The 57,671-nt window shown below is 59.8% G+C and carries 44 protein-coding genes (2 of these 44 cut by a window edge); 7 read left to right on the top strand and 37 right to left on the bottom strand.

The features are described 5' to 3' along the window. The 10 genes from A9G06_RS12640 to A9G06_RS12595 form a co-directional block, all read right to left on the bottom strand. Window positions 1-1,062, bottom strand: partial view of an efflux RND transporter permease subunit gene (locus A9G06_RS12640; protein WP_069555470.1) — the 5' portion only. The gene continues 2,073 nt to the left of window position 1, outside the view; 1,062 of the gene's 3,135 nt are visible here — the first part of the coding sequence; its start codon is at window positions 1,060-1,062; the stop codon falls past the left edge of the window. Between the two features lie 73 nt (window positions 1,063-1,135). Continuing rightward, window positions 1,136-2,668, bottom strand: a complete 1,533-nt coding sequence (locus A9G06_RS12635; protein WP_069555469.1) for an efflux RND transporter periplasmic adaptor subunit — start codon at window positions 2,666-2,668, stop codon at window positions 1,136-1,138. Between the two features lie 296 nt (window positions 2,669-2,964). Then, window positions 2,965-3,465: a hypothetical protein gene (locus tag A9G06_RS12630; protein WP_083243788.1), complete on the bottom strand. Its 501-nt coding sequence runs from the start codon at window positions 3,463-3,465 to the stop codon at window positions 2,965-2,967. A gap of 57 nt (window positions 3,466-3,522) precedes the next feature. Then, window positions 3,523-4,275 carry an ABC transporter substrate-binding protein gene (locus tag A9G06_RS12625; RefSeq protein WP_069555467.1) on the bottom strand — a complete coding sequence of 251 codons (753 nt, stop codon included), beginning with the start codon at window positions 4,273-4,275 and terminating at the stop codon, window positions 3,523-3,525. Between the two features lie 116 nt (window positions 4,276-4,391). Beyond that, the gene (locus tag A9G06_RS12620; protein WP_069555466.1) at window positions 4,392-7,502 is read right to left on the bottom strand and encodes an efflux RND transporter permease subunit; all 3,111 of its coding nucleotides are present in this window, start codon (window positions 7,500-7,502) and stop codon (window positions 4,392-4,394) included. Window positions 7,503-7,511: 9 nt separating this feature from the next. Further along, entirely contained in the window at window positions 7,512-8,711 is a 1,200-nt protein-coding gene (locus A9G06_RS12615) for an efflux RND transporter periplasmic adaptor subunit (RefSeq protein WP_031227697.1), read from the bottom strand. Between the two features lie 398 nt (window positions 8,712-9,109). Beyond that, window positions 9,110-9,916 carry an exodeoxyribonuclease III gene (gene xthA, locus A9G06_RS12610; protein ID WP_069555465.1) on the bottom strand — a complete coding sequence of 269 codons (807 nt, stop codon included), beginning with the start codon at window positions 9,914-9,916 and terminating at the stop codon, window positions 9,110-9,112. Window positions 9,917-10,152: 236 nt separating this feature from the next. Then, complete coding sequence (locus tag A9G06_RS12605) at window positions 10,153-11,115, bottom strand: ion channel (RefSeq protein WP_069555464.1); 963 nt, start codon at window positions 11,113-11,115, stop codon at window positions 10,153-10,155. A gap of 66 nt (window positions 11,116-11,181) precedes the next feature. After that, window positions 11,182-12,828, bottom strand: coding sequence for a tetratricopeptide repeat-containing response regulator (locus tag A9G06_RS12600; protein WP_069555463.1), 1,647 nt, complete (start codon window positions 12,826-12,828; stop codon window positions 11,182-11,184). A 159-nt stretch (window positions 12,829-12,987) separates the two neighbouring features. After that, window positions 12,988-14,034, bottom strand: a complete 1,047-nt coding sequence (locus tag A9G06_RS12595; RefSeq protein WP_083243787.1) for an FAD:protein FMN transferase — start codon at window positions 14,032-14,034, stop codon at window positions 12,988-12,990. A 336-nt stretch (window positions 14,035-14,370) separates the two neighbouring features. Here A9G06_RS12595 and azu point away from each other — a divergent pair, with 336 nt between their 5' ends. Continuing rightward, the gene (azu, locus tag A9G06_RS12590) at window positions 14,371-14,811 is read left to right on the top strand and encodes an azurin (protein ID WP_005337768.1); all 441 of its coding nucleotides are present in this window, start codon (window positions 14,371-14,373) and stop codon (window positions 14,809-14,811) included. A gap of 114 nt (window positions 14,812-14,925) precedes the next feature. Here azu and A9G06_RS12585 read toward each other — a convergent pair whose 3' ends face one another. From A9G06_RS12585 to A9G06_RS12520, 14 genes are all read right to left on the bottom strand, one after another. Next, the gene (locus tag A9G06_RS12585; protein ID WP_069555462.1) at window positions 14,926-15,483 is read right to left on the bottom strand and encodes a HutD family protein; all 558 of its coding nucleotides are present in this window, start codon (window positions 15,481-15,483) and stop codon (window positions 14,926-14,928) included. Window positions 15,484-15,568: 85 nt separating this feature from the next. After that, window positions 15,569-16,228, bottom strand: coding sequence for a DUF480 domain-containing protein (locus tag A9G06_RS12580; protein WP_005361682.1), 660 nt, complete (start codon window positions 16,226-16,228; stop codon window positions 15,569-15,571). Window positions 16,229-16,366: 138 nt separating this feature from the next. Then, window positions 16,367-18,505 (bottom strand): diguanylate cyclase, encoded by a 2,139-nt coding sequence (locus A9G06_RS12575; RefSeq protein ID WP_069555461.1) that lies wholly within the window; start codon window positions 18,503-18,505, stop codon window positions 16,367-16,369. Further along, window positions 18,502-19,695 (bottom strand): extracellular solute-binding protein, encoded by a 1,194-nt coding sequence (locus A9G06_RS12570; RefSeq protein ID WP_069555460.1) that lies wholly within the window; start codon window positions 19,693-19,695, stop codon window positions 18,502-18,504. The genes A9G06_RS12575 and A9G06_RS12570 overlap by 4 nt, the downstream gene beginning before the upstream one ends. A 162-nt stretch (window positions 19,696-19,857) precedes the next feature. Further along, window positions 19,858-20,073 (bottom strand): DUF465 domain-containing protein, encoded by a 216-nt coding sequence (locus A9G06_RS12565; protein WP_005337763.1) that lies wholly within the window; start codon window positions 20,071-20,073, stop codon window positions 19,858-19,860. 275 nt (window positions 20,074-20,348) lie between these two features. Beyond that, complete coding sequence (locus A9G06_RS12560; RefSeq protein WP_005361671.1) at window positions 20,349-20,960, bottom strand: hypothetical protein; 612 nt, start codon at window positions 20,958-20,960, stop codon at window positions 20,349-20,351. Next, window positions 20,957-22,318: an MATE family efflux transporter gene (locus A9G06_RS12555; protein ID WP_013723595.1), complete on the bottom strand. Its 1,362-nt coding sequence runs from the start codon at window positions 22,316-22,318 to the stop codon at window positions 20,957-20,959. The genes A9G06_RS12560 and A9G06_RS12555 overlap by 4 nt, the downstream gene beginning before the upstream one ends. A gap of 121 nt (window positions 22,319-22,439) precedes the next feature. Next, window positions 22,440-24,263 (bottom strand): SulP family inorganic anion transporter, encoded by a 1,824-nt coding sequence (locus A9G06_RS12550; protein ID WP_021230679.1) that lies wholly within the window; start codon window positions 24,261-24,263, stop codon window positions 22,440-22,442. A 71-nt stretch (window positions 24,264-24,334) separates the two neighbouring features. Next, entirely contained in the window at window positions 24,335-24,925 is a 591-nt protein-coding gene (locus A9G06_RS12545) for a nucleotidyltransferase family protein (protein WP_069555459.1), read from the bottom strand. After that, complete coding sequence (locus tag A9G06_RS12540; RefSeq protein WP_005337747.1) at window positions 24,912-25,172, bottom strand: GNAT family N-acetyltransferase; 261 nt, start codon at window positions 25,170-25,172, stop codon at window positions 24,912-24,914. Before A9G06_RS12540 ends, A9G06_RS12545 begins: the two co-directional genes overlap by 14 nt. Window positions 25,173-25,375: 203 nt before the next feature. Then, on the bottom strand, window positions 25,376-26,560 hold the full coding sequence (locus tag A9G06_RS12535) for an iron-containing alcohol dehydrogenase (RefSeq protein ID WP_069555458.1): 1,185 nt from the start codon (window positions 26,558-26,560) through the stop codon (window positions 25,376-25,378). Between the two features lie 18 nt (window positions 26,561-26,578). Further along, on the bottom strand, window positions 26,579-27,097 hold the full coding sequence (locus tag A9G06_RS12530) for a hypothetical protein (RefSeq protein WP_069555457.1): 519 nt from the start codon (window positions 27,095-27,097) through the stop codon (window positions 26,579-26,581). Further along, window positions 27,078-27,698, bottom strand: coding sequence for a TetR/AcrR family transcriptional regulator (locus A9G06_RS12525; protein ID WP_069555480.1), 621 nt, complete (start codon window positions 27,696-27,698; stop codon window positions 27,078-27,080). Before A9G06_RS12525 ends, A9G06_RS12530 begins: the two co-directional genes overlap by 20 nt. An 11-nt stretch (window positions 27,699-27,709) precedes the next feature. Next, window positions 27,710-29,155 carry a coniferyl aldehyde dehydrogenase gene (locus A9G06_RS12520; RefSeq protein ID WP_064339809.1) on the bottom strand — a complete coding sequence of 482 codons (1,446 nt, stop codon included), beginning with the start codon at window positions 29,153-29,155 and terminating at the stop codon, window positions 27,710-27,712. A 212-nt stretch (window positions 29,156-29,367) separates the two neighbouring features. On the opposite strand from A9G06_RS12520, the gene A9G06_RS12515 reads away from it, so the two are divergent. The 3 genes from A9G06_RS12515 (at window position 29,368) to A9G06_RS12505 (ending at window position 31,293) form a co-directional block, all read left to right on the top strand. After that, window positions 29,368-29,661 (top strand): hypothetical protein, encoded by a 294-nt coding sequence (locus A9G06_RS12515; RefSeq protein WP_069555456.1) that lies wholly within the window; start codon window positions 29,368-29,370, stop codon window positions 29,659-29,661. A 221-nt stretch (window positions 29,662-29,882) separates the two neighbouring features. Continuing rightward, a complete protein-coding gene (locus A9G06_RS12510; protein WP_069555455.1) occupies window positions 29,883-30,851 on the top strand; it encodes a nucleoside hydrolase in 969 nt (322 codons plus the stop codon). 106 nt (window positions 30,852-30,957) lie between these two features. After that, a complete protein-coding gene (locus A9G06_RS12505; RefSeq protein ID WP_005353195.1) occupies window positions 30,958-31,293 on the top strand; it encodes a DUF3634 family protein in 336 nt (111 codons plus the stop codon). 88 nt (window positions 31,294-31,381) lie between these two features. On the opposite strand, the gene A9G06_RS12500 is transcribed toward A9G06_RS12505, so the two are convergent. After that, a complete protein-coding gene (locus A9G06_RS12500; RefSeq protein ID WP_064336474.1) occupies window positions 31,382-32,587 on the bottom strand; it encodes a cytochrome c in 1,206 nt (401 codons plus the stop codon). Next, window positions 32,584-34,509 (bottom strand): FAD/NAD(P)-binding protein, encoded by a 1,926-nt coding sequence (locus tag A9G06_RS12495; protein ID WP_043821315.1) that lies wholly within the window; start codon window positions 34,507-34,509, stop codon window positions 32,584-32,586. The genes A9G06_RS12500 and A9G06_RS12495 overlap by 4 nt, the downstream gene beginning before the upstream one ends. A 367-nt stretch (window positions 34,510-34,876) precedes the next feature. On the opposite strand from A9G06_RS12495, the gene A9G06_RS12490 reads away from it, so the two are divergent. Then, window positions 34,877-35,251, top strand: coding sequence for a DUF805 domain-containing protein (locus tag A9G06_RS12490; protein ID WP_005337730.1), 375 nt, complete (start codon window positions 34,877-34,879; stop codon window positions 35,249-35,251). Between the two features lie 82 nt (window positions 35,252-35,333). Here the strand turns inward: A9G06_RS12490 and A9G06_RS12485 are convergent, their stop codons facing one another. The 8 genes from A9G06_RS12485 to manA all read right to left on the bottom strand — a co-directional run bounded on the left by A9G06_RS12485 (window position 35,334) and on the right by manA (window position 52,392). Next, window positions 35,334-36,437, bottom strand: coding sequence for a YdcF family protein (locus tag A9G06_RS12485; RefSeq protein WP_069555454.1), 1,104 nt, complete (start codon window positions 36,435-36,437; stop codon window positions 35,334-35,336). Window positions 36,438-36,758: 321 nt separating this feature from the next. Continuing rightward, on the bottom strand, window positions 36,759-37,511 hold the full coding sequence (locus A9G06_RS12480; protein ID WP_069555453.1) for a DNA/RNA non-specific endonuclease: 753 nt from the start codon (window positions 37,509-37,511) through the stop codon (window positions 36,759-36,761). A gap of 233 nt (window positions 37,512-37,744) precedes the next feature. Continuing rightward, window positions 37,745-39,637 (bottom strand): PTS fructose transporter subunit EIIC, encoded by a 1,893-nt coding sequence (locus tag A9G06_RS12475; RefSeq protein ID WP_069555452.1) that lies wholly within the window; start codon window positions 39,635-39,637, stop codon window positions 37,745-37,747. A 442-nt stretch (window positions 39,638-40,079) separates the two neighbouring features. Further along, window positions 40,080-42,518 (bottom strand): GH92 family glycosyl hydrolase, encoded by a 2,439-nt coding sequence (locus A9G06_RS12470; protein ID WP_069555451.1) that lies wholly within the window; start codon window positions 42,516-42,518, stop codon window positions 40,080-40,082. Window positions 42,519-42,822: 304 nt separating this feature from the next. After that, on the bottom strand, window positions 42,823-45,345 hold the full coding sequence (locus tag A9G06_RS12465; RefSeq protein WP_069555450.1) for a GH92 family glycosyl hydrolase: 2,523 nt from the start codon (window positions 45,343-45,345) through the stop codon (window positions 42,823-42,825). 61 nt (window positions 45,346-45,406) lie between these two features. After that, complete coding sequence (locus tag A9G06_RS12460; RefSeq protein ID WP_069555449.1) at window positions 45,407-47,809, bottom strand: GH92 family glycosyl hydrolase; 2,403 nt, start codon at window positions 47,807-47,809, stop codon at window positions 45,407-45,409. A 55-nt stretch (window positions 47,810-47,864) separates the two neighbouring features. Then, window positions 47,865-50,561: a GH92 family glycosyl hydrolase gene (locus A9G06_RS12455; protein ID WP_069555448.1), complete on the bottom strand. Its 2,697-nt coding sequence runs from the start codon at window positions 50,559-50,561 to the stop codon at window positions 47,865-47,867. A 640-nt stretch (window positions 50,562-51,201) separates the two neighbouring features. Next, window positions 51,202-52,392 carry a mannose-6-phosphate isomerase, class I gene (gene manA / locus A9G06_RS12450; protein WP_069555447.1) on the bottom strand — a complete coding sequence of 397 codons (1,191 nt, stop codon included), beginning with the start codon at window positions 52,390-52,392 and terminating at the stop codon, window positions 51,202-51,204. A gap of 116 nt (window positions 52,393-52,508) precedes the next feature. Between manA and A9G06_RS12445 the strand changes: the two genes are divergently transcribed. Both A9G06_RS12445 and icd read left to right on the top strand, forming a co-directional pair. Then, window positions 52,509-53,384: an AraC family transcriptional regulator gene (locus tag A9G06_RS12445; RefSeq protein WP_069555446.1), complete on the top strand. Its 876-nt coding sequence runs from the start codon at window positions 52,509-52,511 to the stop codon at window positions 53,382-53,384. A gap of 156 nt (window positions 53,385-53,540) precedes the next feature. Beyond that, window positions 53,541-54,794 carry an NADP-dependent isocitrate dehydrogenase gene (gene icd / locus A9G06_RS12440; RefSeq protein WP_019446641.1) on the top strand — a complete coding sequence of 418 codons (1,254 nt, stop codon included), beginning with the start codon at window positions 53,541-53,543 and terminating at the stop codon, window positions 54,792-54,794. A gap of 72 nt (window positions 54,795-54,866) precedes the next feature. Here the strand turns inward: icd and A9G06_RS21965 are convergent, their stop codons facing one another. The 3 genes from A9G06_RS21965 to dsdX all read right to left on the bottom strand — a co-directional run. Beyond that, window positions 54,867-55,043, bottom strand: coding sequence for a hypothetical protein (locus A9G06_RS21965; protein WP_005337712.1), 177 nt, complete (start codon window positions 55,041-55,043; stop codon window positions 54,867-54,869). 308 nt (window positions 55,044-55,351) lie between these two features. Continuing rightward, window positions 55,352-56,683, bottom strand: coding sequence for a D-serine ammonia-lyase (locus A9G06_RS12435; protein WP_069555445.1), 1,332 nt, complete (start codon window positions 56,681-56,683; stop codon window positions 55,352-55,354). A gap of 16 nt (window positions 56,684-56,699) precedes the next feature. Continuing rightward, on the bottom strand, window positions 56,700-57,671 hold the 3' portion of the coding sequence (gene dsdX, locus A9G06_RS12430; protein ID WP_069555444.1) for a D-serine transporter DsdX. It continues 366 nt past the right edge of the window; 972 of the gene's 1,338 nt are visible here — the last part of the coding sequence; its start codon lies beyond the right edge, outside the window — the gene reads right to left on this strand; the stop codon is at window positions 56,700-56,702.

Genomic DNA, 57,671 nt, shown 5'->3' with positions numbered 1-57,671 from the left:
GAGGCAGACCAGCACCACCACCGCGAACTCCTCCACCAGCTTGCCGGAGAGGTTGTCGATGGCGCGCTGGATAAGGTCGGAGCGATCGTAGACGGTGACGATCTCTACTCCTTCCGGCAGGCTGCTCTTCAGCTGGGCGAGCCGCGCCTTGACCCCGTCTATGGTGTGCTGGGCATTCTCGCCATAGCGCATGACGATAATGCCGCCCACAACTTCCCCTTCGCCGTTGAGCTCGGCCAGACCGCGCCGGCTCTGGGGGCCGGTGACTACATCCGCCACGTCACCCAACAGCAGCGGGGCGCCGCGCACATTGGTGCCGAGCGGGATCTGCTTCAGATCCTCGATGCTTTTCAGATAGCCGTTGGAGCGCACCATGTACTCCGCTTCCGCCATCTCGATGACGGAGGCGCCGGTCTCCTGATTGCCCTGCTTGATGGCGGTCTCGATAAGGGAGAGCGGGATGCCGTAGGCGCGCAGTTTGTCCGGATCGACCCGCACCTGATACTGGCGCACCATGCCGCCCACGGTGGCGACCTCGGAGACCCCCTCCACCGTCTGCAGCTCGTACTTGAGGAACCAGTTCTGCAGGGAGGTGAGCTCGCTGAGGTCATGCTTGCCGGTTCTGTCCACCAGTGCGTACTGATAGACCCAGCCCACCCCGGTTGCATCGGGGCCGAGCTGGGGTCGGGCTGAGGCGGGCAGGTTGGGGGCGACCTGACTCAAATACTCCAGCACCCGGGCGCGGGCCCAGTAGAGGTCGGTGTTGTCGTCAAACAGCACATAGACGAAGGAGTCGCCGAAGAAGGAGTAGCCGCGCACCGTGGTGGCCCCCGGCACCGCCAGCATGGCGGTGGTGAGCGGGTAGGTGACCTGATCCTCAACTACTTGGGGCGCCTGGCCCGGATAGGCCGTCTTGATGATCACCTGCACGTCGGAGAGATCCGGCAGGGCGTCCACCGGGGTCTGTTTGACCGACCAGAGCCCCCAGGCGGTGAGCATGAGGGTCAATAGCAGCACCAGAAAGCGGTTGCCGATGGACCAGCGAATAATCGACGGGATCATGATTGAACTCCTTTCTCGCCAAGTACAGAGAGCGGAGAGCGGTTGCCTGCCAGGCAGCGAATGATGGAAGGGATCATGACTTCTTCTCCACCTCGGGCATCGCCATCTGATGCTGGCTATGGTTCATGCCTTCCATATTCTCCATCTCATCCGTTGCTGGCTTGGCTGTGGCGCCGCTTGTCGGCGCTTGCTCCTGATGGATGGTGGTGATGCGGTACTCATCCCCCTCCTGCATCACTTGCAGATGCAGGGTCTGCCCTTCGGTGAGCTTGATCATATCGACCCCGTCGGCGACGGCGAACTCCATCTCCATGGCGGGCCACTGCCACTCGGGGATGGGCTGGTGGGAGACCATCAGGGTACGGTTGGCCAGATCGATACTTTCAACCTCGCCCTGAGTCCACACCTGGGCGGGGCGCACCGCCGTCATACGCTGGAAGTCGGAATCGATGGCCGATTCGGAGTCGAGCAGGAACTGGGCAGAGCTGACGATGTTATCCCCAGCCTCTACCCCTGCCTTGATGGCGAGCTTGTCGCCAAACTGGGGGCCCAGAGTGACGGCCACCGACTTGAAGCTGCCATCCCCCAGCGCCAGCACCAGCCTGTCCTGACTGCCGGTGCGGATCACCGCTTCGCTCGGCACCACCAATTGCGGCTCTCCCTTGCCCGCCTGAATCGTCACCTTGGCGAACATATTGGGTTTCAGGAACTCGTCCGGGTTGGCAAAGCGCAGCCGCACCTTGAGGGTGCGGGTGGCGGCATCCAGGGTCGGGTAGAGGTAATCGACCCGGCCCTGCCAGTGGCGGCCGGGGGCATAGTCGAGGGTCATGGTGACCGGATCGCCCACCTTCAGCTGGGCCGCCTGGCGCTCGAACACCTCGGCACTCACCCATACCTGCTTGAGGGTGCTGATGTTAAAGAGCGCGGCGGCGGGCTCCACATACTGGCCCTCGCGTACCTTCAGCTCGGAGACATAACCGCTGCTCGGGGCATAGATGCGCACCGTCTCCTGCACCTGGCGGCTGCGCTTGAGGGCCGCTATCTGATCCGCCGGCACCTGCAGGGATTTGAGCTTGCCCTCGGCGGCACGCAGCAGCAGGGGGTTGGCGGTATTGAGGGCGAGCAGATACTCGTGCTGGGCGTTGACCAGATCCGGGGCGTAGAGCTCGTAAATCAGGCTTCCCTTGCTCACCTGTTGCCCCTCGCTCTTGATGGCGAGGGTGCGGATCCAGCCCGCCATGCGGGCGTTGACGGCTTCCAGCTTGTCCTCGTCATAGCCGACGTAGCCCACCGTCTCGATCTGCTGGTGGATGGGGAGCTTCTCCACCTTGGCGAGCCGCACCCCCAGGTTCTGCTGGATCTCTGGGCTGATGGTGACGGTGCCCGGTGAGCCGCCCTGTTTTTCCTCATAGACGGGGATAAAGTCCATCCCCATGTTGTCCTTGGCGGGGGCATCGCGCTTGTCGCGCGGATCCATGGGGTTGACCCAGTAGAGAGGCGTCTTCTCTTTGGCGCTTGCACCATCGGAGGTCTGTTTGGCGGCCCAGTAGCCGCCACCGGCGCCAAGGGCGAGCAGCAGGGCCGACATCAGGATGATCTTGTTCATGACTGGCCTCCGGCGCGGGTCTGCATGCAGAAAGTGCAGGAGGATAAGGCGCCCGCGAAGGCAGCAACCTTGGACGGTGAAAAGTGGGCTGGTGACATAATACGTCTTCTCTTTTGCAGGCCGCCGGTCGGGTGAGGTGCAAGGCATCACCAAAGGGGCTGGCGGCAAACGGGGCGCAGCTGTATCAGTGCGCACGGCTCCCTGTGAGCGGACCAGTTTGGCCGAGGCACAGGGTCAGGCAAGGCGGCAGAGAACGGGCAAGTTGAAGCTTGCCTGTGCCGCAAGAGAAGGACTTTCTAGTGGCGTAACACCGACAGCATCAGGTGTCGGCGTGGCCAGGAGGGGGGATGGGAACCACGGGATCGCAGGAAGGGATCCCGCAACCAGTTATCAAGCAGTGACGCTGCGAAGTTGCTGCCAAGCAGCAGGGGGAAGATCAGCAGGGCGACCAGTATACCCAGCAGCGCCATCGCGCCGAAGGAGAGAGCATTGACGCCGGTCTGCATCTGGCACTCATCGCCCATGGCTGACCCCTCGTCCCCCTGATGGCAGGAGAGGGTCATGCCATCGCCCGGGTGACCCATGGTGGCCATCGCATGAGAGATCTCGCCATCTGCCATCGCCATGGATGAATCGAACATCACCATCGACTGGGCGCTGCTTGGGGTCGGCTCGGAGGAGAGGGGAGAACCATGCCAGCTGATGCAGAGAGTCAGATTGCACACGAGCAGCAGCGCCAGCAATAGCTGGGCCAAAGCAACGCAGGGCAATCTTGCAGCAAGCTGGGTGAGTGACAATCCGGGCATCCTTACGGGGTAAGTTGCCCAACTCTAAACCTTGCTCGCAGGAGAAGGTCAAGGCTTCTGCTGGCGCTGCTGTTGCAGGTAGAGGTCACTGTATTTCTCCAGCAGCTGATCTATCCACTGCCTCATGCCCGGCGCTTGCAGCATGGGTTCCAGCTGTTCGAGGGTGCCAAGATGGGGGGATTGCAGTGAAACAGAAATATAGAGCTCACCGCGCTGCAGTGGCCACTGCAGATCAGCCATTCCGCTGCTCGGGTAATTTTCGCTCAAAAACAGGCGGCCTGAAGAGCGGCCATAGGGAACGAAGTCGACCCGGTCACTGGCCAGCAAGCCAAATACCTGCTTGAGGGAGTTGACCCTGTAGATACGGGTATTCGCTTGCAAAAAATCATCCATTTCGCTGCCAAGGCTGACGCCTATCATCATGGCTCCCCGCAGTCCGGTCAGATCCTCCCGTCGCTGCAGCAAGCGGCTGCCGGGTTGGCGTACGAACACCGCCATATCATTGATGGCCATGGGTGTTCGGGTAAAGCGGGAGTAGTGTGCTCTCTCTTCGTTGCGCAGCGCACAGATATTGATGTCGACCTCTCCTTTTGCCACTTTCTGCTGACAGCGGGCCCAGGGGCCCACATAGGAGAGATCCACATTCAAACCCAACCGTTGATAGAGGGTACTGACGACTTCGGCACAAACGCCGATGATCTTGCCATCGCTCAGCCAGTTCCAGGGGGGATAATCGTGATGACCACAAGCGGAGAGGGTTGTGGTCGTCAAGGTCGTCGCGAGCCAGAGCTGAGCCAGCATATCCGGATCCTGTGAAAAAAAGTCTCGATGTGTGTCATTGAAGCACACCGCAGATGAAAAAATACCCCCGCACGAGCGGGGGTAGTTTGTTATCGGTGGAACGCCTAGGTAGAGCGTTACTGCCTGGCGCGCTTTTCCGATCCTCTCATGATGAGGCGGAAGAAGAGCGGGATAAAGAAGATGGCGATAAAGGTGGCCGCCAGCATGCCGCCGATGACCGGCCAGCCGAGGGCGTGACGGCTTGCCGCACCGGCCCCGCTGGAGGTGACCAACGGCACACAGCCGAGGATGAAGGCGAGCGAGGTCATCACGATGGGACGGAAACGCAGGCGCGCCGCCTCCAGTGCCGACTCGATGAGGCTCATCCCCTCTTCGTGCTTCATCACCGCGAACTCCACGATCAGGATGGCGTTCTTGGCGGCAAGGCCGACCAGGGTCACCAGCCCGATCTGGAAGTAGACGTTGTTGGTCAGCCCCACCAGCCAGGTGGCGAGCAGGGCGCCAAACAGGGCGAACGGTACCGCGGTGATCACCGCAAACGGCAGGCTCCAGCGTTCATACTGGGCAGCCAGAATGAGGAAGATCATCACGATACCGAAACCAAAGGCCATGCCTGCACTGCCTGCGGCCGCTTTCTCCTGATAGGCGGAGCCGGTCCACTCCAGCTTGGCGTCGTTGCCCAGAGCTTCATTAGCAACCTCTTCCAGCGCGGCGATGGCTTGACCCGAGCTGTAGCCAGGGGCGGGCTGGGCCATGATCTTGGCGGCCTGGAAGATGTTGAAGCGTTCGACCAGTTCGGGGCCGGTGGCATCACGCACCGTCACCAGACTGCTGAGCGGGATCATCTCCCCCTTGTCGGAGCGGACATAGACGTTGCGGATGTCGCTCTTCTTGGCGCGATAGTCTGCCTCGGACTGCAACTGCACCCGGTAGGTACGGCCGAACTGGTTGAAGTCGTTGACATAGACCTGGCCGAAGGTGGCCTGCATGGTGTCGAACACCGCGTTGATGGGCAGTCCCAGCGCCTTGGCCTTTTCGCGATCCAGGTCCAGATAGACCTGCGGCACGTTGGCGCGGTAGGTGCTGGTGACGCTGGCAAACTCCGGGCGCGCCTTGGCCGCTTCGAGGAAGCGCTGCACTTCGCCGGAGAAGGCCTGGGCGTTGCCGGTGCCACGGTTTTGCAGATAGGCCTCAAGGCCACCTGTGGTGGACATCCCCTGAATGGGAGGCGGGTTGAAGGAGGCGACAAAGCCATCCGCCAGCCCCATCAGGCTCAAGCCCTGGAAGGTCTTGGCCAGCGAGAAGGAGTCCTGTCCGGCCCCCTGACGCTCACTCCAGTCCTTCAGGGTAATGAAGGTCATGCCGCTGTTGCTGATGATGGCATTGGAGAGAATGTCAAAGCCCGAGAAGGTGATCACATCCTTCACATGGGGGTTGGCCATGGCGATCTTGTCGAACTGATCCGCCACCGCCTGGGTCCGGCTCATCGCGGCGGCATCCGGCAGCATGACGGCGGAGATGAGGTAGCCCTGATCTTCGTTCGGTACCAGTTCGCCCGGCACTTTCAGGAAGAGGCCGTAGATGGAGAGGATCAGTACGGCGATGATGGCAAAGGCGACCCCCACCCGACGGTTCAGGAAGGCCACACCTCGTACATAGCCGCGGGTCAGCTGGTCAAATTTTTCGTTGAACCAGACGAAGAAGCGGGCCGGTTTGTGGTGTCCCTCTTTCAGCAACACGGCGCACAAGGCCGGAGAGAGAGTCAGAGCCACCAGACCGGAGATGGCGACCGAGACCGCGACCGTGATGGCGAACTGCTTGTACATCACCCCTGTCATGCCGCCCATAAAGGCGACTGGCAGGAACACGGCGCAGAGTACCAGCACGATGGCGACCACCGGACCGGAGACCTCCTGCATGGCGAGGATGGCAGCCTCTTTGGGGGAGCACTTCTTCTCGCTCATGATCCGCTCGACGTTCTCGAGCACCACGATGGCGTCATCCACCACGATACCGATGGCAAGCACCATGCCGAACAGGGTCAGCAGGTTGATGGAGAAACCGAGCACCAGCATGCCGGCGAAGGTCCCGATGAGCGACACCGGCACCGCGATACAGGGGATCAGGGTGGCGCGGAAGTTCTGCAGGAACAGATAGACCACCACGAACACCAGCACGATCGCCTCGAACAGGGTGTGTACCACCTCTTCGATGGAGATCTTCACGAACTCGGTGGTGTCGTAGGGGATCTGGTACTCGATATCCTGCGGGAAGCGCTCCTTGAGTCGCTCCATGGTGGCGTGTACCGCATCGGCGACCGCGACGGCGTTGGCGCCCGGCTGCAGATAGGTGGCAATACCGATGGCCGGTTTGCCGTTGGCGCGGGCGACCAGATCATAATCCTTGCCCCCCAGCTCGACCCGGGCGACATCGCGGACCCGGATCTTGGAGCCATCGGGCATGGAGCGGACGATGATGTTCTGGAACTCCTTCACATCCTCAAGGCGCCCTTTGGTCTGCACCGTGTAGGTGAAGTCGATGGGGGCCGTGGTGGGCTGGGCACCGATCTTGCCTGCCGCGAACTGGGTGTTCTGCTCGCGAATGGCGCCAATCACGTCGCTCGGGGTGAGCTCGAGCTGGGCCAGTCGATCCGGCCGCAGCCAGATACGCATGGCGTAGTCGGTACCGCCAAACAAGGTGGTATCACCGATGCCGGGAATCCGCTTGAGCTCGTCGATAATGTTGAGCAGGGCGTAGTTCGACAGATAGGTGGTATCAAACGAGCCGTTCGGTGACTGGAGGGTGACCACCTGCAGGATGGAGGTCGATTTCTTCTTGACCGTCACTCCCTGCTTTTTCACCTCTTCCGGCAGCTGAGCCATGGCGGCCGAGACCCGGTTGTTGACGTTGATGGTGGCCTGATCCGGATCGGTGCCGATCTCGAAGTAGACGTTGAGGTTCATCTGGCCGTTGGAGGCCGACCCCGACTGCATGTAGATCATCCGCTCGACGCCGTTGATCTGCTGCTCCAGCGGCGCAGCCACGGTCTGGGAGATCACCTCCGGGGTGGCGCCCGGATAAAACGCCGTGACCGAGACCACCGGCGGGGTGATCTGGGGATATTGCTCGATGGGGAGCGCACGCATCGCCGCCAACCCGCCCAGCACGATAATGATCGAAATCACGCTGGCGAAGATGGGGCGTTCTATGAAGAACTTGGAAAACATACGGGCTCCTTACTTGGCCGCAGACTGGCTGACCACCTTGCCGGTGATCGCCTTCATCTCGTCGGCAGAGACAGGTTTCACCACGGCGCCGGGGCGAGCCTTCATCAAGCCTTCGACGATATAGCGCTCACCAGCCTGCAGGCCGCTCTCGATCAGCACGCCGGAGTCGACTGCCGCGCCCAGGGTCACCGGACGGGGCACTACCTTGTTGTCGGCATCGACCACCATCACCATGCGGTCAGCCTGGGACTGGACGATGGCGCGCGGCGGCACCACGATGGCGTTTTTGCGGGTGCCCAGATCGATGGTCATACGGACAAACTGGCCTGGCAGCAGTACGCCGTCCTTGTTGTCGAAGATGGCGCGGGCACGGATGGTGCCGGTCTGCGGATCGACCCGGTTGTCGGAGAAGTTGAGCTTGCCCGCCTCCGGGTAGAGGGAGCCATCGGCCAGACGGATATGGGTGCGCCAGGTGGTGGCATCCTTCGCCTCAATCACCCCTTTCTTTACCGAGTTTTCGAAGTTGAGACGATCCTGCTCCGAGTAGGAGAAGTTGACGTAGAGCGGATCAAACTGGGTGATGGTAGTGAGCAGGCCGTTGTCGCCGCTGGTGGAGATAAGGCTCCCCTCGGACTGGGAGCTCTTGCTCGCCATGCCGTTGATGGGGGCGGTCACCTGGGTGTAGCTGAGGTTGAGCTCCGCCTCTTTCACCTTGGCCTGAGCGGCCTGATGGCTTGCGATGGCCGCCTCGTAGTTGGCGATGGTGTCGTCATAGTCCTTGCGACTCACCACCTGACGTTTGAAGAGGGGAATGATGCGATCCCGATCGGCACGGGCCTTGTTGAGACGGGCCTGCTCCTGAGCCAAAGTCCCTTTGGCCTGCTCCAGCGCCACCTTGTAGGGCTCAGGGTCAATCAGAAACAGCTCCTGACCGGCGGTAACCGGCTGGCCTTCCACATAAGTGCGCTTGAGTAGGATGCCACTGACCCGGGAGCGCACATCAATCTCGCGAAAACCGGCGGTCTCTCCCACCATCTCGGTGGTGAGCGGCACATCGGTCAGCTTGACCTCGGCGACCACCACAGGGACGGCGGGCATGGTCTGTGCCGTCTGGGTCGTCTCGCCGCCACAGGCACTCAGACCGCTGATCAGCGCCAGGGTCAGCAAGCTGCGTTTGTAAACCTCTCTTCCGGCATTGGACACCTTCATCATCACACTCCTGTTGGATCGATTTCGGCTGCTGCGTTCAGCATGTTTCTCCATACACATCATTAACTTCATGATTAAAAAAACAACTTCTTTATGATTGGAATGGGAGATGATAGGGCGGCAACCTTGAACACAACCTTCCCAAAGTGGCAATTAGGGTTGCCGATTGACGAAAAAAGTCTGACTTTTCCGATTTGGGCGGGGGGGCTTCGGGGATGTTCATCCCGGGCCCGGGCTCTTCGTAACCGTATCACGCCAGCCACTCCTTGCTGCAAAAAATAAGGTGCCATAAGGCACCTTGTCTGGATGGGTTTTTTACGCCCTTTTATCGCAGGCAACCGCGAGCCGCTTCACAGTTTACGAATTCGTCGTGGCTCATCGGTTAATCTTGCGCCGTGTCAGGCGAAGCAGGCCCAGATGGGGGCGTGGTCGGAGGGTTTCTCGATGCCGCGCAGCTCGTAGTCGATACCAGTCTCGGTCACGCTGTCCTTGAGGGCGTCGGAGACCATGATGAGGTCGATGCGCAGGCCGCGGTTCTCGTCAAAGCCCTTGGAGCGGTAGTCAAACCAGGAGAAACGCTCGCACTCGGTGGGATTGGCGGCGCGGAAGGTGTCGGTGAGGCCAAACCCTTTCAGTCGCTCCATCCATTCGCGCTCGATGGGCAGGAAGGAGCATTTGCCATCCCGCAGCCAGCGTTTGCGGTTCGCCTCGCCGATGCCGATGTCGAGATCGGTGGGGGAGATATTCATATCCCCGATCAGCACCAGCTGGTCGTCCGGGGTGTGGTTGGTTTCGAGGTAGTGCTGCAGATCCTCGTAGAACTTCTGCTTGGCCGGGAACTTGGTCTCGTGATCCTGACTTTCACCCTGCGGGAAGTAGCCATTCATCACCTTGATGAGAGAGCCGTCTTCGCGCTCGAAGGTGGCCATGATCATCCGGCGCTGGGCCTCTTCGTCATCGGTGGGGAAGCCTTTCTCCACCTTGACTGGCTTCTGCTTGCTCATGATGGCGACCCCGTAGTGGGCCTTCTGGCCGTGAAACTCCACGTGATAGCCCATGGCCTCCACATCGGCCAGCGGGAATGCTTCATCGTGCACCTTGATCTCCTGCAGGCCGATCACATCGGGCTGGTGCTTGTCGATGATGGCTTGCAGTTGGTGCAGACGGGCGCGCAGGCCGTTGATATTGAAAGAGATGATCTTCATGTCCGGGATGCTCATGTCATTTTTATAAGTGGCTATTGGACTAGGAATCGGCGGTGGATGCAAGTTTGGGGGCTATGACTGGCGTAGCTGCTCGGTAACCTGTTCATGAGCTGTCGCGAGAGGCTGTCAGCAAGGTGAAGCGCAGCGCAGGAACCGGAGCGTATAGATATACGTGAGGATTCCGAGCAGCACATGAGCCTTGATCACGGCCTCGCAGCAAGATCGTGGGCAGGTTGTCAGCGGGTCATCTTCTTGACGAATACCACCACAAACAGCGCCAGCGTAAAGCTGCCGGTGAAGGCCTCGAAGGCGGCGAAGATCCTGGAGAGCCCGACCGGAGTGAAGTCGCCGTACCCCAACGTGGTGAAGGTGACCACGCTGTAGTAGAGGCATTCGAGCAGGAAGATGGCATTTTGCTCGAGCGGGGCACCGGGCTGGTAGATGAGGTGCTCGCCCTGAAAATGCAGTCCGCAGAAGAAGTAAAAAATGCTGCAGATAAAGATGAGCAGCAACGAGAAGAGCACCACCCGCATCGGGGCCTCGCCATAGCCGCAGAAGAGATCGACCACCCAGGAGGTGAAGCGCTGGGTCGACCAGAACGGCAGTTGCAGGCGGCGCATGGTGAGCTCCTGCTGGATATAGTTGCCGGACATGGTGAAAATCCCCTGTGCCTCGGAGGCTTTGCGCAGATCCCGGTAGGTCTCTTCCGCCTCCTTGAACCAGATGCGCGCCTGTTTGGGATCCCGTTCGCGGCGCCCCTTGCGATCCTGCATCACCCGTTTGCCGGTCTGCATGTTGTCGAGCCGGGTGTTGTGCCAGCGGATGCCAAGCAGGTTGACGTCATCGAGGGTAGCGCACTGGAGATTGGCATCACTCAGATCAGCCTTCATCAGGCTGCCGCCCTTCATGCGCAGGCCGTAGAGGTGACCACCGCGCAGGTTGGCGCGATAGAGGTTGCACTGCTCCAGCAAAAATCCCTGATCGGACTCCTTGTTGACCAGATTGAGACCCGCCAGATTGGCCCGTGACAGCTGCAGGCCGTGGCAGAGTCCGCCTGCGCGAACGTACTGTTCAAGCGCCTCGGCGCTGCGGGCTTCCTGATGGGTATGGTGGGGATCATGCCAGTGGCAGAGATCGTGCTCGCCAGCCTCTTCACTGCAGTGGCGGCCATCGGCCACCAGATAACGACACATCGCCATCTTCGTTTCCCTCGCATTGCCGAACTGGTTTCAGCATAGGCGGGGAAAAGGGGGCGTGGCGGCGTCTTAGCTGAACTGGTTGAACTCCTGACGCAGCTTGCGAAAACGCTCCTGCTGGGCCGGGTTGAGGGGAATGCCGTCGAGCACGTCCAGGGTCTCTTTGCACTCGGCACCAAATTCCGAACTCTTGCGGTTTTTCTGCATCAGTTGCAGCAGCACCTGGATCTTGTTGAGGGCGGCACCGGTATTGGCGGGGGCGCGGCGCAGGGCCTCGCGAAAATGGCCGAGGGCCTGCTCCAGCTCGCCGCTCTGATAGGCCTTGATCCCCAGATCGTTGAGCTGCTGGTAGCGCTGACGCCGCTCCAGCACCGTCTTGTCATCGCGGGTTGCCTGAATGCAGGTGGTGAGCAGCCGATCTTCGTCCTCCGCCAGCAGCCCTTGCAGGCTTTCGGCATATTCAAACTCGCCGAGCTGGTAGAGGGCAAGGATGGTCTCGCCAAGCAGGGCGGGGGGCATGGTGGCCGGTTCATCGAGCCAGTTCTGATTGGCGCGATAGAGCATCTTCTTGCCCTTGAGCAACTCACCCAGCGCAATCTGCACCCGGGCCTGACAGATCTGCTCGAACACCGGGTAGTTGAACTCCGACATCATCAACGAGTCGCGGATGCGCGACAGGGCGGAATTGACCTGCTTTTGCAGGTTGGCGATGTGGTAGCTGTCGTTGCTGTTGAGGGCGTAGAGGGTCAGGGTCTGGATATAGGCCCCCAGATAGTGGGGGGTGCGATGGATCGAGTTGCGCGACAGGTCGATCAGCGACATCAGCACATCCTTGGCCTGGGCGTAGTCGTGGCGCTGCAGGCACACCTCTGCCAGTCGTCGGGAGAGTTGCACCGACTGGGGGGAGATATCCACCGCCCGTCTGAGCTCCTGCTGCGCCTGCTCGTCATTGCCAAGGGCCAGCAGGGATTCTGCCAGCCAGAGGTGAGCCTCCACCATCAGCGGGGTATTTTTGAGGGTCGCCTGCAGATGGCTGACCGCCTCTTCGTGGAGCCCCAGGGTGTTGCACGCCTTGCCCAGCGTCAGGCGGGCCCAGCTGTTCTCCTGCCCGGCCAGCAGCTGGCGCATTAAAGAGCGCGCCTCCTGCGCCTGACCCAGCTTGAGGTGGGTATCGGCCTGCAGGCAGCGGCAGTAGTTGGCAAAACGGGGCACCGCATCGGCCCGCTCGGCACAGGCGGTAATGAGGGCTGCCAGATTGTCATCGGCTAGCGCGGTAAAGACGCTGGCCAGGGCGTTGCGCCGGGCGAGGGCACGCTTCAAGCGAAACGAGAACTGCTCCTGAGAGAAGGGCTTCATCAGGTATTCGTCGGGCTCGGCTTCCAGCGCGCTTAGTACCATGGCGCGGGAGCTGTCGCCACTCACCATGATCACCACGCTCTGGGGCGGGATCAGATCTTTGTCGCGCAGGCTCTCGAGCAACTGGCGGCCATTCTCGCCAACCCCGAGATCGTAATCGATGAGATAGATGTCGAAACTGCCTTTCTGGCAGCGGCGCCGCGCATCCTCGGCGGTATTGGAGTAGGTGATGTTGCTGATACCCAGATTGAGCAGCATCGCCTTCATCATCACCTGAAACGAGCGTTGCTCATTGACCATCAGAATGCGTTGTGGCTTGGCTGTGCTCTTTTTTTCTGGCTCTTGTTCAGGTGTCTGCATCTGTCTGGGTCGAGGCGCTACGGGCTGATGGGAGAAAGTGTGCCACCAAAGCGCCCGAAGAGGCAATTGGCCAAATTGTCGATTGCGAACCATCTCCGTTTGTCCGCCTTTTGCCCGCGATGAGTGAAAGAAAAAGGCCCTGTTGCCAGGGCCTTGAACTCACCGTTTTTTCTCTGCCAGATAGGGAGCAAATTGCGGCGTGTACTCGGCCTTGAACCCCTGTTCGGTCTTGATGATGAGATAGACCGCCAGCTGGTGCTGTTTGGCAAATGCCATCCCCGCTTCAGGCCCCATCACCATCAGCGCGGTATCGAGGGCATCGGCCTCCAGTGCGGTCGGGGTGATGACGCTGGCGGAGACCAGCTTGTGGGTGACCGGCTGGCCGGTGGCGGGGTCGATGATATGGGAGTAACGCTGGCCATCCAGCTCGTAGTAGTTGCGATAGCTGCCCGCGGTGCTGAGCGCCATGCCGTTGGGGATGACGATATCGGAAAACGCCCCCGGCTGATCGGAGGGTTCGACGATGGCCACTTTCCATGGCGAGCTCTTGCTGTTGTTGCCCTTGCTACGCACCGCACCGGCCACTTCGATCAGGTAGTTGTGTACCCCCTTGCCTTCGAGCAGGGCGGCAATCTCGTCAGAGGCGGCCCCCTCGCCAAGGGTGGAGAGGTCGAGATAGAGATCCGGGATCGTTTTTTCGAGCAGGAAGTGATCCCCTTGCGGGGTCAGGGTCAGCTTGTCGATCCCTACCTTGTGGCGGGCGGCGGCGATGGCTTCCTCATCGGGCCGCTTGACCGGCCGTTTGTCCGGGCCAAAGCCCCACAGATTGACCAGAGGCCCCACGGTCACATCCAGCTTGCCGTCGGTCAGCTTACCGGCATCAATCCCCTGCTGGACTATGATGGCCATGGCGGGCGGGATGGCAAACGGGGTGTTGGCGGGCCCCTGATTGAAACGGGAGATGAGCGAACCCGGATCGTAGGTGGAGATCTCTTTGTTCATCCGGGCTAGCAAACTTTCTACGTCACTTTTGAGGGCGGGCTCCCCACCGGGATAACTATCGCTCAGGGTCACCACATAGTAGGTGCCCATGGTCTTGCCCTGAATACGGGTCTGGGCAGGCGGGGTGGGCTGGCAGCCGGCCAGCGCCAGCAGCAGGGTCAGCAGCAGGCCGCGCATGGCCGCCACGGGGGTTATCGCAATCATCCGGCGCTCTCATCTGGAGAAGGTTCATATCGGGGCGCTAGCTTAGCCAAGGGGCGCCCTTCGGGCGAGCCCTGATAGGCGCAATCGGAGGGAAAAGGGCAGAAAAAATTAAACAGTTTTGAACCTGTGGCTGTAGCGGGTCGTATCGTCCATCCGTGAGGAAAGATATTGGCGAGTGCTGCACCATCTGGTGACCTGGCCCGCAGCTTTGGCCAAAAGCCATAGCCGATTGAAGACAATTGAGTAAAATGAAGGTCGATTTAGACGGCATCTTTGCGAAGCGTTCACCGCATCCGCCAAGTCGTTGCCATCCATTGCCAATCAAAGGAGAAGATGATGAAAAAGGCGATTACCCTGCTGTTTCTGAGTACCCTGGCTGCCCCCGTGCTGGCGGATGAGTGTGCACTGGTCATCGAAGGCAATGATGCCATGCAGTACAACCTCAAAGAGATGAGCGTGCCGGCCACCTGCAAGGAGGTGACGGTCACCCTGAACCATACCGGCAAGCTGCCCGTGACCGCCATGGGTCACAACTGGGTGCTGGCCAGCACCGCCGACTATCAGACCGTGGCGACTGCCGGGATGAGCGCCGGGGCCGAGAACGGCTATCTGCCCAAGGATGATCCCCGTGTGCTGGCTCACACCAAGCTGATCGGCGGCGGCGAGAGCAGCAGCGTCACCTTCAAGACCGACGGTCTGGCGGGCAAGGATCTCACCTTCTTCTGCTCCTTCCCCGGCCACTTCGCCATGATGAAGGGTTCCTTCAAGGTCAACTAGGGTGCTGACCGGCATCGAGCCGGTTGCCTCAATAGAAAAGCCGGGATTTCCCGGCTTTTTCATCTCTGCTGTTTGTGTGTTGCGTGGCATGACTGCACACCGCCGACTTTTGCGCTATTTGGCCTGCAGGGTAAAGAAGGCGATGGCGGTCTTCTTCTGGCATTCGAAGTGAATGCTCTCTTCCCCGGTCACCACCAGCGTCTCGTTGATGGCTACCTCTTTGCCCTGCACAGTCAGCTGGCCACTCAGCAGGTGACAGAGGTAGGTCTTCTCTGGCTCGAGGGTAAGGGTCAGCGGGAAGGGGAGGTTCAATACCCGCACGTTGGCCGCAATCTTGTCCGGGTGGTAGATAAGCCCCAGATCGGTCACCTCTTTTTTCAGCAACTCGCAGTGGGTCTCCTCATCGCCGCTAAAGTGCGCCGCCTCGAAGGTGGCGTAGGGGTGGCCGTTGAGCACAAAGCCTGCTCCGCTCACCGGCAGCAAAATGCGCTGATAGCCGGGAAAGGGGGAGAAGGGACCCGCGCTCTTGATGGGGGCCGAGCTCAGTCGATAGTCAAAGTCGAGTTTGGCAAGGCTGCTCCCCTTGGGGGAGATGAGGATCTGGCTGGTGGTGCCCTGCTGGTTTTTCCAGGGCATCTTCTGGTGGTCTGACTCTTTAATCAGGGAGATCACGGGCACTTCCTCACGATGAAAAAACGCAGGGAGCCGGGGACATCAGCCCCGGCTCCCTGATAGAGATTGGCGATGGTAAAGGCGATCAGCCCTGACCATCCAGCGCAGCCAGCCGCGCTTCCATGGCGGCGAGACGGCTCTTGAGCTCGCTCACCTCCTGCTCCAGCTCGCTCAGACGGTCGGCGGCAGGGGAGGCATAGGCCGCGGCGGGAGCGGCATCCATCATCGCCTGAATATCCACCTCACCGCTGAACAGGTGGGCGTAGCGGGATTCGCGCTTGCCCGGCTCGCGCGGCAGCTTGACCACGTAGGGGCCACGCTCGATGAGTTGGGTCAGCACCGCATCCACCTCGGTGACATCATCGAAACTGCAGAGGCGGTTGGTGCGCGAGCGCAGCTCCCCCGGGGTTTGCGGGCCGCGCAGCAGCAGTTCGCAGACGATGCCAAGCTCCTGGGCACTGAATTTCAGCTCGCCAAATTCGGTGTTGCAGAATCTGTGCTGGTAGCGGGGCACCCGGGCGTTGAAGCCTGCAGTGTTGACCACCAGCCGCTTGCGGATCAGCTCGTCCACCACGGCGCGGATATCGAGCTCGGAGAGCTCCAGCACCGGCTCGCGGTTGCTCTTCTGGTTGCAAGCGTTGACCAGTGCATTAAGGGAGAGGGGATATTGATCCGGGGTGCAGATCTCTTTTTCAATCAGACAGCCGATGACGCGGGCTTCCAGTGGGCCAAGTACTAACTCCATTTCCTACTCCCTTCCAAATCGAGACATCAAGAGCCCCTATCTTAGTCATGGTCCGCGCCGCGTCTAGCGTTGCGCACCATTTTTGCGAGCTGATCAGGGCGTTGGCGAAAGGCTCGCCAACGCCAGAGACCTCCGCTTTTAGCGCTGCCCCTGATAGAAGCGCGCCTTATTGGCATACATGGCATCGTCAGCCATCCGGCTCAGCTCCGCCAGCGGAGTCTGGTCGCTGCTGCTCCATCCGATGGCAAAACGCAGCTGGAAGCTGTGCTCCCCATGCTGCACGATGGCGTGCTGCTGGCTTGCCTCCAACCTGCCAGCCAGCTGCTGGCTGGCGAGGTGATCCGCCTCCGCCAGCAGCACGAACTCGTCGCCGCCGATGCGGAAAATCTTCTCATCCTGACGGCAGAGGGTGCGCAGCTGGCGAGCCATCTGGATCAGCAGGGCGTCGCCCGCCTCGTGCCCATACTGGTCGTTGGTGCGCTTGAGGCCGTTGAGGTCGAGCATGAAGAGGGCGAGGTGACGCTCCGGATGGCGCGCGAGCACTGCTTGATAGTGGTGGAAGGTCTCTTCGAACGCCTGCCGGTTGGGGAGCCCGGTGAGGTTGTCGGTGCGGGCGACCCGCGCCAGCTCGTCGGTGAAGAGGCGCCCCTCAATGCCCACCGCCAACTGCTTGGCAAACAGCCGCAAGATGGCCCTGTCTTCGGACTCCAGCCCTTCTGCGCTCACCATCAGATAGCCAAACAGCACGCCGCTCTGGCTGCCGGGCAGGGTCATGATCTTCCAGAGTGCGTTATCCCACTGGCATTCGGAGTGTTTGACCTCCTCATCCATCAGTTGAGTCAGTTTCTCCTGCAAGGCATCCCGCAAGGGGGCATCGACCCCCTGGGTCAGGGAGTAGTGGGGCTGCCCGTCTCGGCGGATCACCAGTCCCCAGCGGTGGCCAGGATAGAGCTGCGAGAGTTGCAGCAGGGCGGAGCTGGCCAGCTCGGCAATATCGATATCCAGCTGCTGGTGCAGACCGAACTGCAACCAGGATTGCAGGATATGGCGGCTGCGCTCCTCCCGGCTCAGGGCCGAGCGCAGGGCGGTCGTTTGCGAGGCAACCTCTTGCTCCAGTTCGTCGTTGAAGCCTAGCAGCCGCTGGTTGAAGGCCTCTTTCTCGCTATTGGCCTGCTGCAGCTGTTCATTTTGCTGATAGAGCGCCCGCACCTGATCCGAGATGGTGCTGGCCATCTCCTGCAGCAGCTGGCGCACCTCGTCGTACTCCACAAAGCGCAGCGGCGCCTGCCGTTGCTGGTAGTTGCCCTTGCCATAGCTGCGCACCAGCGCGGCCAGCGAGCGCAGCGGTCGGGTGAGCCAGCGGGTGAGCCAGACGCAGCCGATGGCTACCAGCAGCAACATGACGGCGATGCTGACGGTCAGCAGCTGTTGGGATTTATTGAGCTCGCTGACCCTGTCATTGCTGTAGCTGTAGAGGGTGATGGTGGGGGTGATCTCCTGCTCCAGCTGGGGCCAGCCAATAGCCAGGGGCTGCGCCATCTTGCTTGGCTCCCTGTCATCCATGGCGTTGGCGCTCTGGTGAGCTCCTTCGTAGAGACGGTTCTCGCCCTGGGAGATCACCAGATATTCGCTCCCCTTGAGATAGGGTTCCAGCAACTGGGCCATCTGCCGCCAGGGGAGAATGGCCATCACGAAGCCGGAAGGGGTCTGCATCACCCCTGCGCGCTGGTGGTTGCGATAGATGGGGGCTACCAGCGCCAGCCCGCCGCTGCGGTTTTGCTCCATGTCGTCGACCAACACGGGATCATCGACGGGCAGCAGCAGATGCTTGCCCTGTTTCGCCTCGCGGGTCTTGCCCCAGGCCATCAGCTTCGGCATCAGGTTGCTCGACTCGAGGTGGGAGGCCTGGCCATTGATGTACTCCACCACCAACCCCTTGTCATCGATGAGGTAGGCCGAGGTGAGCAGGCTGTTGGATTTGACAAAGGTGGCCAGCGCCAGCCGGGCATGGCTGGAGAAGAGAAAGTTGTCGAGGGCCTGATGGAGCACCCGATCCTGACTGAGTTGATTGATCTGGGTGCCGATCAGCTCGCTGCGAAAGCGGGCCTCGCGGGTCATGCTGGTGAGGGCCCGCTCCAGCTGTGACTGCTCGCTCTGGGCGATGATCTGGTGCTGGCGGATCAGCAGCACAGTGCTGGCCAGCAGTGCCGGCAGCAAGGCGACGGTGAACAGGATGATGATGAGGGTCGGGCCGAGCCGAAAGGTGCGATGTTTCATGGTGCTTTGACCTGCCGGTACTGCTGATCGGCCAGCTGCTGCATATAGCGGGCGGTGTCGGCGGCACTGATCCCCTCTTTAAAGCGCTCGAACCCTTTCTCCATTGCTTGCCAGGCGATGGACATGGCGCTGTCGGAGGGCATGGGGGTGGTGAGGGTGAACTGCTCCAGCAGTACTTTTTCCCGAGGCGTGGGGTTGTGGCTGATGGCGGCAAAGGCCTGCTGATTGACCGGCAGCAGCGCCCCCTGTCGATAGATGAACTGCTGAATATCCTGACGCTGAATAAAGGCCATCAGCGCCTTGATGACGGGTTGCCGATCCTCATCGTCCATCGCCCGGCGGGAGGCGCCCATCACGTAGGCGCCGCTCATGGAGTGCATGGGGCGCGTCTGCCAGTGGGGCAGCAGGGCAACGCCCAGCTTATCCCCCATGTTCTTCACCAGATCGTTGAAGGCCCAGTCCCCATTGATGAGGTAGGCGCTCTTGCCCTCATTGAAGCGGGTGAGGGCGGTGTCATAGTCGCACTCGGGATCGACCCACTGTTCGCTGGCGACGGTGCGGTAGGCCTCCAGCGCCTGCACCATGGCCGGGCTGTCGAGGGTGATGCGCCCTTCGGTCACCGGCGAGCCGCCAAAGGTGTGTAAAAAGGCGGCGAAGTAGTACATGTCGTGATAGGGCCAGCTGACGGGGTAGACCCCCTTGGCCTTGAGGGCCGGGGTGATAGCAGTCAGTTGCTGCCAATGGGTCACCGGAGTCGAGACCAGCGCCTTGTTGTAAAACAGCATCAGATGGTTGCCCTGCATCATGGGCATGCCCCAGCGTTGCCGATCCAGGGTGACATAACGCAAGGCGCTGGCCATCAGCGCGGGGGAAAACCACTCTGCCGGGAGGGGAGCGAGGGTCATCTGGCGATAGAGGCCGATAAAATCAGAGGGGATCAGCATCAGATCAGGCAGCCCCCTGGCCTGAGCTGCCAGCAGGAGATCCGCTTTGATCTTGCCCGGCTCAATCTGGGTGACCCGTACTCTGTGGTTCCCCTCCTGATTGAAGCGGGCGATCACGTCGTCGATCACGTAACCGGCCTGCTGGGAGTGCCACAGCTCCAGTTCAGGCTCCTGAGCCTGCAGGGGATGGCTCAATGCGAACAGGCAAAGCAGCAAGAGATGATAAAAAGATCGTTTTCTGCTCATGTTATCATCACCGTTATTCCCTGAATTCCAAGGGAAAAATGTAACAAACTACCGGCAAGATCGGTAGGCTCGGGTGTCAACTAATTGACTGAAACAACAAAAAGCCCGGCGCGTGGGCCGGGCTGGGGGATAAATTGCTTATCCGCATATTCTTCGAGGCATCTATTGTGGATGTTGTTTGAGGATGTCGTATATCTCCTCTTTCAGTTTGAGTTTCTGTTTTTTCAGATCTCTCACCTCGGCGCTATAGTCGCTGGCGTGATGCTTTTCCAACTTTCTAATCTCCGCATCCAGGTCGTTGTGCAAGTCAAACTTCTTCTGGAAATGGACATCACTGCTCTTCAGTTTCGAGATGAGTTCTCTGTACTCTGGGAACATGTAATGGAGCCTCCTTGGTTTCGTTTGATTGTGCCTGTAAGACCAAAGCTACCCCTTAGTGCCGGGGATAAATGTGATCCTGATCGGATTTGGGGGCAATGATTTGGAGTATTCGGCGGGATATTTATAACTTGTTGAATCAAAACAAGATAAGTGATTTATCAATCTGAATGGTGAGCCAAACTGTGCGACAAGTCACAACAGGGGCAGTGTTGGCGTGAGGGTGCAGGATCAAAGAAGGGGCCGACTGGCCCCTTTTATGGATGCAGGCAACGTTACTCTTTCTCTTCGTCCGCCTGCTCTTTTTTCTTTTTCTTCTCGGGCAGCGGCTTGCCGTCGCGGTGGATCACCTTGCCTGCTTCAAAGCCAATCTGGGCGGCCAGCTCCTCCAGATCCGCCGACTTGGCCTGATCCCCGATGGCGTAGCGATAGTTGGCGATGGAGAGCTTTTCGGCCACCGGCGTGCCCGGGACGATAGGCTCGCGCCAGCCCTGGCCGATGTGGGCCACCAGGGTGCCGTTCATCAACAGCTCGCCGACGATCTCCTGGGTCGGATTGCCCTTGCCGTAGGTGAGACCCTGCGGGTGCTTCTTGCCGACCAGCGGTTCGTTGCTGGCGGGGATCAGCTTGGTGCGGATCAGCCACTTGGGCTTCTTGGTGTTGCCCACCGCCTTGCCGGTCTGGTACTCGTTGATCTTGATGGTCTTGATCATCTGGGCCATGAAGTCCTTGGTCAGCGCCTTCTGGGCGTCGCTGGTTTCATCGATGGCAATGGGGGCCACATACCAGGTCTGGGTGGCTTGAGCCTTGGGAGCGGCAGGGGCAGTTTGTGCCATGGCCAGGGGGCTGAGCAGGATGGCAGCCAGCAAGAGTCCTATCTTCTTCATTGTGATTCCGCTTTTGTTTCAACAAGAATTTTGTTTTGCCAGCGACGACTGCGCCAGCGCCAGAACATGGCCAGACCGCGCACCCACTCGTCGCAGGCCAGCGCCAGCCAGATACCGACCAGTCCATAACCCTGCATGATACCGAGGAAATAGGAGAGTGGCACGGCAATTCCCCACATGGAGAGCAACGCCATGTAGAGGGGGAAACGGGCATCCCCGGTGGCCCGCAGGGCGTTGATCACCACCAGATTGAAGGTGCGGCCGGGCTCGAGGATAAGGCTGATAAGAAACAGTTGCGCCACCTGGGTAATGATGTCGGCATCATCGGTAAAGAGGCTGATGATGGTGCGGCCGTTGAGGGCCGCCGCCACGGCGATGACGCAGGTGACTGCCAGCCCCAGCTTGAGGCTTTTGAGCAGCTGCTGATAGGCGCGATCGAACTGTCTGGCCCCCGCCAGATGGCCGATGATGATCTCGTTGCCAAGGCCGATGGAGAGGCCAAACAGCAGGATAAACAGGCAGATCTGGAAGAAGTAGGATTGGGTCGCCAGCGCCTTGTCCCCCAGCAGTCCGACAAAGGCTGTCACCACCATAAACTGCAGCATCCAGGAGAGGTTCTCCCCTGCCGCCGGCAGGCCGATATGGAGTACCTTGCCCAGCATCTCCCGGCTGGGGTGGACGATATCGCGCACCACCAGTCGAATGCCGGTCTTGCGGGCTACCAGCCACACCAGCAGCACCACGCCGATCAGGCGGCCCGCGACCGTGCTGATGGCGACACCGGCGACGCCAAGCTGGGGCAGGCCGAACCAGCCGTAGAGCAGCAGCAGGTTGCCGACGAAGGTGATGAGGTTGACAATGAGGGTCACATACATCGCCTGACGGGTGTGGCCGTGAGCGCGCAGGGTGGCTGCCAGACAGAGGGCTGCCGCTTCCGGCAACAGGCAGAGACCGATGATCTGCAAGTAAAGCGTCCCGTCGCTCATCAGATTGGCAGGCAGGTTCATCAGCGCCAGCATGGTGCTTGCTCCTGCCATCACGCCGATGGCCGCTACCAGACCGATCAGCAGGTTGAAGCCGATAGCGGTGTGGATCACCACCCGACTCTTCTCCCGATCGCCTGCCCCCAGATACTGGGTGATCACCACGCTGGTACCGATGCTGACGAAGCTGAACAATGTGATGGCGAGATCGAAAACCTGATTGCCGACCGCCAGCGCCGCCACTCCCTGATAGGAGACGTGACCCACCATGAAGGTGTTGAGGGCACCGGTCAGAAAGTGCAGGGCGAGATCGATAAAGAGCGGCCAGGTCAGCGCAAAGAGGGTGCCCGGGCCTGCGTGGGATTGAGATTGCATGGCATGTCCAACAGCTGGGAGGGCACGGGGGAGTGCCCTCTGGGGGCGCATTTAACACCAAGGCCAAGGCCGGTGCAATCCTTGTGCTGGATTGCACCGGCCAGGGGAGCAGGCCAAGGGATCAGGCAGGCGTGGCGCCCGCCTCCTGTTCGCTTGGCAGGGTGAGGCGCGCCGAGTCGGGCAGGGCATCATCCTGCGGCCAATTTGAGCGGATGGCATCTGTGGTGCTCTCCACCACCGCATCATCCTTGAACACCGGCTCGCGATAGCAGCGGGTCAGGCGCAGCGCCTGATACATGTCGGGGCAGAGGATGATCCCCTCGTCGCCCACCCGCACGCCAGCCTGCTTTAGCCAGTGGGTCATCTGGCCGTGGCGACCCGCCATCACCATATGGATGCCGCGCCGTTTCAGCTCCTTGTGCAACTCCCCCACCATGCTCATCACGCTGATGTCCTGATGGGTGAAGCAGGCGACCGCATCGATCACCAGACACTTGGGGGCTCGGGGATCCTGCACCAGCAGGGCCAGCACCCGCCGCTTGAAGTAGGGGGCGTTGAAGTAGGTGAGCGGCGAGTTGAAGCGATAGACCAGAATACCCGGGATCGCCTTGGCCTGTTCGTTGTCCCCCAGGGTGCGCACCACCCCCTCGTCATCCATGCCAAGCAGCTGGTCGGTGGGACGCATCACATTGCGCAGGAACTGGAACAGCCCCAGCAACACGGCGAGGGTGATCCCGGGGATCACTCCCATGGTAAGCACGCTGATAAAGGTGACCAGCGCCAGCCAGAAGGCGGATCGATCGGAGTGGCGCAGTGCCCAGAGACCGCGAAAATCGGTGAGCGACAGCGAGGCCATCACCAGCACCACCCCGAGGGCGGCAGTGGGTATATATTTGAGCGGCGCCGTCAGATAGAAGGTGATGAGGGCGATCACCGCCGCGGCGATGATAGAGACCAGCTGGCTCTTGCCGCCGTTGGCGTCGTTGACCGCGGTGCGTGAATCCGCGCCGCTGATGGCAAAACCCTGTGAGACCGCGGAGGCGAGGTTAGCCATACCGAGGGCCCGAAACTCCTTGTCCGCGTCGATTTCGTAACCGTTTTTGGCTGCAAAGCTGCGAGCGGTCAGCATCATGGAGACGAAGCTCACCATGGCGAGGTTAAGGGCAGGCAGCACCAGCTCCCGCATCAGACCGGGGGGGAATTCCGGCATCTGGAAGGCGGGCAGACCGGAGCCCACCGTCCCCAGGGTGGCGATATCAAACTGGCCGAGATTAAAGCCCCACACCAGCGCAGCGGTCACCACCATGGCCACCATGGAGGAGGGCCATGCCGGTTTGTAGCGCTTGGCCAGCAGCAGGGTGAGCAGGGCCACCAGACTCATGGCCAGGGTCGGCAGATGGGTCTGGGTGATATAGGTGGCCCCGCTGGCGATCCGCTCGATGAGGTAACGTTCGCTGAAAGTGAAGCCGAAGATCTTGGAGAGCTGGCCCACCATGATGGTGATAGCCACACCATTGAGCAGCCCCATCAGGATCGGGCGGGAGAGAAAGTCCGCCAGCACCCCCAGCTTGAAGCGGCTGGCAATCAGGCACCAGAAGCCGGTCATGGCGGTCATGGTCATCACCAGTTGCCAGTGACGGGTCGGATCGCCTGCGGCCAGCGGCGTCACTACGGCGGCAATGACCGCGCAGGTGGCGGCATCGGGGCCGACGATCAGCTGGCGGGAGGTGCCGAACAGGGCATAGACCAACATGGGCAGGATGCAGGAGTAGAGGCCGACGATGGCACCCACTCCGGCGAGTTCTGCATAGGCGATGGCGACGGGCAGCGCCACGGCCGCCACCGAGAGTCCGGCGCGAAGATCTGGCATCAACCAGGCGCGCTGGTAATGCAGCAGGGCGGCGAGGCCCGGTAGCCAGCGTTCGAGAGAGAAGAAGTCGCGCATTATTTAACCCATTGAGTTACAACCAGCTTTTCCCCTAGTGTGCCCAAGGTTATCGAAAGATTGCAATCAGGTTATGGCCAGTTTACCTGAAGGTCAGGCCAGATAGCCTGCCAGCGTTTCTCCTTGATGCGCTGGGTAAAAATCTGTTTGTCCTGGCGACATTTGGGGTTGGCACTCACTTGCAGCGACCAGTTGATGGCAAAGCCGTAGGGGGCAAGCCACTCGAACTCGCCATTCCGGGTGAGGCGTACGCCGATGCAGGTGGGCACCTCGACCCAGTGGCTGAGCGCCTCAAGGCTGCTGGCAAACGGCGCTACCAGCTGGCGAGTGTGCATGCGGGCCTGATTGCGTACCTCCCACTGCTGGCCGGGCAGGCGTTTGGCGAGCCAAGCTTCGTGCTCCGCTTCGGCCAGCCCTTGCGGATCGGTTTTATCGAGATAGATAAGGTCGATATCGTTGAGCGGGGTGGGCACCGCCTTGTGGTGAAGGTGATCCCAGATGAGGTTGCGGATAAAGCCTGCTCCCAGCGCCCAGTCGGGCAGATTGAGCTCGGCCGCGGCTTGCAGGCAGGCCATCCGCTGCGGATCGGCCCGCAGCAGGGCTTCTGTTTTGGCTTGGAATTGCTGTTCGAGGACGGTGTTCAGAGGTTCAGTTGTTGGCATTGCGGCGTAACCAGACATCAATGTAGCGGCAGCTCGGCACTATAGTGAGCCCCTCCGCCTGAGTCCAGTTGAAGAAGGCGCGCGCCAGCTGATCGGCAATCCCCTGCACCCGCAGCTCGGGGGGGACGAAGGTGCTGTAGGCGTCGATAGTCTTGGCATCGAGCCGCCGGTAGCGCAGTCTCGACTCTTTCCCCTCCACCATACAGATGAACTGCTGCTGGTTGGCCTGATGGATGATGTCGCTCATGGTGGGCACCTCTGGCATAAAGTTGGGTCTCTCGGCACAACATAACTGTTAGCCAAGGTATAGAACAGATAATGAGAGCCCGTGGTCAATATCATCCCCCTTTGACAGAGGGCACATCGATATCGCGATGTAGATCAAGGTGCCCGATGGTGAGTCGGGCACCGCGTTAATGTCAGCACAAGAGTGTTGGCAAAGGGGAGGGATCAGGCCCAGGCTCGCTCCAGCAGGGTGAGTAACTGCTCACGGTCGGCGTCCTTGCGATTGAACAGCAGGGCGCCGTCGTTGACCGCCAGATCGCGTATCTCGGTCAGTAGCGAGCGATCGCTTACCCCCGCCTCGCTCATGGTGCGCGGCAGCTTGACCGCTTGCCACAAGGTGTCGCGCAGGGTGCGAATGGCTGTGATGGTCGCCTCCGCCCGCTGATGGGCCGGGGTGGCAGCAAAGCGCTCTGCCCCCACCAGCGGCAACAGCAGCCGGGCCAACTCGCTATCCACCTCAGGGCGGTTGTAGTCGAGCACGGTCGGCAAAAAGAGGTTCATGCACAGCCCATGGGGCAGATGGCAGCGGGCTCCCAGACTGTGGCCGAGGGCGTGCACCAGCCCCACCATGGAGTTGGAGAATGCCATGCCAGCCAGCGTGGATCCTTCCGCCAGTTGCAGTCGCAGCTGTTTGTTTTGCGGGTCGTGGATGATTTGCGGCAGGGCGCTGGCGATCTTCTCCACCGCCATCAGGGCCAGTGCATCGCTCACCGGGTTCTTGGCGGTACCGATAAAAGCCTCGATGGCGTGGGTCATGGCGTCCATGGCAGTGGCGGCGGTGATATTGAGGGGCAGTCCCTGGGTCAGGCGCGGGTCGAGCACCGCCAGCTGGGGCAGCAAGAAGGGGGAGGTGAAGGGCACCTTGCGCCCGCTCGCCTCATCCTTGATCACTGCAACCAATGTCACTTCTGATCCTGTGCCCGCCGTGGTGGGCACCACCGCCAGCGGTTTGAGGGGACGGGTCAGGCAACCGGCGCCCGAGTAGTCGAGCAGATGATCCCCCCCCATGGAAGTGAGAATATTGACCGCCTTGGCGGTGTCGATGACCGAGCCGCCCCCCAGCGCCACCAGACTGTCGCAGTCGAGCTCGCGATAGCGTTTGGCGATCCGCTCCACCACGGCGGTGGAAGAGTCGGCCGGGATCTCGTCCCAGATGGCGGCGACTGGCAGCTCCCCCTCGGCCAGCACATTGGCCAGCAGGGTGGCAAGGCCGGTGGCATTGACCCCCTTGTCGGTCAGCAGCAGCGGGCGACGGGCCCCTAGGCTGGCCAGCTCGCTGGCCATTTGCTCCAGCGCCTGTTCACCGGCCAGCAGTTTGACCGGGCAGAAGAAATCGTAATAGCGGCTCATTTCAAGGCTCCTTGCACGTTAGCCGGTCACCAGACCCAGATAGATGTTGCAGGCCCGGCCGATCTTGTTGGTCGGGGCGGGATAGTGGCGCAGCAGCGGCCGCGCGATAAAAGCGGGCAGGATCAGGGACTGCAACTGCTCAAGCCCCCGCACCAGATGCATGGCAACGGTCAGATCTCCCTCCACCAGCAGCCGGTTTTCGCCAAATGCCTGATTGACCCCGAGCCGAAAACTCAGGGCGCGAAAGGCGATATTGGGATGCTTGAAGCGCACCCGTAGCGGATGGATGGTGGCATGAGGGGCGGCTGGCGCGCCGGGATACCAGCGGCCACCCTGCTTGTGCATGTTCATGGCGTAGCCGATGCCGCCCACTTCGAGGCGAATAGCCAGCCCGTCCGGCAACGGCGCCAATTCACGGCGTACTGCCTCGTCGGTGCGGGCGGCGCGGCAGAGGGTACGACCCACCACCCAGAGCAGTGTGGTGATCCAGAGGCGGCGGCCAAGTGCGGCCAGAGATTCAACGGTCGGAGTTGTCATAGGGGTTGGCTCCTGAGATGGCTGACCAGAAGAGGGCAAAGGCACTGGCTTGCCAGTAGTCGTCCTCTCCCAGCTCCGGTTGATCGACAAACAGTGATGCGCAGGCGAGGAACTGGCCCTGACACACCTCCAGCAACAGTGGCGCTGGGGCCTGCATCAGCTCGCCGCTGGCCTGCCCCTTTGCCAGCAGAGCAGGCAGAAAGCGCAGGGCATCGTTCAGGATCTGGCTGCGGGCCGGTCTGGCCAGCAGCGGAGAGTGAAAGAAACCCAGCACAAATTTGAGCTCATTGGGGTTAGCCTGCATCCACTCCATCGCCAGCTGCCAGTAGTGGCGGGTCTGGTCGTACAGCGGCAGGGTCGGATCTGCTTCATGGATGGCGCTCCCCATCCGGGTCTTTACATCCTGATAGAGGGCGAGGATCAGCGCCTCCTTGCTCGGAAAGTGGTGGAACAGAGTACCGTTGGCTACCCCGGCCGCCTTGGCGATGCGGGCGGTGGCAGCCCCCTGCAGACCATCTTCGGCGCAGAGGGCGAGGGCGGCATCCAGGATCTGGCGGCGCTTGTCGGTCATGGTTTGTGGCTGCGGGATAGCCTGGTTCATGGTCATCTCCATCAGCGCAGGAAGAAGGCCATCATCAGCTTCTGGATCCAGCTGTGGTAGGGGGGATGGATCAGGGAGCCGGTGGTGAACTTGCCGCGGGTCAGCACGGTTTTCGCCTTGGAGAAGGTAAGAAAACCCTCGTGGCCGTGATAGTGGCCCATGCCGGAGGCGCCGATGCCGCCAAACGGCACATCGTCGGCAGCCACCTGAAACAGGCTCTCGTTGATCGCCATGCCGCCGGAGTGGGTCTCCCGGGTCACTCGCGCCTGCAGCTCGGGGTCGAAGCTCATCAGATAGAGGGCCAGCGGGCGGGGCCGCTCGGCCACATAGGCGAGTGCCTCCTCCAGGGTGTCGTAGGGGATGAGCGGCAGCAGCGGGCCAAAGATCTCCTGCTGCATCACCTGACACTGACCCGGCACTCCGGTCAGCAGGTGGGGCACCAGCAGGCGACGCTGGTCATCGCGGGCCGGGCTGCCACAGGGGTGGAGCTGGGCACCCGCCTGCTCGGCTTCATCGAGCCAGCTGACGAGACGTTGATACTGGCGGTCGTTGATGATGGCGCCGTAGTCGGCGCTATTGAGCCCCTGCGGGTAGAGCTTGCTGAAGTGGCGGCGATAGGCGGCGATAAAGTTATCCACCTCGCTGCGGGGCAGCAGCACATAGTCGGGGGCGACGCAGATCTGCCCGGCGTTGAGGCTCTTGCCGAAGATCATCCGCTCGACCGCGGTGGCGACCGGCATGTCGGGGGCGATGAGACAGGGGCTCTTGCCACCCAGCTCAAGGGTGAGGGGGGTGAGCTGGGGCGCGGCGGCGGCCATCACCAGCTTGCCCACCATGGTGGAGCCGGTAAAGAGCAGGTGATCGAACGGCAGTGAGCTGAACGCCGCCGCCATCTGGGCATCTCCCTCGATGATGGCGATCTCGTTTTCGTCAAACACGCTGGTGAGCATGGTGCGCAGCACGGCGTTGGTATGAGGGGTGAACTCGGAGAGTTTCAGCATCGCCCGGTTGCCTGCCGCGATGGCGGTGATGAGGGGGCCGAGGCTCAGCATCACCGGAAAGTTCCACGGCACTATGATGCCGACCACCCCGAGTGGCTGGAAGTGCACCTCTACTTTGGCGGGGGCCAGCAGCAGGCCGGTGTGGCGGCGGTGGGGCTGCATCCAGCGCTTGAGCCGCTTCTGGGTGTAGTTGATCTGCATGATGCAGGGCAGCACATCGGCGATCAGGCTGTCGTAGTGGCTGCGCTGGCCATAATCTGCTGTCAGCGCCTTGCACAGCGGTCCCTTGTGGGCGAGCAACGCCTGTTTGAGTTTGGTCAGCTGCGCCCGGCGCTCGGCTAGGGTTGGCATGGGGTGAGCCAGACTCGCCCGCTTGAGCCGTGCCAGCTGATCCGGCAGGGACAATTTGATGGCGAGGATATCCTCAGGAGTGTGTTGAAGCTGCGCCGCACCCATGTTGTTCTCCGCATGAAAAATGACCGACTGATTAGTCGGTCTGAATCTAGCTGTTTGTTACCGGAATGTAAAGCTGGCAAGCTGTCTGCCGTTCACCACAAGCCAGACGCAAGAGAGAACTGTGTGTCTCCCCACACTTTTGTGGTTTGCTCGTTGGTGGCTTATCTAATAAGGGGTAGTTTTTGGCTATTAACCTACACGGAGAGAGCACTATGACCAGGGAACTGAACAGCTTGTTGGCCCGGCTTGAAGATGTGGTTGAGCGGATGCCGGATTGCTTCAACACCTACGAATTCGCCCAGAAGCTGGCACTGCAATATCAGCCGGAGTTCTTTGCCGCGGGCCACTCTCTGGCCGAGCACGAGGGCAAAGTACTGCGGGTGTTGCACCAGAAGATCGCCGAGGCGCTGGCGGGTAGCGAGATGGTGATTGAAGGGGCTCTGCTCCCCTGCATCACCCCCTGGGGGGAGAAGGCGACCTCACCGCGCTGGCATCGCAAGCACTGAGGGTCGTAGTCAGGCAGATCACTGCCAGATAGCAGATAACGAACAACGATAAAGGGCGCGGCGCTGGCAACAGGGCCGCGTTTTTTTATGCTAATTGTCGCCAGCAGCGCCACCGCTGCCGGGAGCAAAGGCCCGGTCTGTGATCCCATGCCGGGATACGGGGCCGTCAGCCGGGTAGACTCTCCCTTTTGTCGCAGGGTTTGTCACCGTAGGAATTTCTCATGACCCATAAAATCATTCTGGATACCGATCCGGGTATCGACGATGCCATGGCCATCCTGTTTGCCGAGGCCCACCCCGCCATCGAGCTGCTCGCCATTACCACTGTTTTTGGTAACGCCACCATCGACAATGGCACCCGCAACGCCCTCTGGCTCAAGCAGAAGTACGGCATGAAGGCGGATGTGGCCAAAGGCGCGGCTGCCCCGCTGCTGCGCGAGCCGGTCGGCCCCACCACCATAGTCCACGGCCCGAGCGGCTTTGGCGACATGGAGGCGGGGGAGGTGACTATCGCTCCGGATCCTCGCCCCGCTTGGCAATATATTGTCGAGGCGGTGAAAGCCGCGCCGGGGGAGATCACCCTGGTCACTATCGGCCCGCTCACCAATCTGGCGCTGGCGCTACAACAGGCGCCCGAGATTGTCTCTCTGGTGAAACAGGTGGTAGTGATGGGCGGCGCCTTTGGCGTCAACGGCCATCGCGGCAACGTCACCCCCTATGCCGAGGCCAATATCCACGACGATCCCGATGCCGCCGACCGGGTTTTTACCGCAGACTGGCCGGTGGTGATCATCGGGCTGGACGTGACCCAGCAGAGCTTCTTCAGCGGCGACTATCTCGATGCGCTGCGCGACGAGGCGGGGGAGCCGGGCCGCTTCGTGTGGGATGTCAGCCGCTTCTATCTGCGCTTCTACTCCGAGAAGCTGGGGCTCTCCGGTTGCCATGTCCACGACCCGTCCGCCATCGCCTATGTGATTGATCCGACCCTCTTTACCCTGCGCGAAGGGCCGGTGCGGGTTATCACCAGCGGCCCGGCCATCGGCCACACCCTGCAAAAGTTCGATGGCAAACGCCACTCCCACGATGACTGGGCAGCCTATCGTCCGCAGCAGGTCGGGGTGGCGGTGCGCGATGAAGCCTTGCTGGCGCTCTATCGCGAGACGCTGGTGGGCTGGGGCAAGGATTGCTGAGCAAAGGGGCGGTATTACGTTGAGGCGGGGGCTGTGATCGGCGCCAAACAATCGGAGCGCACGGCCGCTTATACTGCCTTATATCAAGAGCTTGGGAGGGATGAAGATGGCCTGGATTTCCTTGATAGTGGCGATTGCGCTGATCTGGTGGTTGATGAAGCTGGGGCGTGGTGCCCTGTTCGAGATCCGTCTTGCACCCGGCAAGGTAGTGGTCAAGCAGGGCAAGGTGTCACCCGCCTTTATTGAGCATGCCAAGCAGATCCTGCGCCACGACACGGTGCGCGGTCGCATTGTGGGGCAGCGTGATGGCGATGGCGTCAAGCTGATCTTCTCCCGATCTATCCCCGAGCCGGTGGCCCAGCGGTTTCGCAATATCTTCCCCTATGGCGATTACCGCCAGCCAACGGCGCCACTGCCGGGGCCAAAATCCCGAAAGGGATAAGCACCGGAACGTGGTTAATCGATAGCAAACGGGCCTCCAGTGGAGGCCCGTTTTTTATGGCACTTGGCCAAGAGAGAGCTGACAGCCCTTACTCCTTGCCGTGCAGCTCGCGCTGGGCCTTGACCGCTGCCGCCTTGACGGCGGTGCCTTCATTGCCCCAGGAGGCGCGCAGGGTGTTGACCAGCTCGGCGAGCCGCTCGTCATCCATGGTCCAGCCATAGCCCGGCATGTGGTAACCCAGATGGTCGTGGGTGACCGGTGTTTCGGCGCCGTGCAGCAGCACGTTGATCAGGCTCGACGGATCGCTTGCCAGCACGGTGCGGTTGTTGACCAGCGAGGGGATGACGTGGTCATTGCCCTGGCCGTTGACCCCGTGACAGGTGGAGCAGTACATGGCGTAGTCCGCCTTGCCGCTGGCACTGGCGTAGGCGCGGGCCCCTTTCTCCGCCACCGGTTCATCTTTCAGATCGGTCAGATAGGTGGCGATGCTGGCCAGATCGGCGTCGCTGAAATACTGGCTGCTGTGAGTGATCACTTCCCCCATGGGGCCCGCGACCGCTTCATGTTGGCTTCGGCCGGTTTTCAGCAGGTCGATCAGCGCCTGCTTGCTGTAACGGCTGCCGCGAATGTCGGGGGCATACCAGCCATCCAGCGCCGCCCCGCTCAGGTAGACGGGATCCGCCTCGGTCAGCGCTTTCTCCTGCATGCCAAGCCCGCGCGGGGTGTGGCAGCTGCCGCAGTGACCGGCACCCTGCACCAGATAGGCGCCGCGGTTCCACTCTTCGCTCTTGCCCGCCACCGGGGTGAAGCGGCTGTCATCGTGGTAGACCCAATTCCAGCCCATCAGCGGCCAGCGCATGTTGAGGGGCCAGGGGATGTCGCTCTCCTTGTTGGCGATGGCCAGCGGTTGCACCTCCTTCATCAGGTAGTGATAGAGATCTTCAAGATCTTTATCGCTCATCTTGGCGTAGGCGGTGTAGGGCATGGCCGGATAGAGGCGATGCCCATCGCGGGCCACCCCTTCGCGCATCACCTTGATGAACTCCGGCAGGCTGTAGTTGCCGATACCGTGGGTCTTGTCCGGGGTGATGTTGGTGGCAAATACGGTGCCGATGGGGGTCGGGAACCCTTTGCCGCCCGCCAGCGGCTTGCTGGTTTCGCTGGTGTGACAGGCGGCGCAATCGCCCAGCTTGGCCACGTATTCGCCTGCCGACATGGCGGGGGCTGCGTTGGCGGCAAGGGCGGGCAGGGCCAGCAGCAGGGCGCTGGCGGTCAGTGACAGGGCGCGGCTCATTGGGCACCTCCCTTGCTCATGGCAACCAGCTCGTTGACGGCGCGCCACGCTTCGTCGATGGCGGCGTGGGCGTAGGGGCTCCAGCCTGCATCCGAGTTGGCGATGGTGATGTTGCCGATCGGCTGGCGACCCAGTTCAATCCATTTTTCGCACTGCGCTTCGTCATCAAACAGGGTGTTGGTGACATAGGAGTAGCCGTGAGACCAGCGGTTGACCGTGATGGCGAGGATGTCCTGCTCATGGTTGAAACCGGCGCTGCCGAGCATCCCCTGCAACTGCTCGCGGATCATCTGCTCATGCTGCTCGAACGGCATGCCGAGGATCATGGCGCGCCCCTTGCGAGACTGCTCGCGGGCCGAGAGGCCGCTGCCCGGCAGGGTCGGCACATAGACCATGTGCAGGCACATCGGCTGATCCGGGCTCTTGGGATGCTCGTAGCCACCCATGCTGACCGGATAGTCGAGCTTGACCCGGCTGTAGGGTGCGGCGGGGGAGTAGACCTCGTGTACCCCCAGCTTGACGAAGGCTTGCCAGTTCTTGATCACCACCTTGGTGTAGACCAGCGGCGCCTTGGCATTCTGGCGCAGCGCCTCCTTCTGGGGCTCCGGCATCTCGGGCACCATGTAGGGGATCATCATGTTGTAGCCAGCCATGATCGACTGCTTGGCCCGCACCCGGTGCAGTTTCCCCTCCTTGATATAGGTGACATCCACCGCCAGCTTGCCGTCGGCGAGGCGCACGTTTTTGGCCTGCAACGCCGTGCTGCCAAGGCGCAGCTGCACCTTGTGCTCAGGCAGGTCGAGCTTGCTGTAGTCAAACTTGGCCAGCACCACATCCTGCATGGTGTGACCCGGCGCCACCTGCGGAATGAGCTTGCGCACCATCAGGCGGGTGAGACCGGCGTTGCCATCGGGGAAGTGGAAGATGTAGGGGTCGTCCAGCTCCGCCTGCTCCTCGGCATCCAGCGGCGTCAGATTGAGGCCGTCGAACCCCGGCAAGGCGCAGAGGCGCGCATCGGCGCAGGCGGTGGCGTCGATGCCGACCGCCTGGAAGTCGTTGGTGCGCTGCTGGAAGTAAGTGATCGCCCGCTCGCTCAGGCCCACTTTATCGCGCAGGAAGGTGGTATAGCTGTTGCGGGTTACCCACTCATCCTGCTGCTCGCGGGTCATGCCGCTCAGGTAGTCGATCTTCGATTCGTGCAGGGCCAACAGGGCGGCCTTGTCGGCATCATCGAGGGGGAAGTCACCGATAAACTCTGCCAGCGGACGACCGTTCAGGCGATCGCGCGGGATATCGTCCGCCACGTTGTGGCCCGGATCCCCGTTCACTATCTTGTTGACGCCAAAGTGCTTCTCGTCGAAATAAACGCCGCGGCTCAGCCCCAGATCCGGATAGAAGGTCTGCTGGAAACCGGCGGCCAGCTCGTCGATGTTGACCTCCAGCGCCTTGAGCAGACCGAGCGCCACCGGGCTGTAGACCGAACGCGGTGATTGCAGGGACTCACTGCCGCCGTAACCCAGACGCAGGCCATCGGGGGTGGTGAACTCGTTGCGCTTGGCGTGGCCGCCAAAGTCGTCGTGGTTGTCGAGTAGCAGGATCTTCTTATCCGCGCCGAGCAGTTGCTGATAGAAGCAGGCTGCGGCCAGACCGCTGATCCCGGCGCCGACGATCACCAGATCGTACTCTCCCTCAAGGGGGATATTGGCGAAGTCATATTGCTTGCCGTCACGGGCGATGCTGTGGGCCGGTTCGAAGGAGCCCGGGTGGTTGCCGCGCAGCCCGGTGAGGGCGGGCGGGTAGGCCAGGGTTTTATCCGCCAGCGTGCTGCCGCCTTCGGCAGCCTTGAGCAGATTGATGGGAGCGACGCCTGCCGCAATGGTGATGGCAACGCCGTTGAGAAAATCTCTGCGTGTAATACTCATGGCTATCCCTGTGTTAGGAGAAGTAATGAATAAGTGGATTCATTATGGGAGGGAGACACAGATCCTGTTCAGGATTGGGCGCCGAATCTACCGCTATCCTCACGCTGAGTCCATACGATTGCTAATGGATTATTAAGCACCATTTTCCTGCTTGTGACGAGAGTGATGCGCTGATGGGGGGGATTTTCCCTGTTGCAGGGCAAATTATCTTCCGGCTTAGTCGGTCAATGATTGCCGCAGCTGATTAGTTTGGGAGGCGTTCGGGCATCATTGTCGACTCGGGGGGATGATCGCGCTAAGCTCTTAACTACTTGTTTTATCGACTCTCTTTTTTATTCATAGGCATACAGGCCACTCAGGAGGCGCAATGAACTGGTACATCTCGGTCCTCAAGCAATATGCGGTATTCAGCGGGCGGGCCCGTCGCACCGAATACTGGATGTTCGTGCTGTGCAACGTCATCGTCATGCTGCTGCTCGGCATGGTGGACAAGCTGATTGGCGGCGACAATGAGCTGATCAGCTCCATCTATTCGCTGGCGGTGCTGCTGCCATCGCTGGCGGTGGCGGCCCGTCGTCTGCACGATACCGACCGCAGCGCTTGGTGGCTGCTGCTCGGGCTTATCCCCATTATCGGCACCCTGGTGCTTATCTACTTTATGGTCTGCAACGGTCAGCAGGGGCCAAACCGCTTCGGTGACGATCCCAAAGCGGCCCCCTCACAGGGCTTTATCGTCAGCTAACGGGCGCGGCTTGGCCAATCATCGGTCAATAAAAAGAGAGGGAGGCATGATGCCTCTCTCTCTTTTTCGTGTTGATGGCCGATCAACGCTCGATCAGCGGGGCAGAGCGGTAGCTCCACATGCCGTAGGTGCGCAGGGCGTCGCGGTAGATGCCGAGCAGCTCGCTCTCGCTCGGGGTGGCCAGCACCTCGAGGGGTTTGTCGGGGTAGCTGACGCTCGCCACCTTGATGTTGGCCGGGCCAATCTGGTCGCAGGCGATTTCCAGCACCGTCTGGCCGCGACGCACATGGCTGGCGGAGCTTACCAGCACCGCATAGTCAATCTGGTGGCGGGCGAGGGCATAGGCGCTGTAGAGGGCGTTATCCACCGTGCTGGTGGCGTAGTTCTCTTCAATCAGGCGGCTGCGGTCGATGCCATGGTTGGCCAGCCAGTCGGCCATCAGCTTGCCCTCGGTCTGGTGGTTCTGGGGCACACCGCCGGTCAGGATGATCAGCGCTTCCGGGTCAGCTTTGGCCAGCTCAAGGGTGGTTTGCAGACGGCCCAGCAGGATCTTGTCCATGCTGCCGTCGGGATTGAGGGCGTAGCCCAGGGTGACGATGGCGCGCTTGCCCTCCTGGGTGGCCTTGACCTGATCCCCGGTCAGTTCGGTCTGCAGCGGGGCGGCGGTGATCCGCTGCACCCGGGCGATGATCTCCTCCAGATCGGCGGCGCGGCCACTGTTGCGATCCGCCACTTTCGCCAGATAGCTGCGGGAGGCATCCTTGTTGCCCTTCACCAGCTGCCAGATGGCGAGATAGCTGTTGATGTCGAGATCATCGGGGGCGACGGCCTGCGCCTGCTCCAGCAAGGTGATGGCGCGGCTCAGGTTGCCGTTGTAGATCTGGGCGTTGGCCGCCGAGATGAGCAGGTCGGTGCGGTAGGGTTCCAGCTGGTAGGCGGCCAGCAGCCGCTCGGTCACCAGCTCCATATTGCTCGGCATCTTGGCGGTAAAACCGGCGTGGGAGATCTTGGCTGGCGACTTGTAGATCTGCAGCGCTTCGCCGAGCAGCATGTCCACCGCCTGGCGTTTGCTGACCAGGGTATTGAGGTCGTGCTCCATCTGCATCGAGCTCTCGGCCGCTTGCAGGGCGAGGGGCGAGAGCGCCAGCAGGCCGCCGAGGGTGAGGGCAAGTAGGGTCTGTTTCATCAAAAGGTCCTCTGTCGGGCTGAATCGCGCTGTGGGCTCCGGTTTGCGGGCCGATGGGATAAGGCAAATGTGCGTCAATTCAGTCTGTTAGTGCCAAAGAGAGGGCAATATACCAGCTAACGGTGCGGCAAACTGTGAGTCGGGGCGAGTCGTCGGGTGATGCCACACCTGTGGCCGCAAAAGTGGCCGCAACGGATCAGCTGCCATCTGAAAAGGGCAGGGGGAGCGTGACTCCCCCTGCTGGGAGGGGCGTTGGCCCCTCCCTCTATCGCGATTCAAGAGAGATGGGGAGTCAATCCATCTGTTGGCGAGTGTTCGCAGTCAGTTCCACATCGGGGAGATGCGGGCTTCCAGCGTCTCTTGCTGCTCTTCGGGCATATCGCTGAAGAAGTTGAGCTGGGTCTGCTCTTCCACCTCGCGTACCGAGACCCGGTAGTCGGCGATCTGGCTGATGGGCACCTCTTCCTGCGGCATGATAAAGGCGATGGCCTGCAGTCTGGCCGGGTCCATCACGATCTTGTAGTAGGCGCTCGGGATCGCCACACCCTGACCGATGGACTCTTCAGAGCCGGTAAAGATGGGGCCGGTGATCACCTGCACATCCTTGCGGGAGACCGCCCACTTGTTCACCTTGTCCTCCAGCACGCGCCACGCCTTCTGGTTGAGCACCCCGATCTGCGGCGTCATGTTGCTCAGCAGGAAGCTCTCTTTCATAGTGTTCTTGTTCGATTTCATGTCCCCCGCCGGGGCCTGATGGCCACGGTCGTAGCCCGAGCCCTTGTAGTCGGAGAGGGTGGCGCGGTAGGCGACCGGGATTTCCCTGTCCTCGGCGAAGGCATCCTTGCGCGGCACTGTGCCCTGTGCGCTCTGGGCGGTCATCCGGTAGGAGACCCAGTTCGCCACCTTGTAGTCGTAGTTGTAGCCGACCGCATACCCTTCACGGCAGAGCTTCTGATCCGATTCGGAGGGGAGGCCAAAGCGCACGTGCTGGCCGCATTCCCAATGGGCGGCCAGCAAGGGGGTGGCAGTGAGGGTGAGGGTAACAGCCAGAACCAATTTATTGATTTTTATCATTTTTGTGATGCTCCAGTTTAGTAGGCGGAGCCATTTGACATGAGATCTGACCAGCGCTTCAATTGCTGTTTTTTTACACGTCACCGTTCTGTGACGGCTCGCCAAGATCCGTGATGTGACTGGTTAATATGTTTTAAATCAGTGGCTTGGTCGGTGGGATGATGTGCGGTTGCTCGGCAGGCAACTAAAAGGGGCCCGTGATGGGCCCCTTGTGATGAGCTGTCTGACTGCTATCAGGCGGCGTTTGCCTTGTTGCCCAGCGTGCGGGCCAGCAGTGCTTCCGGATTGTGAATCGCCTCCTTGGTCTTCACATCGATGACCTCGATATTGGTGAAGCGCTCGCGGTTCTTGATAGCCACGTCGTGGGCGAAGATGACGCAGCGGGCGTTTGCGACATCCTTGGCGGTAATGCGGTTGATGATGCCGTTGGCGCCCTGGGTCTCGACCTTGATCTTGATCCCCTGTTGGGCAGCGGCCTTCTGCAGGCTCTTGGCGGCCAGGAAGGTGTGGGCCACGCCAGACGGGCAGGCAGTGATGGCCAGTACGTCTGCTTCCCCTTCCGCTTCAATGACTTCGAAGCTGGTTTGGGTGGTGGTCACGTCATCTTCTTCGCTCACTGGCTTTTTCAGCAGGTTGACGATGATGGCAGTGGTCAGGGCGCCGAGGATGGTACCCAGGATGTAGCCCATCTTGCCTTCAACAACCGGCAGGACAATCCAGCCACCCCAGGGGGCGTGGTTGATACTGTGCATCATGAAGCCGGTGATGTTGCCGACGATACCGCCTGCGACGATGGCCGGGATAACACGCATGGGGTCAGCGGCGGCAAACGGAATGGCACCTTCACTGATACCGATCATGCCCATGATGGCGGCCGCTTTACCGGATTCACGCTCCTCTTTCTTGTAACGCTTCGGAGACATGAAGGTCGCCAGTGCCATACCCAGCGGCGGCACACAGATGGCGATACCGACACCACCCATCAGCCAGGGCTGGGTGTTGACCTGAGTCTGGGCAAACAGGGTAGCAACCTTGTTGACCGGGCCACCCATATCGAAGGCAGTCATACCACCCAGAATGGCGCCCAGCATCACTTTACCTGAGCCCGCCATGCTGGAGAGCCAGTGGTTCATCCCTTCCATCATGGCGGCGATCGGGGCACCGATCCCCCACATCACGATGCCACACACCAGGAAGGTACCGATCAGCGGATAGATGAAGATGGAACCAAGGGAGGTCATGGAGTCAGGCAGCTTGATCCGTTTGAGCTGATTGACCACGAAACCTGCGATAAAGCCCACCAGAATGGCGCCAAGGAAACCGGTTTGATAGTGCTGAACGGCAATCCAGGAGCCGATCATGCCAGGCGCCAGGCCAGGCTTGTCAGCCAGCGAGTAGGCGATGTAGCCACCCAGTACGGCAGTAAACAGAGTCAGACCGGCGATACCCATGGTGGCCATGTCTTTGAGGAAGCCCGCTTCCGGCACGGCGCCCTTGCCGCTCATCATCACTGACAGGGAGAGCAGCACACCACCGGCCACGATGAAGGGGATCATGTGGGAAGTACCAAACAGCAGGTGCTGCTTCATGGTATTGAGGCGATCCTTGAAGGTGGGCTCTTCGGGCTCAGTCGGTGCAGTGGCAGCCGGTTTGGCGGCTGGCGCCGGTTTTTCCGCTTTCGGTCCTTGCTTGAGCAGGGTCAGGGCTTGTTCGACAGTGGTGACCGCTTTCATCTGCTCGATAAAGCCCGGCTCCAGCAGACGGGTAGAGAGCTCCGCCAGCACTTCGATGTGGTGGTTGGCGCCGCCATCCGGGGAGGCGATCATGAAGATCAGCTGGGTCGGCTTGCCATCTTCGGCGCCGTACTCGATACCCTGACGGCTGACACCGATGGCAATGGCCGGACGGCTGACAGCCTTGCTCTTGGCGTGGGGCAGGGCGACCCCCTGCTCGAAGCCGGTGCAGTCCAGCTGCTCGCGGGCCCAGATATCCTTGACGAATTGCTGTTGATCAGACACGGCGCCATCGCGCGCCAGCATCTGTGCCATCTCGTCGAACAGGGCCTCCTTGCTGGTGGCCTCCAACTCCAGGCAGATGAGTCTGCCGTTGGTCATGGTGGGTAACATCTCACTCTCCTTCCCTGTAAGGGCTAAGTCATGCGTTGCGAATTGGGCTCATTATTGCCCTCACGGGTAGGGTTGGACAGGCGATGAATGTAGCAATAACTGGATTTTTGTTGCATGGTTTTGCTGGTGTGATCCAGCTCGCAAAGTGTTGAGCTTCAACTCAATAGTTGTTTTTGTTTAATTCATGGCGGGATGTGACAGCGGTCAAGGTATGACAGAAAAACCCTTGTAATGGGATTTACCGCCATTTTTTGCGGTTTATTGCCCGATTTAAGGCTGATTTGAGAAAAACGGGTTAATGGCTGAACCAGGGCTTCCCACTGGAAAATAAAATGGCCCAGCGCTAATTGGATTTTATCAATCCATCTGGCGTGGGCCGTCGGGTATCACAAAGTGTCATTTTCAAGTTGTGTGCTGAATGTCACTTCAATGCTATCGATCGTTACTTTTGTGGCGGGGTATCGCCCATCACGAAGTGGAGGTTGCCCCCCGGTACAAACTCCTTGTGCTCGAAGAAGAGACCATCCTTGAGCGGTTTGCCATTGATGGTGACCGACTGGACATAGCGGTTCTTGGCGCTGTTGTTATCGGCGATGATGGTGAAGGTTCCCCCCTTGACCGGGATGGTCGCTTTGGCAAATAGCGGGCGGCCAATAGTGTAAACGGGGTCTGCCGCATTCACCTGATAGAAGCCAAGTGCTGACATCACATACCAGGCAGACATGGAGCCCACATCCTCGTTGCCTATGATGCCTGCCGGGGTGTTCGAGTACATGGTGTCGAGGATGTAGTCGACCGTCTCCTGAGTTTTCCACGGCTCCGATGTCCAGTTGTAGAGGTAGGGAATATGGTGGGAGGGTTCATTGCCGAAGGCTACCTGACCCATCATCCCGGTCATGTCAGCGGTCTCCGACCCCTGACTCTCGGCGGCGAAGGTGGCGTCCAGATTCTGCTTGAATGCCTCTTCTCCGCCCATCGCGGTTTTCAGCCCCTTGATGTCATGGGGCACAAACCAGGTCCACTGCCAGGCGTTGCCCTCGGTATAGTTGCCGGTCTCATGCTCGGTGCCATAGGGATCAAATGGCGTCATGAAGGAGCCATCGATCATCACCGGACGCATGAAACCGGTCACCCCGTACTGGGCGTATTCGGCCGCATTGTGATCGAAGTAGCGCTGGTAGCCGTTCGAGCGGGCCAGATAGCGCGCCTCTGCGGCCTTGTTGCCGGCCGCCTTGGCGATCTGGGCGATGGCCCAGTCATAGAAGGCGTTTTCCAGACCGTAGGAGACTGACTCGAGAGTGTAGTCAGCGAAGACGGGCTGACCGTCGATCCGCTGCACTGCCGGGGCGAAGCCGTTCTTCTCGATGTAATCGATGTGGTTGGTCAGGGTCTTGTCCAGCACCGCCTTGTCCCACTCGGTCGCCAGCATGGGGTAGTTGGTATAGGTGGAGGAGTCGATGGCGGCCGTGAGCGCCAAATTTTTCTCCTGCGCGGTGAAGGCATCGGGGTATTTGGTGGTGGCGTCGGCAATCACCACTACTGCCGGATAGCCCACCATGGTGCCTGTCTCATCCCCCAGATGCTCCCACTTGGGCAGCAGGCCGCTCTCCAGATACTTCTGGATCAGGTTCTTGGCATATTGCACGGCGCGGGTGGGTTCGGTGATGGTCTTGAGCGGGTGCAGCGCCCGCTGGGTGTCCCACAGGGAGTAGACCGAGAAGTTGGGCTGCTCTTCGCTCGCCTGACCATAGTAAATCGAGTAGCTGCCTTCCCCCTTGGCCTGCGCTCCTTTGCCCATGCCGCGGTAGTTGCCATCCACATCCTGATGGACGATGGGGGCGATCTTGGTGTGGTAGAGGGCGGTGTAGAAGATCTCGTGTTGCTCCTTGCTGCCCCCCTCGATGGTGAAATTGAGGGCGTTGGCCCACTTCTCGCGGGCGTTGGCGCGGGCCTCGTCAAACGAAACATCCCCTTCGGCTTGGTAGTTGTTCCGTGCGCCCGTGGCATCAACCGCCGAGAGGGCGACTTTGGCGTTCAGTTGGGCGGAACCGCCTTCTTCAAATTCGACGTAGGCGGTGACATCCGCTTTGGATTTGGCCTTGTGCTCGGCGCTCAACCCCTCAACCGGCACACCACCAGCGAGGAGGTAGACCCCTTTGATCTTCTTGTCGAAGGTCGCATGGAAGAAGATCTTCTGGTTTTTCGCCCAGCCGGAGAAGTGGGTGGCATCCCGCTCGCCGGTGATGGTGTAGCCATCTTCGCTGATGGTGAGTTTGTTGCGCAGCGAACTCGCTCCCCAGTCGCTGTTGAGGATCGAGTTCAAATCGATCTTCAGTCGTTGGGGTTGCCCCTGCGGATAGGTGTAGCGGTGAAAGCCCACCCGCTCGGAGGCGGTCAGCTCGGCCTTGATGCCATTCTCGGCGATGCGCACCGCATAGTAGCCTGGCTCGGCCTGTTCGGATTTTTTGTCCATTTTGACCGAGATGGCTTTGCGGTAATCATCGCTCTGCTCGATGTATTTGGATTTATCTTCGGTAAAGGGCAGGAACAGAATATCCCCCAGTCCCCCCATGCCGGTACCTGAGAGATGGGTGTGGGAAAAACCGAACAGGGTATCTTTGTCGAAGTGATAGCCGGAGGAGGAGTGCCAGCCGATCAACTCGGTATCCGGCGAGAGTTGCACCATGCCCTCTGGTACCACAGGGCCGGGAAAGGTGTGACCGTTAAAGCCAGTGCCAACGAATGGGTTCACATATTGCAACACATTGGTTGGCGTTGGCTTTTGATCGTCGTTATCGGTGCTGCTGTTATCTGAATCGCAGCCGGATAACATGGCCAGGGTGCTGGTCAGGGTAATGGCCAGAATATTTTTCTTGAACATATAGAACGGCTCCATCGGGTAGGGGGTGAGCAGTCAGAATTTATTTTTTGATGCCGGAGTGGTGCCTGCGCAATATCAAGGAGCAGCACTGTCAATCCGGCGAGCGCTATTATTCCCATGGCTCCTGTTTCATCGACAGAGTAAAAAAGTGTCATTCACTAGACTTTTGTGACAAGGCTGTCTGTTTGTGATCCGCGTATCATGTGATGCAGCACGTCATATTTTTTGAGTGTTCTTGTGAATCGACCAAAAAAAGGCCCAAAGGAAGCTTTGGGCCTGAACATATATTGGCAATCAATGATGGTTATTTATTATCTGAGCGGGTCGGTTTTTGCGCCGTCATGATAAATTTCAACTCACCACCTGCCCGAATATCGCTGTGGTTGAATGTCAGGTTTTCCCCCAACGGTTTGCCATTGATGGTGACCGATTCCACATAGATATTTTGGGGGCCATTGTTTTCGGCGCTCACGGTGAATTTCCCGCCATCAATATCCATCGTCACCTTGTCAAACAGTGGTCGACCTATGGTGTAGACCGGGACTCCCGGCGTGACCTGATAGAAGCCAAGCGCACTCATGATGTACCAGGCGGACATTTGCCCCACGTCCTCATTGCCAATCAGCCCGGTGGTGGTCGGGTGGAAGAAGCTGCGTACCGCCTGATCCACATACTCCTGGGTTTTCCACGGCTCCTTGGTCCAGTTATAGAGGTAGGGAACATGGTGATCCGGTTCGTTCCCCATCACGAACTGCCCGATATAGCCGGTCATATCCCCCTGCGAGGTATCGGCGTTGGAGTTGGCGGTGAAGAGGGCATCCAGATTCTTCCTGAATTTCTCCTCGCCACCCATTACCTCTTTGAGCCCCTCGATATCGTGGGGAACAAACCAGCTCCACTGCCAGGTGTTGCCTTCGGTAAAGTCCTGCCCCCGGTGCTCGGCACGATAGGGCCAGAAGGTGTCATAACGGCTGCTGTCGTTGATGTCGCAACCTGGTGGGGGCGTGACCGGGTTGCCGTTTTTATCGATGGCGCAGGAGGGGTAGTTGTTGACCCAGCTGCCATCGTAATTTTTGGGGCGCATAAAGCCGGTCGCGCCATATTTGCCATATTGCGCCGGGTTGTAGTCAAAATAGGCGCGCCAGGTGGTGGCCCGGGCCAGATAGCGGTTTTCCGCGGATTTGTCGCCAGCCAGGCGGGCCAGCTGGGCGATGCACCAGTCATAGTAGGCATTCTCGACGCCGTACGAGACGGATTCGTTGACCAGCTCATCGTACTTGTCCTGGGCCATGCCGCCCTCTTCCGGTTTGTATTTGACGTTGGCCGGAACATAGCCGTGCTGCTCGGCATACTGACCGTGACGGGTCATCACGGTGAAGCGCTTGTCACCGTTCCAGGGATCCTGATAGGGCACCCAGCTTTTGGTCAGCTCGAGGTCAAAATTGGCGGAGACGTTGGCCGCCTGCAATGCCAGCTTTATCTCTTCCGTCGTGAATGCATCCGGATATTTGACGATGACATCGGCGATGATGGAGACCGCCGGGTAGCCGACCATCTCGCCGGTATAATCGGAGTGCAGCTCCCACTTCGGCATGATGCCGCCGGTTTTATATTTGTTGAGCAGATCGTGCACATAGTCGATGGATCGCTCTTTTTCGATGATGGTCTTCAATGGGTGGGCGGCGCGGAAGGTGTCCCACATGGAGTAGACCGAATAGTTGGTAAAGCCCGGCTTGGCCTGATGCACCTTGCCATCCATTCCGCGATATTGACCATCCACATCCTGATAGACGAAGGGGGCGATGTAGGTGCGATAGAGCGAGGTATAAAACATCGTCTTGTCGGCATCGCTGCCACCCTCCAGGGTGAACTTATTGAGCACTTTCGCCCATGCCTGTTTGCTCTCCTGCACCACCTGATCGAAGCGGTAGCCATGTTCATCGGCGCGAAGGTTGGCCATGGCCCCCTCTATACCGGTGCCCGAGATAGCCATCTTCATGGTGATGGGCTGTTCCCCTTTGGCAAAGTTGAGTTGGGTCACCACATCCCGTACCCGGGGTCTGGTTTCGCCATACCCGATGTAATCGGCCAACCCCACCTCGGTGTCGTTGCTCAACTTGCCATCGACATAGAGGGTCTGCTCCACGAAGGGTTCGGAAAACTCGGCGTAGAAAAAGACCGTCTGCCACTGCCCCCACTCGTTGCTGGTTCTGGCTCCGGCAATGGCGTTGTCGCTCACCCGCTTGAAGTAAATATTGCGGGAGTGGTTGCCATACTGCTCCAGCAGCTCGTGCTGCAGATCGAGCTGGACTTTGCGATCTTCACCCGCCGGATAGCTGTAACGGTGGAAGGCGACCCGCTGGGTGGCAGTGAGTTCGGCCTTGATGCCGGTCTCCACCAGATCCGCTTTGTAATAGCCCACCTCCGACAGTTCGCCAGGCTTGTTGATGGTGACCGGGTCGGTATTGTTGCCGGTGAAGGGCAAGAAGGCGAAATCATTGAGATCCCCCTTGCCTGCCCCCGAGATATGGGTGTTGCTGAAGCCGGAAAGCTTGGCCAGATGGTGGTGATAGTCGGAAGGGGATCCCTTGCCATTCCAGTTGGCCGGATTCCAGTTGTCCGGGCCCGGCTGGATCATCCCTTCCGGCATGACAGGGGCCGGATTGACATTGCCCAGCCCATCGGTGCCGATCAGCGGATCGACATATTGCAGCACCTGCAGGGCATTGTCGGGGCGGCCATTGTCAGTAGTCTCATCGTTTGTGTTGCAGCCATAAAGGCCAAGCAGGGCGGTCACCATGATGGCCAGCTTGTGGGGTTTGAACATCGTTGTTCCTCAATTCCGGATATGAAAACGCGGCAAGCCGGGTGGCTTGCCGCTTGTAGAGTTACGGGGTCGGTTGCTGGTTGGTCATCACAAAACGCAGCTCACCACCGGGGCGGATCTCGCTGTGGGCGAAGGTGTTGTACTGGTTGAGTGGCTTGCCATTGATGGTGACCTCTTTGACATAGAGGTTGTCCGGGCTGTTGTTCTGCGCTACCACGTTGAACTGACCGTCGGGCAGGTTGATGGTGACCTTGTCAAAGATGGGACGACCGATGGTGTAGGTCGGGTCGCCCGGGGAGATTTGATAAAAGCCCATGGCGCTCATGATGTACCAGGCCGACATCTGCCCGACGTCTTCATTGCCGATCAGGCCATCCGGGGTGGTTTTGTAGAACTCCTTGTAGACCCGGTCGAGGTACTCCTGCGCTTTCCAGGGCTGGGCGGTGCGGTTGTAGAGATAGATGACGTGGTGGGAGGGCTCGTTACCGTGGATGTACTGCCCGATGTACCCCGTCATGTCCTGATGTGCCTCGCCCCCGTTGGGGTCGGCGTTGAACAGGTTGTTGAGCTTGTCGTTCAGCCCCTGCTGGCCGCCCATGATCTCGGTCAGCTTGTCGAGATCCTGCATGAAGGACCACTGCCACTGCCAGGCGTTGCCCTCGGTGTAGTAGAAGGCATCCGACTTGTAGGGATCGAAATCGGCCGCCGCGTATTTCAGGGCGCACGGGTCGCCATTTTTCAGCTCGGTCGGCACGAAGAAGCCTTTGCCATCGGCATTGCCAGCCTGGGGATCCCAATGTTTGAGCGAGTTGTAGGAGCGCGCCTTGAACTCTTGATAGGTAGTCATGTCGCCCGCGGCTTTCGCCATCTCGGCGATGGTCCAGTCGTAGAAAGAGAACTCCAGCGAGTAGGAGACCGAGTTCCAGTTGGGATAACGGACGCACTGCTCTTTCTCGTGATAGCTGAGCTGACCGGCCATCAGCGAGCTCAGAATGTCGTCATGGATCTGCGGGTAATCGGCAGGCCGGTAGTGTGCCGATTTGACCGAGGCTTGCAGTGCCTCTTGCGCATCGATCAGCTCCTTGGTGACCGCATCGGCGAGGATGGCCGCCGAGGGGTAGCCAATCATGGTGCCGGTTTCCGAGCCGTGGCCTTCCCACTTGGGCAGCAGGCCGAACTCCACGTTGGATTTGCGGATCAAATCCTTGGCGTAGAGCGTGGCTTGCGGCGGATCCATGATGGTCCACATGGGGTGAACGGCGCGGAAGGTATCCCAGGTCGAGTAGATGGAGTAGTTGGGGGTATCGCCAGGTTGCAGGGTGCGCAGGGTGCCCTGCATATCAAGATACTTGCCATCCACATCGTAGAGCTCGATGGGGGCAATCATCATGTGGTAGAGGGCGGTGTAGAAGTTGGTCTTCTCGGTCTGAGTGCCTCCCTCCGCGCGGATCTTGGTCAGTTTGTCGGCCCAGGCATATTCGGCCTCGGCTTTCACTTTGGCAAAATCAAAGGTGGGGGTTTCGGCCTCCAGATTCTTCTGTGCTCCTTGCCAGCTCACCGCCGAGATGCCGACCCGGATCTCGATCGGTTGGCCACCCTGACCAAAATTGAGGTAGGCGGTCAGGTCATCCCCTTGATAGACGCTGTTGGGGCGCATCTCCCGGGTCGGCATCTTGTCCTGCTCGCCCAGCATGGCCTTGGCCACGGGCTGGTTGAATTTGGCGTAGAAGAAGATGTTCTGGCCCTGATGGTTCTGGCCCTGGAACCAGCCCGTGGAGGTTTTGCGGCCACGCAGGGTGTACTCATCCACCACTTCGATTTTGTTTTTCAGTGACTGGCCGTTGTTGTTGAGCAGAGTGTGGCCCAGATCGAATTTCACATTCCGATCCGCCCCCTTGGCAAAGGTGTACTTGTGCAAACCGACCCGTTTGGTGGTGGTTAGCTCAACCTCAATCTCCCCCTTGTTCAGTCTGGTTTTGTAATAACCGGCGCTGGCGTGCTCATTGGTTTTGTCAAAGGCGTTTATTTGGGCGTCGGCCATATCGGCGTAGGGCAGTACCAGAATGTCGCCCAGATCGGTGGCGCCGGTGCCGGAGAGATGGGTATGGGAGAAGCCGTAGAGCGGCACATCGGTCGCGACGATCTCGCCCGTGAGGTAATTGGAAGAGTCCCAGTAGCCGGAGGCGGAGTGCCAGGGGTTGAGCCCGCTCTCATGATCGGTGCTGGAGCCAATAAAGGTATCCGGCGAGAGCTGCACCATGCCGGCAGGGCGGGTGGCACCGGGGAAAGTGTGGCCGGATGCGGCGGTGCCTATCATGGGGTCAACGTATTTCAGTACCGACAGATCGACAACCGGAGTTACCGGTTTCTCGATAGCGGTAGACTCGCTCTCACTGTTGCAACCGGCGATGCCACCGGTCAGTGCGGCAATCACCGCAAGAGAAAGAAGATTGCACTTGAACATGGTCATTCCATTTTTGAGTGGTGATGGGGGAGGAAGTCCTCCCCCGAACAGGTGATTAACGGGAACCGGCAGGCAGGTCGCCTTCGTGCAGGAAGGTGCCGATACCTTGCGCGGGCGGCAGATCTTCCGGCTGGCTGGCCCAGTTCTGGTTGGGGCTATCGCCCATCACGAATTCAAGCTTGCCGCCACTGAGGATTTCCTCATGGGTGAGGTAGCTGCGATTGAACTCGCTGCCATTGAGGCGAGCGGACTGGATGTAGATGTTGTCGCGGCTGACATTCTGGGCCGTGACGGTGAACTGCTTGCCCGCACCCACATCGAGCGAGGCGGTTTCGAACATGGGGGTGCCAATCTCGTAGATGCCGGAGGAGGCATTGACCGGGAAGAAGCCCAGCGCCCGGAACACGAACCAGGCAGAGAGGGTGCCAAAGTCATCGTTGCCACAGATGCCGTCAGGGGTGTTCTTGTAGCAGACGTTGGTGGCTGCCACGATGGCGGCCTGTCCCTTCCAGGGCTGTCCTACGTAGTTGTAGAGGTAGGGCACATGGATATCGGGCTCGTTGCCCTGCACATGCTGTCCCACGTTGCCGGTGTTGAATACCGGGAACTGGTTGTCGCCAGCGTTGCGATCCGGATAGGTGCTCCAATACTCGTCCAGCCGTTTGGCAAACAGTTCGCCCCGTTTGGCCTGAGGATTCTGGGTCTGGTCGAACCGGGTCATCAGATCGACCAGGCCATGAATGTCATGTTGAACGCTGAAGGCGTATTGCCAACCGTTGGACTCGGCGAATGACCAGTTGAACATGTCGGGGCGCCAATCCTTGCCCACTGCCCGGCCGGTTTTCGGGTCTACCCAACCGGCATCAATGAAGTTGCCAGCGTAGTCGCGGGCCTTGAACCACCCCTTGTACTGCTTGCCGCCAAAGTCAAACTGCGCCTGCCAGTTCTTGGATCGATCGGCAAACTCCTGATAGCGGGGGTCACTTTCACCAAATACTGCCTTGATCGATTGGGCGATCGCCCAGTCATTCATGGAGTACTCCAGCGAGTAGGATGAGGTCCAGGCATCCTTGAAGGGGGAGTGCGATTCCCAGTCATTGCCCGGCGGAGTGTCATGCAACTGGGCAGGCACATAGCCTTGCTGCTCGTACTCCTTGATCCAGGCAACCCCCTGGCTGGTGGCTGCGCGGGCGTCGGTGATCATGGCTGTCACCAGTCGTTCCTTGATCTCCTGACGTTCCGCATCACTGAAGCCCAGCGCGATCATCCGTCTGTCCAGCGAGCCTTTGGAGAGCACGTCGTGGATCACCGGCGTGGAGTGCATCCCCATCATCATGCCGGTCTCGTTACCCTTGAAGGTCCACTCCGGCAATCTGCCCTTGCGCAGGTTGCCCAGATCGTCCATCCACTCCTCCTCGGCGTAGGAGAGCATGGAGAGCACCACATCGGCGAGGCGATCCGGCTCCAGCAGTGACGAGATGGGTTGTACTGCGCGGTAGGTGTCCCACAGGGAGAAGGTGTCGTAACGGGTAAAGTCCGCTTTGCCATCCCGGTTGGCATCGGCGGTGCGTACCGACTCCTTGAGGGTATCGATCTGCTCGCCCCACGGCGTGTTGCCATCCGGGTAGGCATTGCGTCCCTGATGGACCTGGCGGTAACGCCCGTCCAGATCGGAGTGGATGGTCTGGCCCAGATAGGTGTGGTAGAGCGCGGTATAGAAGGTCTGTTTGTACTCCTCATCCCCACTGACCCGGATCTTGCCCAGCTCCTCTTCCCATTTTTGGGTGGCGGCCTGACGGACATCGTCAAACGACATGTTGGCCACTTCGGTCATGTTGAGTGAGGCGCCAGCGTTGCCATCCCGGCCGATCTCGACGTTGGAGAGGGCCACCTTGGCCTCGACGGCCAGGCCCTTATCTGCGGTATCAAATTCCACATAGGCCCGAGCGTACTGATATTTGCCTCGGGTCTCGTTGCCGATCTCGGTGGTGCCTTCCGGCAGGTCCAGATAGCGGTTTTGGTCTTTGTCGAAGTAAGCGAAGCGGATGTTTTTGATGGGCTGGTCGAACTCCATCACGAAGAACTCTTTCTGGCTGGGGGCCCAGCCGTCGGAGAAGCGATGGCCCTCGATCCGGTTGTGGGTTTTGTCCCATTTCAGATAGGAGTCGGAGGTATAGTCCCAGTTGACCTTGAAGCCGAGGTTGACCACGATTTCCGACTTTTTATCCTGCGGGAAGGTGTAGCGATGAACACCCACTCGATCCGAGGCAGTCAGCTCGGCCTTGATCCCGTAATCCTTCAGATTGACCTTGTAGTAGCCCGCCGTTGCCTCTTCATCCTTGTGGCTGTAGCGGGAGGCCTCCAGATTCAGTGAGGCCGACCCCTCGTTCAGCATGAAATTGGAGCGGGAGTTGATCGGCATCACCAGAATATCGTTGAGATCTCCGGCTCCGGCCCCCGAGAGGTGAGTGTGGGAAAACCCGGCGAGGCGGTTGTCATGGTAGTAATAGCCTGAGATATATTCCCAGCCGTTGGCTCCGTTGTTGGGCGACAGCTGCACCATGCCATGCGGGGTCGTGGCGCCGGGATAGGTGTTACCCAGATTTCCTGTGCCAATAAACGGATTAACGTAACGGGAGACGCCGGTCTCTTTATTGTTATCGACAGCGGTATCCGAGTCATTTTGACAGCCGGATATACCAACCAGGCCAGCCAGTACGGCACACGCAAGTAAGGAACGTTTCAGTTTCATATTTGTCGCCACAGGTTAATGAAAGTAGGGTATCGAACGTATAAAAACAGATAATGCAGAACGCTGGGCCAGCCAATGAATATCTGCCGGATGAGAGGGCCATCTGCATGTATTATCCCGGCTGCCACTGGATAGTCAGAGTGACAGGGGAAAATATCAGCCAGATAAAATGGATAGTGAAAACGATCTGGCCATACAGGCGGAAAAATAAAAACGCAGGGAAATAACAGGCATCCATAGCCTGATTTAAAAAATCGCCCCTTACATTGATGAAGTAAGTGGCTGAGCTGTGTTACATCTGGAATATATAAATGCTCTTAAATGTCTTTCCTGCTGCCTGTAAATTAACGGTTTCTATTATTTCGTTGATTAATATCCTGGGACAGAGGAAAAAAATGGCATTAACTGGATTTTTATGACGTGTGGGGAAGGGTGTGAGCTGGCTCGCATAACCGCAGGGTGGCGTGACCACGGAGGCTAAATGATATTAATCATTATAAGTCAGCGTGTTATTCTTCGACGTTGAGTTGAATGACCGATTTTGTGAGTCGTACCGGGCTCCACATGGTCAGATGAGCTGAAAAAAAGGGCCCTGCAGGGCCCTTTGAACAGAGGGTGATGAGCCGATGGCCCACCAGGATCAGCGGTTGCTGGCGCGGGCAAAACGCCCTTCAGCCGTCACGCGATAATCGCCGGTGCTGGCGGGTACAAATGCAGATTGCCCTATGGTCAGTGTCAGACGCTCGCCATCCTGGCCAATGAGGGTGATGGGCCCATCGATGGCGAACAGGATCTCGGCATTGCCGGTGGTGAGGGCATGTTCGCCTGCGCCATACACGCTGAAGGTGAAGTCCGGTACCGGTACATCGAAGTGCTGTACTGTGCCTTCCATACGGGGGCTGAGCAGGATCTGGTCATCCGGTTTGGCGACGCAGCGGGTGCAGACCAGCAGCTCCGGCACATCCATGTATTTGGGGGTCAGACCGGCACGCAGCACGTTGTCCGAGTTGGCCATGATCTCGAGGCCAGTGCCGTGAATGTAGGCGTGGGGGGTCTGGGCATCGAGGAACATCGCCTGACCCGGCTCAAGCGTCACCACGTTGAGCAGCAACGGCGAGAAGAGTCCCACATCCCCCGGGTACTGGTTGGCCAGCTTGCTGATGGTGGCGAAAGTCTCTTCATCCTGATGGGCGGCGGCATAGGCCAGCAGGCCAGCCAGCGCCTCGTCCTTGCGATCACCGCTGAGGATCAGCAATTGGTGGAAGAAGTGCTGCAGGCCAGCTTCATCCTGTGACTGGCGCAGCACCGCGGTCAGGTCGACCAGTGCGGGCAGCGCCATGCGATCGAACAGGACCAGGATGGCCGGGATGGCGCGAAAGCCGTTCATCGCCTGATAGCGGGTGAGGGCAAAGACCAGCTCCGGCTTGTGGTTCGGATCCTTGTAGTTGCGGTTGCTCGCCTTGATATCGATGCCGGCGGCCTCTTCTCTGGCAAAACCGGCTTCGGCCTGTGCCTTGCTCGGGTGCACCTGAATGGAGAGGGCTTGCTCGGCGCAGAGCACCTTGAACAGGAAGGGGAGTGAGCCGAAACGAGCCTGGGTAGCTTCGCCCAACATGGCGACGGGGTTGGCGTCAATCAGGCTGGAAAGCTTCACGGTCTCGCCTGCCAGGGTCACTTCGGAGCAGCCATTGGGGTGAGCGCCCATCCACAGTTCAGCTTGTGGTTTGCCTTCGGGATTTTTGATGCCAAACAGCGTGGTCAGGGAATCACGACTGCCCCAGACATAATCCTGGATCGGGTTGCACATTAGAAAAAACGGCGGGTAGCTCATGGATGGCTCCTTGTATCAGAACGATTTTTTGGGAATTTCAGTCTGGCGCGGACTATAGCATGGCAGGGGCAGCGCACCGCAATCGGTTGCTCTCTGCATCTTGATCAGGATCATTCATGAGTATCATCTTTACCCAGCTGTTGGACGGCTTTCTAAGTGAGGGGGGCGGCTTTGAGAAGGTGTTGTTTGCCTCTGACAAAGGGGTGCCTCCCTGCTTCAGTTATCAGGTCAATTTTCCGCGTCTCGAGCTGGTCTTCAGCGGCCACTATCTCAACCAGATCTGGTCCCCGGAAGGGGATGTGCAGTCGGTACAGATGGGGCCGCGGGAGGCGATGTACATTCCCCCCAACGGCTGGAACAAGCCGGATTGGGACAATGACTGTTCCGTGCTCAGCCTGTTGTTCGGCAAGCGTCAGATAGGGTTCAGTCTGGTGAGCAAGCACAAGGGAGACACCGGCTTCTTCGATGTGCAGAAGCACAGTATTCAGGCCGGTGCCGGACGGGCGCTCGATCATATCCTGCTCTCCCTCAACACCCTTGCGCAGGAGCCGATAAGGGCACCGATGGACAATCACCTGCTGCAGGCGCTGCTCAGTTACTCACGGCAGTTGCTGGTGGAGTCGGAGAGCGGTCGTCCTCGTGGCTCCGATCTTTTTCACGGCATCTGCATCTACATTCAGGAAAATTTCCACCGCCCCATCAGTCGCGAATGCATCGCCGCCCGCTTCAATCTTTCCCCCAGCCACCTCTCACGCCTGTTCCGCCAGCAGGGGCACATGCGGCTGGCGGACTACATCAGCTGGGTACGGCTTGAGCGGGCCAAGTTCATGCTCAAGAAGTATCGCTTCCGCCTCGAAGAGGTCGCCAATCGCTGCGGGTTTACCGACGTGAACTACTTCTGCCGGGTGTTCAAACAGAAGACCGGCTTGACCCCTTCCCAGTACCGCTCCCTGAGTCAGCCGCAGGCGGTGGCCAGCGAGCTGGAGGGATAACTGGGCGAGGTCGGAGAGGCGTGGTGACGGCGTACTGGCGAGTGGCTACCTCTTTGGTCTGACATGCTTTCTTGTCGTTTTATTATGAAAATGAATGGGCTAAGATGGCCGCGCGCAACAAACAAGTTGATAACAAACGGAAGTTAGGAGATGCCGATGGAAAGCAAAGTAGTAATCCCGACCCAGGGTCAGAAAATCACAGTCGATGCCAACGGCAAGCTGCAGGTTCCCAACCATCCGATCATTCCGTTTATTGAAGGGGATGGCATCGGTGTTGACGTAACCCCGGCCATGTTGAATGTGGTGAATGCTGCGGTCGAGAAAGCCTACAAGGGCGAGCGCAAGATCGCCTGGATGGAGATCTATACCGGCGAGAAATCGACTCATGTTTATGGTGAAGGTGCCTGGCTGCCGGCCGAAACCCTGGATTTCATTCGTGAATATTGCGTGGCCATCAAGGGCCCGCTGACTACTCCGGTCGGTGGCGGTATTCGCTCCCTCAACGTAGCCCTGCGTCAGGAGCTGGATCTCTACATCTGCCTGCGTCCGGTGCGTTACTACGACGGCACCCCGAGCCCGGTGAAGCGTCCTGATCTGACCGACATGGTGATCTTCCGCGAAAACGCCGAAGACATCTACGCCGGTATCGAGTGGAAGGCCGACAGCGTTGAAGCGAACAAGGTGATCGCCTTCCTGCAAAACGAAATGGGCGTGAAGAAAATTCGCTTCCCCGAGTCCTGCGGGATCGGCATCAAGCCGATGTCCAAAGCCGGTACCGAGCGTCTGGTGCGTGCCGCCATCGAGTATGCCATCGACAACGATCGCGACTCCGTGACTCTGGTGCACAAGGGCAACATCATGAAGTTCACCGAAGGTGCCTTCAAGGATTGGGGCTATGCTCTGGCCCAGAACGAGTACGGTGCCCAGCTGATCGATGGCGGCCCCTGGTGCTCCTTCAAGAACCCGAAAACCGGCAAGACCATCGTCATCAAGGATGTCATCGCCGACGCCTTCCTGCAGCAGATCCTGCTGCGTCCGGCCGAGTATGACGTCATCGCCTGTATGAACCTCAACGGTGACTACATCTCCGATGCGCTGGCTGCTCAGGTAGGCGGTATCGGCATCGCACCGGGTGCCAACATCGGCGACGGCGTGGCCCTGTTCGAGGCAACTCACGGTACTGCACCGAAATATGCCGGTCAGGACAAGGTCAACCCGGGCTCCCTGATCCTCTCCGCCGAGATGATGCTGCGCCACATGGGCTGGGTTGAAGCGGCCGATCTCATCATCAAGGGGATGGAAGCTGCGATCCGCAACAAGACCGTCACCTATGACTTCGAGCGTCTGATGGAAGGGGCCACCCTGCGCTCCTGCTCCCAGTTTGCTCAGGACATGATCGACCAGATGTAATTTGCTGCTTGCCAGAAACGCAAAACCGGCGCCATGTGCGCCGGTTTTTTTATCGCGAAAGAGTGAAGGGGCTTATTGCGCCTGCTCTACGTGTTGCTGATAGCGTTGCTGCCATTTGCTGGTTTCTGCTTCATCACCCTGGGCCTTCCAGAAGGCGCAGATGGTGTTGGCAAGTTCCGAAGCCATCGCGTGATCTCCGTCACGTCGACTCATCAGATAATCTCCCAGCCAGCTTTGATATTGTTTCATTACCCGATCTCCTTATCTCATGTGCCCTTGAGGGTGCCCACCTTGACGGGAGCCTGTCGGCTCATCCTGGGGGGAACATCATCAGGCATGATGGTGCAAAGTCACGACCCGGGCAGAGAGCCCGATGGGCAATCTGGCGGCGAACGTGACGCGAGATGTCAAAAAATGAGCGCCATTTTAGCACAAACTGACCAACTTGGGGAAATTGTCGCCATGGATTGCGACATAACTGCCCCATCCCCTTGTTCCCAAAACAGAAAACCCGCCGTGATGGCGGGTTGATTTGCAGATAAATGTGGCAAAACAGCCTAGATCTTGGCGCTGGCCAGGTACTTTGCCATCTCTTCGGCGGGCACCATGCCACCGCCGGTGGCCCACACCAGATGGGTGGCCTGTGCCATGGTTGCGGCATTGAAACCGCGCCCGGTGAGCCACTCTGGATTGGCAGCCACCCGCCACGGGCCAGCCATACCAGCCAGAGCGGAGGGCTCGAGTGTGATCTGCTCATCGCGCGCCAGCAGTCCGAGCAGGTCATACATCTCCTGATCGCTCAGGGTGTAGAAGCCATCAAGCAGCCGTTCCATGGCGCGGCCGACGAAGCCGGAGGCGCGTCCTACCGCGAGGCCATCGGCTGCGGTGAGGTTATCGATGCCCAGATCCTGCACCGCAATGGCATCGTGCAATCCGGTGTGGACCCCCAGCAACATGCAGGGGGAGTGAGTGGGCTCGGCGAAGAAGCAGTGAACGTTATCCCCGAACGCCAGCTTGAGACCAAAGGCCACGCCGCCCGGGCCGCCACCCACGCCGCAAGGGAGGTAGACGAACAGCGGGTGGTCGGCATCCACCTTGATACCCATCTGGTCGAACTGCTTTTTCACCCGCTCGCCCGCTACCGAGTAGCCGAGGAACAGGGTGCGGGAGTTCTCATCGTCGATAAAGAAGCAGTTGGGATCGCGATCGGCCTCTTTGCGTCCCTGTTCCACCGCCACCCCGTAATCTTCGGCATATTCGACCACGATGACGCCGTGTTCACGCAGCTTGCGCTTCTTCCACTCCCGCGCATCGGCTGACATGTGGACGGTGACGGTAAAGCCCAGCTTGGCGCTCATGATGCCGATGGACATGCCAAGGTTGCCAGTGGAGCCCACTGCGATGCTGTACTGGCTGAAGAACTGGCGAAACTCGTCGCTGAACAGTTTGCGATAGTCATCCTCTTCCCGCAGCAGACCAGCCTTGATCGCCAACTGTTCGGCGTGAGTCAGCACCTCGTAGATACCGCCTCGCGCCTTGATGGAGCCGGAGATGGGCAGGTGGCTATCTTTTTTGAGCAGCAGTCGACCGGTGACCTCAACCCCGTAGCGACGGTTGAGCGTGGCCTGCATCGCCGGAATAGCGGCGATGTCGGACTCCAGAATGCCGTTGTTGGCACGGGTCTCGGGGAAGGCTTCGCACATGTAGGGGGCGAAGCGGGCCAGCCGGGCGGAAGCGTCCGCCACATTGTTGTTATCGAGCCCCACATAGGGCAGACCGGCAGCCAGAGTGGTGGTGTTGGGGTTGAACCAGGTGACTGGCTCAAGCGCGATCAGGGATTGCACCAGTGAAAATTGCGCTGTGAGCTGTTGGACGTCGATGTTTTTCATAGTGTTCTCGGTCTTGTTACACGATAAAGGAGAGCAGGAAAGTACCGGCCAGCGCCATCAGGGAGGCGACCAAGGTGGCGGTGGTGTAGTACTTGAGCGTTTCGTTCAGGGTGGCGCCGCAATACTGCTTGACCAGCCAGAACAGAGAGTCAGTCACCATGGTGCAGCCAATAGCACCGGAGCCGATGGCCAGGGTCATGATCTCCGGGCTGATATCCGGGTAGTGCACCATGATGGGGGAGACGATGGCGGTGGCGCCCATCATGGCAACGGTGGCGGAGCCCACGGCGGCGTGCAGCACGATAGCCACCAGCCAGGCCAGCAGAATGGGGTGCATATCCAGCTGTGAGAGGATAGTGGCCAGACTATCGCCCAGGCCACTTACCTTGAGTACGCCGTTGAAGGCGCCGCCCGCCCCGATGATGAGCAGGATATTGGCGATGGAGGAGAAGCACTCCTCGGTCTTGTTAAGCAGTCCCTCCATCTTCATCTGCTGGCGGATCCCCAGCACGTAGTAGGCGGTGAAGGCAGCGATAAACATGGCGGTGATAGGGTTGCCGATAAACTCCAGCACGGTGTAGAGGTGGCTGGCGTGATCCATATTGAGCTCAGCGACCGTCTTGGCCAGCATCAGCAGGATGGGCAGCAGCACGGTGAAGAGCGAGGCGCTTAAGGTCGGGAGAGTTGCTTCATCGCGGGCCTTGATGTCGGCAAAGGCAGCGGGTACCTCCTTGAACGGAATCCGGTTGCCCAGCAGTTTGAGGAACAGGGGGCCACCGATAAGCGAGGCAAACAGGCCGACCGCCAGACCATAGACGATGACGGAACCCACATCGGCGCCCAGCTGATTGGTGACATAGAGGGCTGCCGGGTGGGGCGGCACTATGCAGTGCACGGCCATCAGGGCGGTGCAGAGCGGAATGGCCAGCTTGAGTAGCGAGGTGTTGGTCTTGCGGGCGATGGAGAAGGCGAGCGGGATCAGCAACAC

Origin of the sequence: Aeromonas sp. DNP9 (assembly GCF_001728955.1) — a bacterium.
In the GTDB taxonomy this organism is placed as follows: Bacteria; Pseudomonadota; Gammaproteobacteria; order Enterobacterales; family Aeromonadaceae; genus Aeromonas; species Aeromonas veronii.
The sequence above is the reverse complement of the archived record's forward strand: the minus strand, read 5'-3'. Positions and strand labels throughout refer to the sequence as shown.

Coding starts and splice junctions, on each gene's coding strand:
- A9G06_RS12635 (WP_069555469.1), bottom strand. CDS start 2,668: ATGAACAAGATCATCCTGATGTCGGCCCTGCTGCTCGCCCTTGGCGCC.
- A9G06_RS12625 (WP_069555467.1), bottom strand. CDS start 4,275: ATGCTGGCTCAGCTCTGGCTCGCGACGACCTTGACGACCACAACCCTC.
- A9G06_RS12620 (WP_069555466.1), bottom strand. CDS start 7,502: ATGTTTTCCAAGTTCTTCATAGAACGCCCCATCTTCGCCAGCGTGATT.
- A9G06_RS12615 (WP_031227697.1), bottom strand. CDS start 8,711: ATGAAGGTGTCCAATGCCGGAAGAGAGGTTTACAAACGCAGCTTGCTG.
- xthA (WP_069555465.1), bottom strand. CDS start 9,916: ATGAAGATCATCTCTTTCAATATCAACGGCCTGCGCGCCCGTCTGCAC.
- A9G06_RS12605 (WP_069555464.1), bottom strand. CDS start 11,115: ATGGCGATGTGTCGTTATCTGGTGGCCGATGGCCGCCACTGCAGTGAA.
- A9G06_RS12600 (WP_069555463.1), bottom strand. CDS start 12,828: ATGCAGACACCTGAACAAGAGCCAGAAAAAAAGAGCACAGCCAAGCCA.
- A9G06_RS12595 (WP_083243787.1), bottom strand. CDS start 14,034: ATGATTGCGATAACCCCCGTGGCGGCCATGCGCGGCCTGCTGCTGACC.
- azu (WP_005337768.1), top strand. CDS start 14,371: ATGAAAAAGGCGATTACCCTGCTGTTTCTGAGTACCCTGGCTGCCCCC.
- A9G06_RS12580 (WP_005361682.1), bottom strand. CDS start 16,228: ATGGAGTTAGTACTTGGCCCACTGGAAGCCCGCGTCATCGGCTGTCTG.
- A9G06_RS12575 (WP_069555461.1), bottom strand. CDS start 18,505: ATGAAACATCGCACCTTTCGGCTCGGCCCGACCCTCATCATCATCCTG.
- A9G06_RS12570 (WP_069555460.1), bottom strand. CDS start 19,695: ATGAGCAGAAAACGATCTTTTTATCATCTCTTGCTGCTTTGCCTGTTC.
- A9G06_RS12565 (WP_005337763.1), bottom strand. CDS start 20,073: ATGTTCCCAGAGTACAGAGAACTCATCTCGAAACTGAAGAGCAGTGAT.
- A9G06_RS12560 (WP_005361671.1), bottom strand. CDS start 20,960: ATGAAGAAGATAGGACTCTTGCTGGCTGCCATCCTGCTCAGCCCCCTG.
- A9G06_RS12555 (WP_013723595.1), bottom strand. CDS start 22,318: ATGCAATCTCAATCCCACGCAGGCCCGGGCACCCTCTTTGCGCTGACC.
- A9G06_RS12550 (WP_021230679.1), bottom strand. CDS start 24,263: ATGCGCGACTTCTTCTCTCTCGAACGCTGGCTACCGGGCCTCGCCGCC.
- A9G06_RS12545 (WP_069555459.1), bottom strand. CDS start 24,925: ATGCCAACAACTGAACCTCTGAACACCGTCCTCGAACAGCAATTCCAA.
- A9G06_RS12540 (WP_005337747.1), bottom strand. CDS start 25,172: ATGAGCGACATCATCCATCAGGCCAACCAGCAGCAGTTCATCTGTATG.
- A9G06_RS12535 (WP_069555458.1), bottom strand. CDS start 26,560: ATGAGCCGCTATTACGATTTCTTCTGCCCGGTCAAACTGCTGGCCGGT.
- A9G06_RS12530 (WP_069555457.1), bottom strand. CDS start 27,097: ATGACAACTCCGACCGTTGAATCTCTGGCCGCACTTGGCCGCCGCCTC.
- A9G06_RS12525 (WP_069555480.1), bottom strand. CDS start 27,698: ATGAACCAGGCTATCCCGCAGCCACAAACCATGACCGACAAGCGCCGC.
- A9G06_RS12520 (WP_064339809.1), bottom strand. CDS start 29,155: ATGGGTGCGGCGCAGCTTCAACACACTCCTGAGGATATCCTCGCCATC.
- A9G06_RS12515 (WP_069555456.1), top strand. CDS start 29,368: ATGACCAGGGAACTGAACAGCTTGTTGGCCCGGCTTGAAGATGTGGTT.
- A9G06_RS12510 (WP_069555455.1), top strand. CDS start 29,883: ATGACCCATAAAATCATTCTGGATACCGATCCGGGTATCGACGATGCC.
- A9G06_RS12505 (WP_005353195.1), top strand. CDS start 30,958: ATGGCCTGGATTTCCTTGATAGTGGCGATTGCGCTGATCTGGTGGTTG.
- A9G06_RS12500 (WP_064336474.1), bottom strand. CDS start 32,587: ATGAGCCGCGCCCTGTCACTGACCGCCAGCGCCCTGCTGCTGGCCCTG.
- A9G06_RS12495 (WP_043821315.1), bottom strand. CDS start 34,509: ATGAGTATTACACGCAGAGATTTTCTCAACGGCGTTGCCATCACCATT.
- A9G06_RS12490 (WP_005337730.1), top strand. CDS start 34,877: ATGAACTGGTACATCTCGGTCCTCAAGCAATATGCGGTATTCAGCGGG.
- A9G06_RS12485 (WP_069555454.1), bottom strand. CDS start 36,437: ATGAAACAGACCCTACTTGCCCTCACCCTCGGCGGCCTGCTGGCGCTC.
- A9G06_RS12480 (WP_069555453.1), bottom strand. CDS start 37,511: ATGATAAAAATCAATAAATTGGTTCTGGCTGTTACCCTCACCCTCACT.
- A9G06_RS12475 (WP_069555452.1), bottom strand. CDS start 39,637: ATGTTACCCACCATGACCAACGGCAGACTCATCTGCCTGGAGTTGGAG.
- A9G06_RS12470 (WP_069555451.1), bottom strand. CDS start 42,518: ATGTTCAAGAAAAATATTCTGGCCATTACCCTGACCAGCACCCTGGCC.
- A9G06_RS12465 (WP_069555450.1), bottom strand. CDS start 45,345: ATGTTCAAACCCCACAAGCTGGCCATCATGGTGACCGCCCTGCTTGGC.
- A9G06_RS12460 (WP_069555449.1), bottom strand. CDS start 47,809: ATGTTCAAGTGCAATCTTCTTTCTCTTGCGGTGATTGCCGCACTGACC.
- A9G06_RS12455 (WP_069555448.1), bottom strand. CDS start 50,561: ATGAAACTGAAACGTTCCTTACTTGCGTGTGCCGTACTGGCTGGCCTG.
- manA (WP_069555447.1), bottom strand. CDS start 52,392: ATGAGCTACCCGCCGTTTTTTCTAATGTGCAACCCGATCCAGGATTAT.
- A9G06_RS12445 (WP_069555446.1), top strand. CDS start 52,509: ATGAGTATCATCTTTACCCAGCTGTTGGACGGCTTTCTAAGTGAGGGG.
- icd (WP_019446641.1), top strand. CDS start 53,541: ATGGAAAGCAAAGTAGTAATCCCGACCCAGGGTCAGAAAATCACAGTC.
- A9G06_RS21965 (WP_005337712.1), bottom strand. CDS start 55,043: ATGAAACAATATCAAAGCTGGCTGGGAGATTATCTGATGAGTCGACGT.
- A9G06_RS12435 (WP_069555445.1), bottom strand. CDS start 56,683: ATGAAAAACATCGACGTCCAACAGCTCACAGCGCAATTTTCACTGGTG.